At 42.7% G+C, this 57,197-nt stretch carries 59 protein-coding genes and 2 tRNA genes (2 of these 61 cut by a window edge); 57 read left to right on the forward strand and 4 right to left on the reverse strand.

Annotated elements, in window-relative coordinates:
- The 12 genes from WC676_04595 to WC676_04650 all read left to right on the forward strand — a co-directional run.
- Positions 1-443: the 3' portion of a polysaccharide deacetylase family protein gene (locus tag WC676_04595; protein MFA5059886.1), read on the forward strand. 292 nt of this gene lie to the left of the window's left edge; the window shows 443 of its 735 coding nt (coding positions 293-735); the start codon falls outside the window, past its left edge; it ends in the stop codon at positions 441-443.
- Positions 433-2,103, forward strand: a complete 1,671-nt coding sequence (locus WC676_04600; protein ID MFA5059887.1) for a glycosyltransferase family 39 protein — start codon at positions 433-435, stop codon at positions 2,101-2,103. The genes WC676_04595 and WC676_04600 overlap by 11 nt, the downstream gene beginning before the upstream one ends.
- A 73-nt stretch (positions 2,104-2,176) precedes the next feature.
- Positions 2,177-3,526, forward strand: coding sequence for a diguanylate cyclase (locus WC676_04605; protein MFA5059888.1), 1,350 nt, complete (start codon positions 2,177-2,179; stop codon positions 3,524-3,526).
- 30 nt (positions 3,527-3,556) lie between these two features.
- On the forward strand, positions 3,557-4,519 hold the full coding sequence (locus tag WC676_04610; GenBank protein MFA5059889.1) for a M28 family peptidase: 963 nt from the start codon (positions 3,557-3,559) through the stop codon (positions 4,517-4,519).
- A gap of 148 nt (positions 4,520-4,667) precedes the next feature.
- Positions 4,668-4,937 (forward strand): 30S ribosomal protein S15, encoded by a 270-nt coding sequence (gene rpsO, locus WC676_04615; protein MFA5059890.1) that lies wholly within the window; start codon positions 4,668-4,670, stop codon positions 4,935-4,937.
- 10 nt (positions 4,938-4,947) lie between these two features.
- Positions 4,948-7,044: a polyribonucleotide nucleotidyltransferase gene (gene pnp / locus WC676_04620; GenBank protein ID MFA5059891.1), complete on the forward strand. Its 2,097-nt coding sequence runs from the start codon at positions 4,948-4,950 to the stop codon at positions 7,042-7,044.
- On the forward strand, positions 7,041-9,266 hold the full coding sequence (locus tag WC676_04625; protein MFA5059892.1) for a DNA translocase FtsK: 2,226 nt from the start codon (positions 7,041-7,043) through the stop codon (positions 9,264-9,266). The genes pnp and WC676_04625 overlap by 4 nt, the downstream gene beginning before the upstream one ends.
- Positions 9,259-10,158: a RodZ domain-containing protein gene (locus tag WC676_04630; protein MFA5059893.1), complete on the forward strand. Its 900-nt coding sequence runs from the start codon at positions 9,259-9,261 to the stop codon at positions 10,156-10,158. Before WC676_04625 ends, WC676_04630 begins: the two co-directional genes overlap by 8 nt.
- Positions 10,155-11,477 carry a 30S ribosomal protein S12 methylthiotransferase RimO gene (gene rimO / locus WC676_04635; protein MFA5059894.1) on the forward strand — a complete coding sequence of 441 codons (1,323 nt, stop codon included), beginning with the start codon at positions 10,155-10,157 and terminating at the stop codon, positions 11,475-11,477. Before WC676_04630 ends, rimO begins: the two co-directional genes overlap by 4 nt.
- Positions 11,474-12,052 carry a CDP-diacylglycerol--glycerol-3-phosphate 3-phosphatidyltransferase gene (gene pgsA, locus WC676_04640; GenBank protein ID MFA5059895.1) on the forward strand — a complete coding sequence of 193 codons (579 nt, stop codon included), beginning with the start codon at positions 11,474-11,476 and terminating at the stop codon, positions 12,050-12,052. The genes rimO and pgsA overlap by 4 nt, the downstream gene beginning before the upstream one ends.
- Positions 12,042-12,491: a phosphatidylglycerophosphatase A gene (locus WC676_04645; GenBank protein MFA5059896.1), complete on the forward strand. Its 450-nt coding sequence runs from the start codon at positions 12,042-12,044 to the stop codon at positions 12,489-12,491. Before pgsA ends, WC676_04645 begins: the two co-directional genes overlap by 11 nt.
- Before the next feature lie 123 nt (positions 12,492-12,614).
- The gene (locus WC676_04650; GenBank protein ID MFA5059897.1) at positions 12,615-12,833 is read left to right on the forward strand and encodes a hypothetical protein; all 219 of its coding nucleotides are present in this window, start codon (positions 12,615-12,617) and stop codon (positions 12,831-12,833) included.
- Here the strand turns inward: WC676_04650 and thpR are convergent.
- Both thpR and WC676_04660 read right to left on the reverse strand, forming a co-directional pair.
- Positions 12,830-13,423 (reverse strand): RNA 2',3'-cyclic phosphodiesterase, encoded by a 594-nt coding sequence (gene thpR, locus WC676_04655; GenBank protein MFA5059898.1) that lies wholly within the window; start codon positions 13,421-13,423, stop codon positions 12,830-12,832. The two genes, WC676_04650 and thpR, sit on opposite strands and share 4 nt — an antisense overlap.
- Position 13,424: 1 nt before the next feature.
- Positions 13,425-13,889 (reverse strand): CinA family protein, encoded by a 465-nt coding sequence (locus tag WC676_04660; GenBank protein MFA5059899.1) that lies wholly within the window; start codon positions 13,887-13,889, stop codon positions 13,425-13,427.
- 435 nt (positions 13,890-14,324) lie between these two features.
- On the opposite strand from WC676_04660, the gene WC676_04665 reads away from it, so the two are divergent.
- The 35 genes from WC676_04665 to ftsA all read left to right on the forward strand — a co-directional run bounded on the left by WC676_04665 (position 14,325) and on the right by ftsA (position 46,470).
- Positions 14,325-15,530, forward strand: a complete 1,206-nt coding sequence (locus WC676_04665; GenBank protein MFA5059900.1) for a bifunctional 3,4-dihydroxy-2-butanone-4-phosphate synthase/GTP cyclohydrolase II — start codon at positions 14,325-14,327, stop codon at positions 15,528-15,530.
- A gap of 11 nt (positions 15,531-15,541) precedes the next feature.
- Complete coding sequence (gene ribH / locus WC676_04670) at positions 15,542-16,018, forward strand: 6,7-dimethyl-8-ribityllumazine synthase (GenBank protein MFA5059901.1); 477 nt, start codon at positions 15,542-15,544, stop codon at positions 16,016-16,018.
- Positions 16,019-16,038: 20 nt separating this feature from the next.
- Positions 16,039-16,455, forward strand: a complete 417-nt coding sequence (gene nusB, locus WC676_04675) for a transcription antitermination factor NusB (GenBank protein MFA5059902.1) — start codon at positions 16,039-16,041, stop codon at positions 16,453-16,455.
- A gap of 9 nt (positions 16,456-16,464) precedes the next feature.
- The gene (locus WC676_04680; protein MFA5059903.1) at positions 16,465-17,292 is read left to right on the forward strand and encodes a PHP domain-containing protein; all 828 of its coding nucleotides are present in this window, start codon (positions 16,465-16,467) and stop codon (positions 17,290-17,292) included.
- Complete coding sequence (gene ribD / locus WC676_04685) at positions 17,289-18,383, forward strand: bifunctional diaminohydroxyphosphoribosylaminopyrimidine deaminase/5-amino-6-(5-phosphoribosylamino)uracil reductase RibD (protein ID MFA5059904.1); 1,095 nt, start codon at positions 17,289-17,291, stop codon at positions 18,381-18,383. The genes WC676_04680 and ribD overlap by 4 nt, the downstream gene beginning before the upstream one ends.
- Complete coding sequence (locus WC676_04690) at positions 18,364-18,945, forward strand: riboflavin synthase (protein MFA5059905.1); 582 nt, start codon at positions 18,364-18,366, stop codon at positions 18,943-18,945. Before ribD ends, WC676_04690 begins: the two co-directional genes overlap by 20 nt.
- On the forward strand, positions 18,942-20,180 hold the full coding sequence (locus WC676_04695) for a beta-ketoacyl-[acyl-carrier-protein] synthase family protein (GenBank protein MFA5059906.1): 1,239 nt from the start codon (positions 18,942-18,944) through the stop codon (positions 20,178-20,180). Before WC676_04690 ends, WC676_04695 begins: the two co-directional genes overlap by 4 nt.
- Positions 20,177-20,932, forward strand: a complete 756-nt coding sequence (locus tag WC676_04700; protein ID MFA5059907.1) for a 3-oxoacyl-ACP reductase family protein — start codon at positions 20,177-20,179, stop codon at positions 20,930-20,932. Before WC676_04695 ends, WC676_04700 begins: the two co-directional genes overlap by 4 nt.
- An 11-nt stretch (positions 20,933-20,943) precedes the next feature.
- On the forward strand, positions 20,944-21,384 hold the full coding sequence (fabZ, locus tag WC676_04705) for a 3-hydroxyacyl-ACP dehydratase FabZ (GenBank protein ID MFA5059908.1): 441 nt from the start codon (positions 20,944-20,946) through the stop codon (positions 21,382-21,384).
- A 191-nt stretch (positions 21,385-21,575) separates the two neighbouring features.
- Positions 21,576-21,650, forward strand: a tRNA-Pro gene (locus WC676_04710).
- Between the two features lie 68 nt (positions 21,651-21,718).
- A complete protein-coding gene (locus WC676_04715) occupies positions 21,719-21,985 on the forward strand; it encodes an acylphosphatase (protein ID MFA5059909.1) in 267 nt (88 codons plus the stop codon).
- A 45-nt stretch (positions 21,986-22,030) separates the two neighbouring features.
- Positions 22,031-22,756 (forward strand): metallophosphoesterase family protein, encoded by a 726-nt coding sequence (locus tag WC676_04720; protein ID MFA5059910.1) that lies wholly within the window; start codon positions 22,031-22,033, stop codon positions 22,754-22,756.
- Between the two features lie 3 nt (positions 22,757-22,759).
- Complete coding sequence (gene ligA, locus WC676_04725) at positions 22,760-24,772, forward strand: NAD-dependent DNA ligase LigA (protein MFA5059911.1); 2,013 nt, start codon at positions 22,760-22,762, stop codon at positions 24,770-24,772.
- Positions 24,769-25,302 (forward strand): hypothetical protein, encoded by a 534-nt coding sequence (locus tag WC676_04730; GenBank protein ID MFA5059912.1) that lies wholly within the window; start codon positions 24,769-24,771, stop codon positions 25,300-25,302. The genes ligA and WC676_04730 overlap by 4 nt, the downstream gene beginning before the upstream one ends.
- Before the next feature lie 15 nt (positions 25,303-25,317).
- Positions 25,318-26,205, forward strand: coding sequence for a site-specific tyrosine recombinase XerD (xerD, locus tag WC676_04735; GenBank protein ID MFA5059913.1), 888 nt, complete (start codon positions 25,318-25,320; stop codon positions 26,203-26,205).
- A 6-nt stretch (positions 26,206-26,211) separates the two neighbouring features.
- Positions 26,212-27,492, forward strand: coding sequence for a CCA tRNA nucleotidyltransferase (locus tag WC676_04740; protein ID MFA5059914.1), 1,281 nt, complete (start codon positions 26,212-26,214; stop codon positions 27,490-27,492).
- A gap of 2 nt (positions 27,493-27,494) precedes the next feature.
- Positions 27,495-27,836 (forward strand): 30S ribosome-binding factor RbfA, encoded by a 342-nt coding sequence (rbfA, locus tag WC676_04745; GenBank protein MFA5059915.1) that lies wholly within the window; start codon positions 27,495-27,497, stop codon positions 27,834-27,836.
- Positions 27,826-28,785 (forward strand): bifunctional oligoribonuclease/PAP phosphatase NrnA, encoded by a 960-nt coding sequence (locus tag WC676_04750; protein ID MFA5059916.1) that lies wholly within the window; start codon positions 27,826-27,828, stop codon positions 28,783-28,785. The genes rbfA and WC676_04750 overlap by 11 nt, the downstream gene beginning before the upstream one ends.
- A complete protein-coding gene (gene truB / locus WC676_04755; GenBank protein ID MFA5059917.1) occupies positions 28,785-29,447 on the forward strand; it encodes a tRNA pseudouridine(55) synthase TruB in 663 nt (220 codons plus the stop codon). The genes WC676_04750 and truB overlap by 1 nt, the downstream gene beginning before the upstream one ends.
- A complete protein-coding gene (locus WC676_04760; GenBank protein ID MFA5059918.1) occupies positions 29,416-30,363 on the forward strand; it encodes a bifunctional riboflavin kinase/FAD synthetase in 948 nt (315 codons plus the stop codon). Before truB ends, WC676_04760 begins: the two co-directional genes overlap by 32 nt.
- Positions 30,364-30,610: 247 nt before the next feature.
- Positions 30,611-31,048 (forward strand): division/cell wall cluster transcriptional repressor MraZ, encoded by a 438-nt coding sequence (gene mraZ / locus WC676_04765; GenBank protein ID MFA5059919.1) that lies wholly within the window; start codon positions 30,611-30,613, stop codon positions 31,046-31,048.
- An 8-nt stretch (positions 31,049-31,056) separates the two neighbouring features.
- A complete protein-coding gene (gene rsmH, locus WC676_04770) occupies positions 31,057-31,944 on the forward strand; it encodes a 16S rRNA (cytosine(1402)-N(4))-methyltransferase RsmH (protein MFA5059920.1) in 888 nt (295 codons plus the stop codon).
- Positions 31,941-32,324, forward strand: a complete 384-nt coding sequence (locus WC676_04775; protein MFA5059921.1) for a hypothetical protein — start codon at positions 31,941-31,943, stop codon at positions 32,322-32,324. Before rsmH ends, WC676_04775 begins: the two co-directional genes overlap by 4 nt.
- Positions 32,325-32,432: 108 nt before the next feature.
- Positions 32,433-34,049 (forward strand): penicillin-binding transpeptidase domain-containing protein, encoded by a 1,617-nt coding sequence (locus tag WC676_04780; GenBank protein ID MFA5059922.1) that lies wholly within the window; start codon positions 32,433-32,435, stop codon positions 34,047-34,049.
- 2 nt (positions 34,050-34,051) lie between these two features.
- On the forward strand, positions 34,052-35,521 hold the full coding sequence (locus tag WC676_04785; GenBank protein ID MFA5059923.1) for a UDP-N-acetylmuramoyl-L-alanyl-D-glutamate--2,6-diaminopimelate ligase: 1,470 nt from the start codon (positions 34,052-34,054) through the stop codon (positions 35,519-35,521).
- Positions 35,508-36,881, forward strand: a complete 1,374-nt coding sequence (murF, locus tag WC676_04790) for a UDP-N-acetylmuramoyl-tripeptide--D-alanyl-D-alanine ligase (GenBank protein MFA5059924.1) — start codon at positions 35,508-35,510, stop codon at positions 36,879-36,881. Before WC676_04785 ends, murF begins: the two co-directional genes overlap by 14 nt.
- A 3-nt stretch (positions 36,882-36,884) precedes the next feature.
- Positions 36,885-37,973, forward strand: a complete 1,089-nt coding sequence (mraY, locus tag WC676_04795) for a phospho-N-acetylmuramoyl-pentapeptide-transferase (protein MFA5059925.1) — start codon at positions 36,885-36,887, stop codon at positions 37,971-37,973.
- Positions 37,973-39,235 carry a UDP-N-acetylmuramoyl-L-alanine--D-glutamate ligase gene (gene murD / locus WC676_04800; GenBank protein ID MFA5059926.1) on the forward strand — a complete coding sequence of 421 codons (1,263 nt, stop codon included), beginning with the start codon at positions 37,973-37,975 and terminating at the stop codon, positions 39,233-39,235. Before mraY ends, murD begins: the two co-directional genes overlap by 1 nt.
- Before the next feature lie 2 nt (positions 39,236-39,237).
- Entirely contained in the window at positions 39,238-40,326 is a 1,089-nt protein-coding gene (gene ftsW / locus WC676_04805) for a putative lipid II flippase FtsW (GenBank protein MFA5059927.1), read from the forward strand.
- Positions 40,323-41,399: an undecaprenyldiphospho-muramoylpentapeptide beta-N-acetylglucosaminyltransferase gene (gene murG / locus WC676_04810; GenBank protein ID MFA5059928.1), complete on the forward strand. Its 1,077-nt coding sequence runs from the start codon at positions 40,323-40,325 to the stop codon at positions 41,397-41,399. The genes ftsW and murG overlap by 4 nt, the downstream gene beginning before the upstream one ends.
- The gene (locus WC676_04815; GenBank protein ID MFA5059929.1) at positions 41,396-42,175 is read left to right on the forward strand and encodes a peptidase MA family metallohydrolase; all 780 of its coding nucleotides are present in this window, start codon (positions 41,396-41,398) and stop codon (positions 42,173-42,175) included. The genes murG and WC676_04815 overlap by 4 nt, the downstream gene beginning before the upstream one ends.
- 1 nt (position 42,176) lies before the next feature.
- Positions 42,177-43,556, forward strand: a complete 1,380-nt coding sequence (gene murC, locus WC676_04820) for a UDP-N-acetylmuramate--L-alanine ligase (protein MFA5059930.1) — start codon at positions 42,177-42,179, stop codon at positions 43,554-43,556.
- Positions 43,549-44,496, forward strand: coding sequence for a D-alanine--D-alanine ligase (locus WC676_04825; GenBank protein ID MFA5059931.1), 948 nt, complete (start codon positions 43,549-43,551; stop codon positions 44,494-44,496). Before murC ends, WC676_04825 begins: the two co-directional genes overlap by 8 nt.
- A complete protein-coding gene (locus tag WC676_04830) occupies positions 44,486-45,247 on the forward strand; it encodes a cell division protein FtsQ/DivIB (GenBank protein MFA5059932.1) in 762 nt (253 codons plus the stop codon). Before WC676_04825 ends, WC676_04830 begins: the two co-directional genes overlap by 11 nt.
- Positions 45,244-46,470 (forward strand): cell division protein FtsA, encoded by a 1,227-nt coding sequence (gene ftsA / locus WC676_04835; protein ID MFA5059933.1) that lies wholly within the window; start codon positions 45,244-45,246, stop codon positions 46,468-46,470. Before WC676_04830 ends, ftsA begins: the two co-directional genes overlap by 4 nt.
- A gap of 12 nt (positions 46,471-46,482) precedes the next feature.
- On the opposite strand, the gene WC676_04840 is transcribed toward ftsA, so the two are convergent.
- Positions 46,483-46,824 carry a hypothetical protein gene (locus WC676_04840; protein ID MFA5059934.1) on the reverse strand — a complete coding sequence of 114 codons (342 nt, stop codon included), beginning with the start codon at positions 46,822-46,824 and terminating at the stop codon, positions 46,483-46,485.
- Positions 46,825-46,836: 12 nt separating this feature from the next.
- Positions 46,837-47,610 (reverse strand): ZIP family metal transporter, encoded by a 774-nt coding sequence (locus tag WC676_04845; protein MFA5059935.1) that lies wholly within the window; start codon positions 47,608-47,610, stop codon positions 46,837-46,839.
- A gap of 312 nt (positions 47,611-47,922) precedes the next feature.
- Between WC676_04845 and WC676_04850 the strand changes: the two genes are divergently transcribed.
- From WC676_04850 to WC676_04895, 10 genes are all read left to right on the forward strand, one after another.
- A tRNA-Arg gene (locus WC676_04850) sits at positions 47,923-47,995 on the forward strand.
- 42 nt (positions 47,996-48,037) lie between these two features.
- Positions 48,038-50,134 carry a hypothetical protein gene (locus WC676_04855; protein MFA5059936.1) on the forward strand — a complete coding sequence of 699 codons (2,097 nt, stop codon included), beginning with the start codon at positions 48,038-48,040 and terminating at the stop codon, positions 50,132-50,134.
- 143 nt (positions 50,135-50,277) lie between these two features.
- Positions 50,278-51,387 (forward strand): glycine cleavage system aminomethyltransferase GcvT, encoded by a 1,110-nt coding sequence (gene gcvT / locus WC676_04860; GenBank protein MFA5059937.1) that lies wholly within the window; start codon positions 50,278-50,280, stop codon positions 51,385-51,387.
- A 49-nt stretch (positions 51,388-51,436) separates the two neighbouring features.
- Entirely contained in the window at positions 51,437-51,817 is a 381-nt protein-coding gene (gene gcvH, locus WC676_04865) for a glycine cleavage system protein GcvH (GenBank protein MFA5059938.1), read from the forward strand.
- Entirely contained in the window at positions 51,814-53,154 is a 1,341-nt protein-coding gene (gcvPA, locus tag WC676_04870; GenBank protein MFA5059939.1) for an aminomethyl-transferring glycine dehydrogenase subunit GcvPA, read from the forward strand. The genes gcvH and gcvPA overlap by 4 nt, the downstream gene beginning before the upstream one ends.
- On the forward strand, positions 53,145-54,611 hold the full coding sequence (gene gcvPB, locus WC676_04875) for an aminomethyl-transferring glycine dehydrogenase subunit GcvPB (protein ID MFA5059940.1): 1,467 nt from the start codon (positions 53,145-53,147) through the stop codon (positions 54,609-54,611). The genes gcvPA and gcvPB overlap by 10 nt, the downstream gene beginning before the upstream one ends.
- A gap of 9 nt (positions 54,612-54,620) precedes the next feature.
- On the forward strand, positions 54,621-55,355 hold the full coding sequence (locus WC676_04880) for a lipoate--protein ligase family protein (GenBank protein MFA5059941.1): 735 nt from the start codon (positions 54,621-54,623) through the stop codon (positions 55,353-55,355).
- 27 nt (positions 55,356-55,382) lie between these two features.
- Entirely contained in the window at positions 55,383-55,622 is a 240-nt protein-coding gene (locus tag WC676_04885) for an NUMOD3 domain-containing DNA-binding protein (GenBank protein ID MFA5059942.1), read from the forward strand.
- A 28-nt stretch (positions 55,623-55,650) separates the two neighbouring features.
- Positions 55,651-56,055, forward strand: a complete 405-nt coding sequence (locus tag WC676_04890; GenBank protein MFA5059943.1) for a hypothetical protein — start codon at positions 55,651-55,653, stop codon at positions 56,053-56,055.
- Positions 56,056-56,112: 57 nt separating this feature from the next.
- Positions 56,113-57,197: the 5' portion of a S41 family peptidase gene (locus tag WC676_04895; protein ID MFA5059944.1), read on the forward strand. It continues 232 nt past the right edge of the window; only the first 1,085 of its 1,317 coding nucleotides appear in the window; it begins with the start codon at positions 56,113-56,115; its stop codon lies beyond the right edge, outside the window.

A 57,197-nucleotide genomic window follows, 5' to 3' on the forward strand; every position in this document is an offset into this window, starting at 1 on the left:
ACGAAGGGCATTTGATCGGCAATCACGGGTATGCCCATAGCGTTTTAATGTATTACACGCCGGAAGAATTAGAGGAAGAAATTAAATACACGGAGCATGTCATTCGTGAGATCACCGGGCAGACGACTAAATATTTCCGTCCGCCCAAAGCTTGGTTGGGAAAAAGAGAAAAAGAAATTATTAAATCGATCGGCTATGAGGTTGTTTTGTGGTCTTTGAATTCTAAAGACTGGGTAACCTTTGATGACAAATATATCATCCGCTATATTCTGCGCCACATTAAAAATGGCGATATTCTTCTTTTTCATGATAGCGGCGGAGTTTTTAAAGCTGAAGGCGGAGACCGTCGGGAGACGGTTTCGACAATGCCATTGCTGGCCGAAAAGCTGAAAGAACGCGGCTTTCAATTTGTAACCATTGAGGAGCTTATTCATGGGCAATGATTTTTTTGCAAAACTTAGTCACGGAAAGTTAGTTTTAGCTCTTGTGGTTTTATCTTATATTTTTCTGATGTTCGGCAATGGGATCATTAGTTTGACGCATCCTGATGAGGTTTTTTATATTCAGACCGCCAAGGAGATGATGACGCATAAAAGTTGGATGACACCGTATATTTTTGATCAGCCACAATTTGAAAAGCCAATTTTTTCCTATTGGTTATTTATTTTTGCGCTTAAGATCTTTGGGTTTACGCCGTTCGCGGCGCGTTTTGCACCGGCTTTCTTTGGGATTATCGGCGTCGTAGCGACTTATGCAATAGCTTATATGCTTTTTCAAAACAAACGGTTAGCGTTTCTGTCAGGGGTCATCTTGACAACAAGTTTTATTTATATCGCGCTTTCTCGGGCGGTTTTAACCGATATGATCTTTTCTATTTTGGTTGTTTTATCGCTGGGAGCTTTTTATTGGGGATATATCAATAAAGAAAAGCGCAGTTTAGGGGTTTTGGCATGCTTTGCTTTTTCGGGAGTGGCTGTTTTGGCAAAAGGGCTCTTAGGCTTTGTTTTTCCGGCTGGGATTATCGGCGCATTTTTGATCTATAAAAAAGACGGGGCGTATTTTAAGAGAGGTTCGACGCTTTTAGGGATTTTAATTTTCGCGGCTATTGCCATTCCTTGGCATGTTTTGATGTGGAAATTGTATGGATATCAATTTATTGATGAATATTGGCACAATGATCATCTCCGCAGGATCTTTGAAGCCGAACATATGAAAAGCAATACGTGGTATTTCTATCTAGGAACTATGATCGGCGGACTTTTTCCTTGGACGCTATTTTTTCTGGCAGCTATTTTTACTGCTTTTAAGAATTTCTACCGTGAATCTTTGCAAAAAGAAAAATTAGTTTTCCTTCTTTTTTGGGTAAGCGTTGTTTTTATTGTTGTCCAGTCGGCGCAATCAAAATTAGCCAGTTATATTTTTCCTGTATTTCCGGCCTTGGCTATTGTTCTTGCCCGATATTTTGAGAATGCGTTCGGCACAAATGCCGATCAACCGGCGCAAAGATCAATAAAGATCATTTCTCGTATAATGGCGTCTGCGTTTTTCTTGGCGCCGTTTGCGATCATCATTTTAAGCAAAAAATATTCTAACCTGATCGATGATATGGTTCCTATCTATGTCTTTTCCTTCTTGGCCTTGATCATCGCGAGCCTTTTATTTGTGTTCGCCAAAAAACCGCGGGTGGTTTTTGCGGTGGTTTGTTGCGTGACCGTAGCCGTTTTAGCTATTTTCTTTCTGGGGCGCGGTTCTGCGGAGCCTTGGGTATCTTGCCGGCACATTAGCGAAGAGCTTAACGCGGTCAATCGCGCGGATTCTACGGTTATTTGTTCAAAATTTTATTCGCGCGGCGTGCGATTTTACACGGATAGGCCGATCGCAGTCATGGATATGAATGGTAAGGGATTTTTTAGTCCTCATCCGGTCCCGATGTTCCATAATGATGATCAAGTTTTTGCATTCTTGAATACTCAGGATCGAACCTTTGCCATTGTCAAGAAATCGGATTTTGAGAATCTTAAACGTATTTCGCAAGGGCAATTTTCTCTGGAATTGATCAAGGAAATTGGCGGAAAATATTTATTAAAGATAGAAAAACAGTAATAGCGGAATATAATAATTCTCTAGAGAGCGGGAGCTGATTGTCTAAAAGCAAAGAAATTCGTAAATAAAATTTATGAAAATACCTAAGAATATCGATAGCCTTATTTTTAATGACATTAACGTCGGTGTTTACCGCAATACGCCCGGCACGCATGGAAAATTTATCCGCGTTAATGATGCGCTAGTTCGCATGTTCGGCTACAGCAATCAAAAGGAATTCTTAAAAAAGGTTCGCCCGTCCGATGTTTATTTTTATTCCGGCGATCGCAAGAAATTTAGCGAACTACTTGCCAAAAAAGGTTTTGTCCGAAGAAAAGAGCTTGTCTTAAAACGTCGAGACGGAACATTGGCGTATGTGCAAATTACGGCAACAGCGGTGAAAGACAAAAGAGGGAAAGTCCGTTGGTTTGATGGGATCATTGAGGATGTAACGAAGTTTCGCCGGGAACAGGAGCGGTTTCGCCATATTTTTGAAAATTCACCCGTTGCCATCTGGGAAGAAGATTTATCGGCTGTTCTTCAGCTTATCAGGCGCTTGCAGAAACAGGGGACAAAAGACCTGCGAAAATATTTCTTGAGTCATCCTGCGATCGTTGCTCATGCTTTTCGGAATATTAAAATTTTAGATATCAATAAGGCTGCCTTGCAACTTTATGGAGCGAAGAATAAAAAAGAATTAGTTAAAAATTTTGGAAAAACATTTGCCGCCGGCGCTTTAGAGATATTAACGGATGAATTTCTTACCCTGGCCAAAGGTGAAAAGAATTTTTCCACAGAGTTAAAAAGTAGAACCATTGATGGCAAGATGCGCGATGTGCTTTTGCGCGTCTCAGTTCCTGATGGTTACGAAAGAAGCCTTTCCCGTGTTATTGTTACCTTGGAAGATATTACAGAACGTAAACAGCTTGAGCGGCATTTAAAAAAAGTTGCTCAGCAAGACGGTTTGACGAAATTATTCAACAGTCGCGCCATATCCAAGCGGCTGGATGAAGAGCTTATTCGAGCCAAGCGCTATAATCTTAATCTTTCCTGCCTGATGCTGGATGTTGATTATTTTAAAGTGATCAATGATAAATTTGGACATCAAAAAGGCGATCAGATCTTAAAGCGTGTTGCGACCTTGATCAAAACGAGCTTGCGCCGCTCGGATATTGTCGGCCGTTATGGAGGCGATGAGTTTCTGGCGATCTTGACCCAAACGAAACCTGAAAATGCCAAGATCGCCGCCGAGCGTATCCGCCAATTGGTTACCGCGCAAAGGTTTCCTTCATATAAAAATATTCCAACCAAGATTACGGTCAGCATCGGTGTCAGCGGTTATCCTCATAAGGATGTTAAGGATTTTCGGAATTTGATCTCAAATGCTGATAAAGCGCTTTATCTTGCAAAAGGTTCCGGCCGAGATTGCGTTATTTTGTCATAAGGTACTTTAAGGTTTTTTCTTCATTTTCTTATGTTTAAACGAATACTAAAATATATTATTCTTGTCATCCTTTGCGTAGTCGGGTATTTGTCTACGTTTGGTTGGCATTTTCAGAAGAGTTCTGCCGGAGTTTATTCCTCTCAAGAAGAATCTCTGGCTGAATCCTTAGAAAGACACGTCTACGCCTTGTCCCATGATATCGGCTGGCGTAGTGTTGCTGAATATGAAAATCTGCAAAGATCCTACCAATATATCGCTGATCAATTTAAACAATTTGGATTAGAGGTATCAACCCAAGAGATCAGCGTGGATGGAAAAAGTACGTATAATATCATTGCGGAGAAAAAAGGCTTTAAGCATCCTGAGGCGGTTATCATCGTCGGAGCTAATTATGATACTTATTCCAATCCTGGAGCGAACAACAATGCAAGTGGGGTGTCGGCCTTAATCGAACTGGCGCGCATTTTTTCCGCGCAATTTCCGGAAACAACAATTCGTTTCGTAGCTTTTGTGAATAAAGAACCCCCCTTTGCCGGGACGGACCAGATGGGAAGCATGGCCTATGTCAAGCTTGTCAAGGAAACAAAGCAACCCATCGAGGCGGTCATTATTATGGATGGGATTGGCTGCTATTCCTATAAAGACTACTCGCAAAGATACTTTCCGTTTTTGGGATTATTTTATCCGGATAAGGGAAATTTTGTCATGGCATCGTCAAACATTAATTCCGCGGGACTTTTGAAAACAGTGATGGCAGCCTTCCGCAAAAAAACATCTTTCCCTATTCGATGGTCTGTCGCTTTCGATTTTGTTGATTCTGATCACCGTGTGTTTTGGCGGGAAAAATATCCTGCCGTTTTGATCAGCGATACAGGGTCTTACCGCAACAAGCATTTCCACAGTCTTTCGGATACTTATGAGAAGCTTAATTTCCGTAATATGTCTCAGGTGACTTATGGAATAGCCGCTGTTTTGCGAGTGCTCGCCTGGTAAGACAAAATAGACAAAGAAGGCTTGGGTTATTTTTATCCGCCTTAACGCTTTTAGCCTTGACTATTTGAGGGATGAATAGTATAATTGCTTGAAAATTAAGGAATAACGTCAAACAGATCACAGCTTTAGACAAGGAGGAAAGAAACAATTGGCTTTAGTTAAAGAAAAAAAGACCGAGATCATTGATAATTTTAAGGTTCATACGAAAGATACCGGCTCTGCCGCAGTTCAGATTGCCGTTTTAACCGAAAAAATCAACTATCTCTCTGAACATTTTAAAGTTCACAAGAAAGATTTTCATTCCCGCAGGGGGCTTCTGATGATGATTGGAAAAAGACGCCGTCTTTTGACCTTCCTCAAAAAATCCGACCCTAAGAAATACGAAGAAACAATCAATAAGCTCAATTTACGTAAGTGAGGTTTATTTTATGGAGTTACAACGCGTTGAGATTCCTTTCGGATCTCAAAATCTGATTATTGAAACAGGAAAATTTGCCAAGCAGGCCAATGGTGCGGTGACCGTAACGTACGGAGGCACCGTTGTTCTGGTAACCGCTTGTATGTCAAAAGACAAGCGAGAGGGCATTGATTTCTTTCCTCTTACCGTTGAATATCAAGAAAAAACATATGCCGCTGGGCGCATTCCCGGTGGATTTTTTAAGCGAGAAGGACGCCCAACCGAAAGCGCGATCCTTGCTTCTCGCGTTATTGACAGGCCGATCCGTCCGTTGTTCCCTAAGGGTTTTTTGAATGATGTTCAAGTTGTTGCCTTGGTTTTAAGTAGCGATGGCGAACATGACCCGGATATCTTAGGGGTTGTTGGAGCTTCAGCAGCGCTTATGATCTCGGATATTCCTTTTGACGGGCCGATCGGGGCGCTTCGCGTAGCGTGGGTGGATGAACAGATGGTCATTAACCCGACTTATGTGCAAAGGGACGCAAGTCTTTTAGATTTGATCATCGTCGGTGGAAAAGACGGAGTTGTCATGATCGAAGGCGAAGCTAAAGAAGCCTCGGAAGAAAAGATCTTAGAAGCTATTCGTTTTGGCTTTGATAAATTGCAGGCTGTTTGTTCAATGCAGCAGGAACTTGCAAAAGCGGTTGGCTTAAAGAAAGCAAAAGTTGAACTAGAAGAGGTTGATCCAAAATTCCTCAAAAAGGTCGAAGAATTATCTGTCGGAAAGCTTTCTCAGATCTACAAGATTTCTGATAAAGAAGGCCGTGAAGAAGCGTTAGATCTATTAGCAAAAGAACTTACCAAAGATTTAACCATTTTCGACGCATTTAAAACAGACGGAAAAGAAATTACGGCCGGGCAGGTTAAGGCGATCTTGCATGAAATTGAAGCGCATCAGGTCCGCCACATTATTTTAAGCGAAAAACGAAGAATTGATGGGCGCGGGCTAAAAGACATTCGTTCCATTTCTTGTGAAACGAATATTTTGCCCAGAACTCATGGTTCCGGCTTGTTCACCCGCGGTCAAACGCAAAGTTTAGCGATCGCAACTTTAGGTACGCGCAGTGATGAGCAGATCATCGAAGACTTGGAAGGCAAGTCGAAGAAAACATTCATGCTCCATTATAATTTTCCGTCGTTTAGCGTCGGAGAAACGCGTCCGATGCGCGGTCCTGGCCGCCGTGAGATCGGCCATGGCGCTTTAGCGGAAAAAGCCATTCGAGCTATTATTCCTAACAAGGAAGAATTTCCTTATACGATTCGCATTGTTTCTGAAGTTTTAGAATCCAACGGTTCTTCCAGCATGGCGACTGTTTGCGCCGGGACACTTTGCCTTATGGACGCGGGCGTTCCTATCAAAGACGCTGTAGCCGGAATATCGGTCGGGTTAGTTACTAAGGATAAAGAAGCTGTTTTGCTTACGGATATTATGGGCGTTGAAGATCATTTTGGCGATATGGATTTCAAAATTGCCGGAACTCGCAAGGGAATAACGGCTATTCAGCTGGACCTTAAGATCAAAGGGATCAGCATTGACCTTTTGACGCAAGGGATGCAACAAGCCAAAGATGCTAGGTTCATTATTTTAGATAAAATGCACGCAGCGATTTCTGCGCCGCGCGCTGAGCTCTCTTTATACGCGCCGCGTATCACAAAACTGCATATCAATCCGGAAAAGATCGGCGATGTCATCGGCCCCGGAGGAAAAATTATTAAGAAAATCATTGAAGAAACGGGTGTTTCCATTGATATTGAAGATGATGGAACAGTTTTAGTGGCTTCCACTAACCAGGAAAGTTCTCAGAAAGCGATCGGCATCATCAAAGGCTTAACGGAAGAGGTCGTTGTTGGGACCATTTACCACGCAAAGGTCAAGCGTGTTGTGAATTTCGGCGCTTTTTGTGAGATCTTGCCCGGCAAAGAAGGACTTGTTCATGTTTCTGAATTGTCGAATACTTTTGTCAAAGATGTAACAAAGGTTGTTAAAGTTGGCGACGAGTTCAAAGTAAAAGTCATAGAAATTGATGAATTGAATAGGGTGAACTTAAGCAAAAAACAGGCTGAATGACACGTCAATACGTTAACGAAATTAAAGCCATCGTTATTTTGGCGGCTGCTGTTATTCTATTCTTGAGCTTCGTTTCGTTTGTTCCCGAAGACCTCTCTTGGTATACCTCGCATCCGAATGTTCCTGCCAAAAATCTCATTCGCATCGTCGGCGCTTATGCGGCCGGAACTCTATTTTTCATATTTGGATATAGCGCGTATGCGGTTACTCTTTTCCTATTTTTCTGGGGATGGAATAAGATCTCTTCTTTAGATCTGCGTTTCTCATTTTCTAAAGGTGTGAGCTTTATAACACTTTTGTGCGTCTTAAGCTCTTTGTTCAGTATGGTTGGCAGCCAGGTTTCTTCGCTTCGTTTCCAACGTTCGGGGCTTGTGGGATTTTTTATTTCCGATTTCTTTGTTCAGTATTTTGGGCGCGTTGGTGCGTATATCTTTTTGATTCTCTTTGGCATGGTGGCTCTTATTCTGATCGGTGAATTTCTTATTTCACCTTTCTTGTTTAAAGTCTCCGGTGCTGTTAAAGATTCTATGGGGATCATCAAAGATAAAGTTCAAGACGGCAAAGAAAAGGCTTCTTTGTTCCGTCCTCGCGTTCAGGAAAAAGAGGACGCAAAACAAAAGGCGCCGCCCAAATCGCTTTTTCCTCAAAAAGAAAAACCTGCTAAAGAAAATCAAAAAGATGTTAAGGCGCCTGCTGAGCCCAAGCCTGCTTTTAAAGATTCAGCCAAGCCCAATATTCGTGTTGCTGCGCCTCCCGTGAAAGAGGAGCGCTCAGCTCTCATTTCGAAGCCGCGTACTGTTGGCGAATACCATTTACCTTCTCTTGATCTACTCAACGACCCGCCGCCCGTTTCTTCGCGCAAGCTTCAAGAAGACTTGATGGGCGGGGCAAAAGTCTTAGAGGAAACATTAGCAGAATTTGGCGTTACAATTCGTGTTGCTGATGTCGAGCGCGGCCCGGTTATTACTCGTTACGAAGTTGAATTAGCTCCGGGAGTTAAGGTCCAGCAAATTACAACACTTTCCGACGATATTGCGCTGGTCATGAAGGCTCAGACGGTGCGCATGATCGCGCCTATCCCTGGAAAAAACCGCGTTGGAATTGAGGTTCCTAATACATCGACAAGCCTTGTTTACCTGAAAGATGTTTTATCTCAGAGCGAGTTTCGAACTACAAAATCAAAATTACCTTTGGCTTTAGGAAAAGATACGGCAGGCAATTCTTTGATCGCGGATCTAAGCGGCATGCCTCATCTTTTGATCGCCGGAACGACCGGTGCCGGAAAAACCGTTTGCGTTAACAGTGTTATCATGTCGATGCTTTTTAATTCGGCTCCCGAAGAATTGAAATTCCTGATGATCGATCCGAAAATGGTGGAATTGTCTATTTACAACGCTTTGCCTCACATGCTTTGTCCTGCCGTGACCGACCATAGAAAAGTTTCTGCCGCGCTCAACTGGGTTGTCGGAGAAATGGAAAACCGTTACACCGTTTTAGCTAAAGACGGCGTGCGTAATATCGAAGGGTACAATACAAAAAATACCGAACAAAAACTGCCTTATATTGTCGTTATTATTGATGAATTAGCGGACCTCATGCAGGTATCAGCCAAACAAATCGAAAGTGCTATTACGCGCTTAGCGCAACTTTCTCGCGCTGTCGGGATCCATCTTATTTTGGCAACACAGCGTCCGTCGGTGGATGTTATTACCGGTGTTATCAAGGCGAATTTTCCGGCGAGAATTTCTTTTAAAGTGGCTTCCAAGGTTGATTCTCGTACGGTCTTAGATATGAATGGCGCGGAAAAATTATTAGGCCGCGGCGATATGCTGTTTTTAAAACCCGGAGAAGCAAAGCCGATCCGGGCGCAATGCAGCTTGGTCGGCGATGATGAAATACAAAAAGTCATCGACTTTATCAAGGTCCAGCAAGAACCTCTTTATGATGAATCCATTGTCAAACAGCAGACGGGCGGTGCCACGGGCACTATTCAGGAAAAAGACGAGCGTTATGACGAAGCGGTTCAATTAGTTGTCGAAAACAATCAGGCGTCAACGTCGTTATTGCAGCGTCGTTTAGGCTTAGGATACGGCCGGGCGGCACGTTTGATCGATATGATGGAACAGCAAGGCATTGTCGGGCCGCTCAATGGCAGTAAGCCGCGCGAGATCTTGATCAACAGAGAAGAATGGCTTTTAAAGAATGTGAAACAAAATGGGTGATCAAGCAAATAAAGGGCGCATTTTAAAGCAGGCAAGGGAATCCAAAAGGATCACTTTAGAAACAGTTCATTTGGAGACCAAAATTCCTTTAGATGCGCTTAAAGCCATTGAAGAAGGATATAATGTCCGCATCTTATCTCCGTTTTATTATCGCGGTTTTGTGAAGATGTATGCCCAATTTTTAGGATTAGACCTAGCGACTGTTCTCGACGATCAGCTGCCCGCAAAGTCAGGCGAGAAAAACATTCTCAAGAAAACCGGGCCCGTCGCTGAGGGTGAAGAAAATTCTGATAATGCCACCGAAAATATCCTGGATGCGGTAGGGTCATTATTCACAGTGCAAACCGGGCGTTTTTTAGCTAAGGCCGTTGCCGTTATTGTTATAGGATTTCTTGTTGTGAAGTTTTCCGGATTTCTTATCCAGAAGATATCTCATCGTGACTCGGCCTCTATTTCCGCAAGTTCCACAAAAGAAAAATCTAAAAAAGCGAAATCTTTAATTTCCCCAGTAAAATCTAAGAACATATCGGAAGAAAGAATTTCTTTTAAAAATTCATCTGCAGCGCAGTCCTCTAGCCATGCGGCTTCGGCTGTCAAAGCTGTTTCATCAAGTTCAAAAAGCGCCGGTGTTAAAAAGGCTAACCTGACCGTCCGGGCTAAAAAAGATAGCTGGCTTCAGGTTAAAGTTGATGGAACCGTTGCTTTTGTTTCCGTCCTTAAAAAAGGCGCGAACGAGACGTGGTTTGGTAAAGAAACGATCGAGCTTTCCGGCCGCAATATCAGCGAGCTTGAATTTGAGATTAACGGAAAAATGATCGGGCTTTTAGGACGCCAAGACCGTCGCGCTAAAAAAATCGTTGTGACCCCCGAAGGCTTTACCATCAAGGAATGAAACTCGCAGAAAAAATCAGTCAGCGGCAGAAGAATCAATTTTCTAAAGCCTCACCAAAGCATTCATCCGTCGGGATCATTAATCTTGGCTGTGCCCGTAATTTAGTGGATTCACAAGTTATTTTGGGCAGGTTAAAGAAAAACGGCCATCATCTTGTTGAGGTTGAAGGCGCCGACATTGCCATTGTTAATACCTGTTCTTTTATCGAATCAGCCAAGCAAGAATCGGTTGATGTCATTTTAGATCTGATCGACCTAAAAAATAAAGGGAAGTTACGAAAGATCATTGTTGCGGGTTGTTTAGCACAGCGTTACGCGAAACAATTAGCTGACGAGCTTCCGGAGGTAGACGCATTTGTTGGCGCTATTTCGATCGAGAAAGAACGAAACCTTCCTCAAGTTCTTTTAACGCCGCCACATTTTGCTTATGTTAAGATCTGCGAAAGCTGTTTTAATCAGTGTAGTTTTTGCGCCATTCCGAAGATCAAAGGAAAATTTTCATCCCGCAAGATTGAATCAGTTCTCGAAGAAGTAAAATTATTAGATGCAAAGGGAACAAAAGAGGTCAATATTATTGGCCAAGATATTACGGCTTATGGTATGGATCTTTACCGCGAAAAAACTTTAGCAAAGTTGCTTAAGCAAATGACTACAGCTGTTCAAAATATTGAATGGATCAGGCTTTTGTACGCTTTTCCGGCTCATGTTAGCGACGAGCTTATTGACGTGATGGCCAATGAAGAGAAAATTTGCCGGTATATTGATATGCCTTTGCAGCACATTAGTGACCGGATCTTAAAAGACATGAACCGAAATATTTCAAAGGAAGAAACGATCCGGCTTATTGAGAAGATCAAAAAGAAAATTCCCCAGGGGATCTTGCGCACGACGTTTATTGTGGGATTTCCCGGTGAGACAGATGAAGAATTCAATGAGTTGCTCAAGTTTGTTAAGGAATTTCGTTTTGAGCGGGTTGGTGTTTTTGTTTATTCAAAAGAAGAAGACACACCGGCATTTGATCTAAGGGGTCAAGTTCCCGACAAAATAAAGAAAGAACGGTTGGATATTTTGATGCGCGAACAGCAGAAGATCTCAAAAGAAGTTCAGGAAAGTTTTATTGGCCGCGAGCTAGACGTCCTCATTGATGAAAAACAAAGAAACGATGAAGGGGTTTATCTGGGCCGAAGTGAATATGATGCTCCGGATGTGGACGGTATCGTTTATGTCCATTCTCAAAAAAAATTACAGCCAGGGGATCTTGTGCATGTTAGAATCACTGATGCCTTTGAATATGATCTTTCCGGAGAGACCGTAAGATGAATTTGCCCAATAAGTTGACGATATCCAGGATTTTCCTGACATTTCTTTTTATGTTCTTTATCGCCCAAAAAGGGCTGTCTGCGGCTGTTATGGCGACGATCATTTTTACTTTGGCGTCATTGACTGATTTTTTCGACGGATATCTGGCAAAAAAATATCATTTGATCAGTGATTTCGGGAAATTGATGGATCCCATTGCGGATAAGTTCTTGATCCTCGCGGCTTTTATTGCTTTTGTCCGCCTCCAGTTAGTTGTGGATTGGATGGTCGTGGTTATCTTGGGCCGGGAAATCATTATTACGGGCTTGAGATTTTACGCGTTAACAAAAGGGCAGGTTTTGGCCGCCGAAAAAGCCGGAAAGCATAAAACCGTGTCGCAAATGGTCGCGATCTTTACTATTCTCGGTTTTATTGTGGTACGGGAGGCTTTAACAAAAACGACGTATTGGTCAGGCACAATTGAATTATGGTGGCGGCAGGGAATTGACGTTTTGATGGTAGTGACCGTTGCTTTGACCCTTATTTCCGGAATTTCTTATTTGTGGAACAATAGAAAGTTTATTTATGTCCAATAATTTAGTAAAAATAATATCGACGTTTTTCTATATGGGCTATTTTCCAGGCGCGCCTGGCAGCATGGCTAGCATTGCCGGCGTTTTGATCTTTATGATCTTATTTGATTCGATCGTTCTTTATCTTCTTTGCTTGAGCGTGGTCATGGCCGCCGGAATTTGGGCAAGCGGAAAAATGGAAAAACTAGCGGGAAAGAAAGACCCTTCCTGTGTTGTGATCGACGAAGTAGCAGGGATATTGATCGCTTTCTTTCTTTTGCCGGCCCAATGGCCGGTCATCATAACGGCATTCTTTGTTTTTCGCGCTTTTGATATGTTCAAGATCTATCCGATCAATCGATTCGAAAAACTTCCGGGAAGCTGGGGCATTATGATGGATGATGTTGTTGCCGGCCTTTACACTAACATTGTTGTTCATGTTGCTTTGATTATTCTGAAATGATCGGCGTTACGACGGCTATTTTACAAATTACTTAGTTTATTGTTATAATTCATAAAGTTACATATATTAACATATTGTTACATATTATTCAGTATATATCCACATTAATACAGGAGAGGATAAATGAATAAGTTTATTCTAGCTTGTGTCATTTTATTTGTCTGTGCCTATGTCGGAAAACAAAGCAACTTTGTTGTAACGACGAAGCAGTGGGATGCTCGCATCGGCATTAATGTCGAAGAGACGCATCTTAGCTGGGACAATCTTTACGGTTATTTTGGAAAAATAGCTCAAGATGTTTCAAGCGCAGCGGGGAAAATAATTCCTTCCAAAAAGCGTTAACCTTTGCCCTCAGAATCTTTTAGAATAAATCCTTCCAGCGGTTCATAAATCGGCCCCTTAGCGGTTAAAGTGCTTTTGAACAAAATAATCTTGTCTATCTCTTGAGTTATCGGGAAATCAATAGAGTATTCGTTTAGCGCTTTGATAAGATCAGAACAATGATGCGATGATCGTAAGCGCCCCAGCGTAATATGGGCATTAAATTCTTGATGTTCTCCTTTTGGAAAGCCAGCTTCAATCAGTTCATTTTTAATGGCTTCCGACAATTGCCTTGTTTTGTCTTGGCCTTTCTTCCCGCCAATCCAAATAGTTCTAGGTTTTTCTAAGCTAGGAAAACCGCCTAATTCCGATAGCTCAAATGGGAAAACAGAAAAGTGACGAGAAACTCTGCTAAGGGCTTTTTTAACTTCATTGATTTGATTTTCAGAAATTTCACCTAAGAATTTAAGCGTAAGATGGCTGTTGTTAGGATCGACCCATTTAATGTCAGCGTTTGCGCCCTTTAAATATTCCTGGCATTGGCGGATAAGTTCTTGGGATTCTTTGGAAATTTCGACGGCGATAAAAGAACGCACGGTTGATAGCGTCATGTTAAAACAGTTTTGACAATAAGTGAAGTGCGGCGGATGCTGCAGATGATTTTATGCGGAGTCTATTTCCCTGAAAAGTTTTCTTCATGACAACTGTCTTTTTTGCTGAACTGGCCGCGATAAAAACGAGGCCGACAGGTTTTGCTTTTGTGCCTCCACTAGGCCCGGCAATGCCGGTTATGGCAACGGCGTAGTCAGTTTTTAATGATTTCCGTATTCCCTTAACCATTTGCAGGGCGGTTTGCTGGCTAACGGCGCCGTATTTCTTTAAGGTTTGAAAGGAGACTTTAAGAAATTTAATCTTTGATTCGTTTGAATAAACAACAATGGCGGCTTTAAGAAATTGAGAGCTTCCGGTAATATTGGTCAGCCGGTGACTGACAAGGCCGCCGGTGCAGGATTCGGCAACAGAAAGGGTTTTCTTTTTTTGAATAAGGAACCGGGCTATTTTTTCTTCTATCTTCATGGCAATGCTTATTATAGGCACCGATGAAAATCTTGACAAGCCTTAATATTTGGCATATAGTAGGCGTGCTTTCGGGATATCATCCTTAAAAAGATGATCAGGGTGCAAGCCCCGGCTGGTAGTAATTCTTTCCTTTAGAAAGATAAGCCTACGAGCGCAGCAATTTTTCGATTTGTTTAAGAAAATGCTGAGCAGATTAAGTGAGCTTCGTTAAGGAGCAAGTCTTAAGCCAATAGTTCGCTTTTTTTGCGGGTATGCTAAAGAGTAGATATGTCTTTAGCGTTCATAGCCTAGATGGGAGAAAGCAAAAAACAAGGGGCGGATTGTATCTTTTGATGGTACAGTTTGTCCGGATGACTTGTTTTCTTTAACAATCCCGAGACGATCGGGATTTTTTATTTTATAGAAAATTAACCAAAAACAAAGAGGGGCATGATGTTTAATTCTATTCCGGAGATCATCGAAGAGCTCAAACAAGGTAAAGTTGTTATTGTTATGGATGATGAAGGCCGTGAGAACGAAGGGGATTTGCTAGTGGCGGCTCAATTTGCCAAAGCCGAACACATTAACTTTATGGCGAAAGAAGCCAGGGGGCTTATTTGCGTTCCCATGGAAGAAGAAAGGCTCAACGCTCTTGACCTTCACCCGATGGTTGATGATACGATCGTTAATCGGCCTCATCAAAAAAGCAATACGGCTTGGACAATTTCGGTAGATGCCTCAAAAGGGGTTACAACCGGTATCTCGGCATCGGACAGAGCCAAGACAGTCGAGGTTTTAATAGACCCAAAATCAGTATCGGCGGATCTAGAAACGCCCGGACATCTTTTTCCTTTGCGGGCGCGTAAAGGCGGAGTATTGGTGCGCGCCGGCCACACGGAAGCTTCCGTTGACCTGATGCGCTTAGCCGGCCTTTATCCGGCCGGGGTTATTTGCGAGATCATGAATGAAGACGGGACCATGGCTCGTACCCAAGACCTCATCGAATTTTCTAAAAAGCACAAAATTAAAATTTGCACCATCGATAGCCTTATCGAATACCGTCGGAAGTATGAAAAATTGATCGAGCGGCAAGTTGAAACAACGCTTCCCACACCTCATGGTAATTTTCGTATGATCGGGTATGAATCAAAAGTTGACGGGGCATGTCATTTGGCTTTAGTGCTGGGCAATGTCAACGGAACGATCCCTGAGTTAGTGCGCGTTCAGTCGGAATGTTTGACCGGAGATGTTTTTGGCTCGCATCGCTGTGATTGTGGAGAACAACTGCATCAATCACTTGAAATGATCAAAAAAGCCGGATCGGGAATTTTACTTTATATGCGTCAAGAAGGGCGCGGCATCGGGCTTCTTAACAAAATGAAGGCCTATCACTTGCAGGATGGAGGGCTTGACACCGTAGAAGCCAATGAGGCGCTGGGATTTTCCGCCGATTTAAGGGATTATGGCATTGGAGCCCAGATTTTAGTTGACCTGGGAGTAAAAAAAATCCGTCTGCTCACTAATAACCCCAGAAAGATCGTCGGATTAGAAGGCTATGGATTGACGGTTTCCGAGCGCATTCCCATAAAAGTTTCTCATAATCCGGCGAATGAGGGCTATCTTAAAACAAAAAAAGAAAAGTTAGGCCATTTATTGTAATTTCTATCAAGATGAAACAAAAAAAGATCAAAACAATTGAAGGGCAATTAATAGTTCGCGGGAAAGAATTCGCTGTGATCGCGTCGCGATTCAATGATTTCATCACCAAAAGGCTTTTGGAAGCTTGCTTGGCTGAATTAAAACATCGCGGTGTTAAAGAAAAGGAAATTACTGTTACCTGGGTCTCCGGTTCTTTTGAGATCCCGGTCACCGCGCTTAAATTTGCGCGCAAAAAAAATATTGATGCCGTGATTTGTTTAGGAGCTGTTATCCGCGGGGAGACATTGCATTTTGAATTGGTTGCCAATGCGGCTTCCCAGGGCATCGCTCAGGTGAGTTTACTGACGGGAAAGCCGGTTATTTTTGGCGTTTTAACGACTGATACGATCGATCAAGCGTATAAGCGTTCAGAAATAAAAGGCGAGAATAAAGGAAGAGACGTTGCCACCACGGCTATTGAGATGGTTAGCGTTATGAATCAAATTTAGCATTATCCAGAAATTATTTTATGAGAAAACGAACCCAATCACGCGATTTTGCTTTAAAGATCCTTTATCAGTCCGACATTACCGGGAAAGCTATTTTGCCAACGACGGAAGAATTTTTTACCAGCACGGAAACAAAAGATGTGGAAGTCATTGATTTTTCAAAGCGCCTTGTTTTAGGCGTCGAGAAAAATTTAAGCGCCATTGATGCGAAGATAGTTCAATACGCGACCAATTGGGACCTGAAGCGTATGGCGATCATTGACCGCAATATTCTTCGGCTTGGGGTTTTTGAATTAAATTTTATTTCCGATGTGCCGCCCAAGGTTGCCATTAATGAGGCTGTTGAGCTGGCCAAACGCTATGGCGACAGCGATTCCAGCAAGTTCGTCAACGGTGTTCTAGACAAGATCCATAAAACCGAAATCATACCGCAGTAAACTTTAACTGTGCCAAAATTAGCCGACCTCCATATCCATACCTATTATTCCGACGGGACTATGTCGCCGCAGGAAGTTGTTGAAGGAACACGAGCGGCGGGTTTAAACTGCATTAGCATTACCGACCATGATACCTTCGAAGGTGTTTTGCCTACACAGCTTGCCGCGAAAGAGTTTGATATTGAGGTGATCGCCGGAATTGAGTTTTCTTCGGAATGGGAAGGAAAAGATATTCATATCTTAGGTTATTGTATGGATCTGGATTCCGAAGCGCTTCGAGAACCTATCAAAAAAATGCAAAAAGGCCGGCGCATGCGCATCGAACAGATGATCGAAAAACTAAAAGCACAAGGCATTAACAATATAGTACCGCAAGAAGTTTTTGATCTGACGCAATCAGATTCCGTCGGGCGGATGCATTTAGCGACTATTTTAAAACAAAAAGGATGGGTTTCTTCTATCCAGCAAGCGTTCGTAAAGTACATCGGTGAAGGGTGCATTGCCTATGTTCCGAAATTTAAGCAAACTCCTCAGGAGATCATTGCCCTGATTCGAAAGGCTCGCGGAGTGGCGGTGATGGCGCATCCGATGTTAACGTTAAAGGATGAACTTATTCCGGGCTTTGTGGATGCGGGTTTACGAGGGCTAGAAGTGTATTATCCGAATTGCTCGCAAAATATTATTCAGTTTTACGAGAACATTGCCAAGAAACATAATTTGATCCTCACCGGAGGCTCTGATGCTCATGGGAAAGCGAAAAACAATACGTCCATCGGGAAAATGAAAATCTCTTATGAGCTGGTCGAGCGCCTTAAAGAGGAAAAAGAAAAAGTATGACCGATCTCGACTATATGAAGAAAGCTTTTCAATTGTCGCTTCGCGCCAAAGGAGAAACGTGGCCTAATCCGGTTGTGGGTGCCGTGATCGTTAAAAATGGTAAGATCATTTCTGAAGGACATCATCGTTATTGCGGAAGTGATCACGCGGAAGTGGTTGCCCTAAAGAAAGCCGGCAACAAAGCGCGCAGCGCTAAGCTCTACGTGACTTTAGAGCCGTGTTCTCATTTTGGGCGCACGCCGCCTTGTGTTGATGCCATTATTCAAAGCGGAATTAAAGAAGCGATCTTTGCCGTAAAAGATCCTAACCCCATCAATAGCGGAAAATCTATTCAAAAGTTAAAACAGGCCGGAATTAAGGTGCGTTTTGGATTTTTGGAAAAGGAAGTTTTTAAAGCCAATGAGCCTTTTTTCAAATATATTAAAACAAAAATGCCGTTTGTGACCGCAAAAATTGCTCAAACCTTAGACGGAAAGATCGCCGCCTCAAACGGGCGATCGCAATGGATCACATCCAAAGAGGCGCGTGATTATGCTCATCGGCTGCGCCAAGAGTTTGACGCGATCTTAGTCGGGGTGAATACTGTTTTAGCGGATGACCCTCGTCTTTCTGCCGTCAAGAAATTTAAACAGATCAAAAAGATCATCGTTGATACTCATTTAAGGACTCCCGAGCGTTCTCGAATTTTCAAAAACACACTTCCGTCTGATGTGATCATCGCCACCACAAAAAAATCTTCTTTAGCGAAACGAAATAGTTTTCTAAAGCGAGGCGTTGATATCGTGATTTGTCCTACAAAAAACAGCTATGTTGATATAAAATGGTTATTTAAAAGGCTGACTGAGCGCGAAATTGTTAACCTTCTCATTGAAGGTGGTGGGCGGATCATCGGAAGCGCCCTAAGGGAAAATTTGGTTGACCGAATGCTTGTTTTTATCGCGCCAAAGATTTTAGGCGATACACAAGCGATCAGTTCAGCTTGCGGATTAACGGCAAGACATGTTGATGATGCGATCAAGTTGCGTGATCTGTCCGTTAAAAAAATAGGACAAGATATTTTGCTGGAGGCGTATGTTCACCGGGATCGTTAAGGGCTTAGGGGCGGTTAAAGAAATTATTTCGAAGAAAAATCTTATTGTTCTTAAGGTTGATACGGGTAAACTTTTTAAGAAAATTTCCATTGGCGATAGTATCGCGATTGATGGAGTTTGCCTAACCGCTACTTCTCGAAAGTCAAATATTGTTTCTTTTGACGTGATGAAAGAAACGATTTCCTGCACGACGCTGAAGTATTTAAAATCAGGTTCAAAGGTCAATTTAGAAGAAGCCCTTCGCGCCAATAGCCCGTTAGGCGGGCATTTTGTTTCTGGGCATGTGGATTGCGTGGGAAAAATCCTAGAGAAAATCACGCAAGAAAATTATGTTGAGTTTCAGATCGCGATCAGTAAAGATCAAATGCGCTATATTGTCCCGAAGGGTTCGGTATCTGTGGATGGAATAAGTTTAACCGTAGGAAAAGTATGGAAAAATTATTTCTCGATTTACATTATTCCGCATACATTGAAGATCACAACGCTGGGATTTAAGGTATCCGGAGACGAAGTTAATATCGAAACCGATCTTTTGGCAAAATATTTTTTAAAACAAAAATGAAAAAACGCGTCGTCATAACCGGTTTAGGGATTCTTGTCAGCAATGGCAAGGGTAAGGACGAATTCTGGAAATCCTTAGAAGAGGGAACCGTTGGTTACAAGCCGGTGACTCTATTTGATCCGGCGGAATTTCGCGTTAACATTGCCGGTGAAGTCAGTGATTTTGACGCCAAGACGTATATGGGAATTAAGGGGTTGCGTAACCTTGACCGCAGCACAAAACTAATTGTTTCCGCCGCAAAACTCGCCATCGCCGACAGCCAATTTATTATTACGGATGATAATACGGATGATGTGGGTGTTTCCGTCGGAACGACATTGGGAAGTATTAAAAGTATCGCGGAATTTGATGAAGTGACTTTACGCGAAGGGCCCCGTTATGTTAATCCGGCGCTTTTTCCCAATACGGTTATCAATTCTCCGGCTAGTCAAATTTCCATTTGGCAAAATATCCAAGGCTTTAATACTACCATTTCCACCGGATTTACCGCGAGCCTTGATGCCATGAGTTATTCTTATGATTTTATTCAGTACGGGCGCGCTAAGGTAATTTATGCCGGAACCGTGGAAGAAATGTGTAAACAAACCTTCTTTGGTTTTTATACGCTTAAGTTCATGTCGGGATCCAAAGAAGGCGAACCGTTCATTAATTGCCCCTTTGATAAAAGGCGTAACGGAATTACCTTTGGCGAAGGCGCTTGTATTATAGCCATGGAAGATTATGAGCACGCCAAAAACCGCAATGCGCCGATCATGGCGGAAGTTTTGGGTTTCGGAACGTGTTTTGACCCATTTCGGATCAATAAATATAATCCGCGTGGGACAGGCCTTATTCAATCGATTAAAAATACTTTAGAGAATTGCGGTTTGGGAATTACCGATATTGATTATATTTGCGCTAATGCGAATTCAACCGTTGCGGCAGATAAAATTGAAACATTGGCGATCAAGGAAGTTTTTGGCCAGCAGGCGTATAAAATTCCGGTGAGCAGTATTAAGTCCATGACCGGAGAATGTTATAGCGCGTCGGGGGCTTTTGCGGCGGCGGCATCTTTGGGCGCGCTCAATAGGAATTTTATTCCTCCGACGGTAAATTATAAAGAAAGAGACCCGGATTGTGATTTGGATTATGTTCCTAATAAATCACGTAAGGCGAATTTAAAGAATATTCTAGTGATCACGTTCGGGCCAAATGGCAATAATACCTGTATGGTTTTAAGGAAATTTATTCCATGAAAGAATTGAAAGATAAAGTAGCTATTGTAACAGGCGGGTCGCGCGGAATTGGCCGAGCGGTTGTTCTCATGCTGGCAAAAGAAGGATGCCATGTTGCCTTTAGCTATCATAGATCAAAAGAAGAAGCGCTAAAAGTTGAGCAAGATGCTAGAAAGCTCGGTGTAAAGTGCGAGGCCTCTCAAGTTGATGTTAAAGATTTTAATCAAGTCAAAAAATGGGTTGAAGAAACAAAGGAAAAATTCGGCCGCTTGGATATTTTGATCAATAATGCCGGAATTATTATTGATAAGGCTTTAATGTTGATGAGTCCGAAGGATTGGCAGGAGGTTTTGGGTACGAACTTGACAGGTGTTTTTAATGCCAGTCGTTCGTGTATCGTGACATTTTTAAAACAAAAAAGCGGCGATATTATTAATATGTCATCGGTGAGCGGTCTAATCGGTCTTCCGCGCCAAATAAATTATGCGGCAACCAAAGGCGGGATCAATGCGCTTACAAAATCTTTAGCCAAGGAAGTGGCCGGCTATGGTGTGCGCGTTAACGCGGTTGCGCCGGGATTTATTGAGACGGATATTTTATCGGGAATGACACCGGAACAAAGGACAAAGATCTCAGAAAGCGTTCCTTTGGGGCGCATTGGAACGGTCGAAGACGTTTCTAATTGTGTCAAATTTTTATTAAGTCAAGAGGCGAGGTATTTAACGGGGCAAATTATTCAAGTGGACGGCGGTTTAGCCATTGGCGGCCGCTAAAAAAGGGGAGAATGGCCATGCAACTTGATATCCAGGAAATAAAGAAGATCATTCCGCACCGGTTTCCGTTTCTGTTGATCGATAAGGTTATTGACCTAAAGCCTAATGAAAAACTTGTGGCGATCAAGAATGTGTCGGTCAATGAACAATTCTTTGTCGGGCATTTTCCGGAAGAAAAAGTGATGCCCGGTGTTTTGATCGTGGAGGCTATGGCTCAAGCGGGATGTATTTATTTTTATCATAGTAAGAATTTGATCGGGAAGAAGTTGATCTATTATTTAGGCAAAGTGGAAGTGAAATTTTCAGCGCCGGTTATTCCGGGAGACCAATTGGTCATCGAAGTGACCACGGTTAAATTTTTGGCTAAAAACGGTATTTTGGCGACTAAGGCGATGGTCAACGATAAAGTTGTTGCCGAGGCGCAGATCGGTTTTAGCGTAAAAGAAGTTTAGCGCATAAAAGATTCGCGGGATTAAGGATAGGAGCCTTGCGCCAAGCTTGCAGCTTGGCGCAAGGCTCAGTTCATTTCATTCTTCCGATCAAAATCAGACAGGGTAATTGACGAAACGATGCTCGGATGGTAAACTACACTCTGTTATTTATTGTTAACTACAAATTAAAAAATAAAAGGCGATTTAATTCCCGGGGAGTAGCGCAGCTTGGCTAGCGCGCAACGTTCGGGACGTTGAGGCCGTGGGTTCAAATCCCACCTCCCCGATTTTATCTAAATGTGGATTTTCTCGCTGTTCATCGTTAAACTGAAAAAATAGGCAGTTTAGAAAAAAGATGTTTCAATCGCATATTGTGTATTTAGGAACAGTTCAAGGCGTTGGATTCCGTTATACGGTCCATCGCTTTGCCTCAGAGCTTGACTTAGTGGGCTGGGTTAGGAACTTAAGCGATGGCAGTGTTGAAATTTTAGTCGAGGGCAAGAAAGAATCCATCGAAGAGTTAATAAAAAATATTGATGAATATTTCTCCGGCTATATTCAGGACAAAAAGGTCACGCACCGAGAAGCAGAAGTCCATTTTAAAGATTTCCGGATCGCATAGCACGCCTGTTTTAGTTTTTTAAAATAGTATTTCCTCCACACAAAAATGCGCTACGCCATTTTTTCCGATATTCACGCAAACCTCCAGGCGGTTGAATCCGTCTTAGCCGAATTAAAAAAAGAAAAGATCGACGGGTATTTTTGTGCGGGCGATGTCGTCGGTTATGGCGCTAATCCGCATGAGTGCATCGGGATCGTTCGTGATCTAAATACCGTTTGTGTCGCCGGTAATCATGATTGGGCTGTTGTCGACAAGGTCGATATCGCGTACTTTAATCCTACCGCCCAAGAAGCCATTCTCTGGACTAGGGCAAAGGCCTTACGAGAAGACATGGCCTTTTTGGATAAGCTACCGCTTATTTATAAAAACGAAAATTTTATTATGGTTCATGGCACCTTAGATGAGCCAAGCTATTTTCACTATTTAGTGGATATCCGGCAGGCCGCCACGATGTTCAGATATATGGACAGGAATGTATGCTTTGTTGGGCATTCTCATGTGACGGACATTTTTGTTCTCAAAGATGGGAAAGTCGCTCGGGGATTATCGGCGGATATTTCAGTCGAGAAAGAATGTAAATATATTATTAATGTCGGTAGTGTTGGCCAACCTCGCGATGGAAATCCAAAGTCAAGCTTTTGTATTTATGACACCCAAGAAAATACGATTTCCATCAGAAGAGTTGATTACAATATCACCGAAGCCCAAAAAAGAATTTTAGAATCCGGCCTTTCTCCTTTTTTGGCCTCACGATTAAATCTTGGCCGTTAGACGATGGATAAAACACGCGCTCAAAAAGAGATCATAAGGTTAAGCGAAGAAATAGAGCTCCATAATCATCGTTATTATGTGCTGAGCCAGCCAACGATCTCAGATAAGGAATACGATGAGCTTTTGCGCTGTCTCATAGAGCTAGAAAAACAATTTCCTGAGTTAAGATCTGCGCAGTCGCCGACCGTAAGAGTTGGGGCAAAAATCGATGAGGCCGCTAGGGCCGTTGCGCACAAAGCCAAGATGTATTCATTGGATAATACGTACTCTGCTCAGGAGCTTTGTGAGTGGGAAGAGCGTGTTAAAAAAAATCTACCGGGTGAACATATTGAATACGTCGCGGAGCTTAAGATTGACGGAGTGAGCGCCGCGCTGACCTATGAAAACGGTATTTTTACTCTAGGCGCCACACGTGGCGATGGATTGACCGGGGAAGATGTGACGCACAATATTAAAACGATTCGCTCTATCCCGTTAAAGCTATTCGGGGAAAAAGATAAAGATTTTCCGTCGGTTTTTGAGGTGCGTACTGAAATTTATATGAACCTTGAAGATTTTAAAATCCTTAATCAGGAGCGCAAAAAGCAAGGGGAAGAATTGTTCGCTAATCCTCGCAATGCCACCAGTGGATCTTTAAAGCTTTTAGATTCGACCATGACGGCAAAGCGCAAGCTCAGTTCTTTTGTTCATTCGTTCGGAATTCTAAGAGGTGAAGAAACTCCGGAAACACACTGGGATTTTCTAAGTTCTGCCAAAAGGTATGGTTTTCGAGTCAACGAGGAAAACAGGTTGTGCCGGACGTTCCAAGATGTTTTAGATTATTGTAAGAAATATCAAGAAAAGCGAAGTTCAATTCCTTACGAAGTGGACGGTGTTGTTATTAAGGTCAATTCTTTAGAACAGCAAAGAAAACTCGGAGCGACACTTAAAAGCCCTCGATGGGCGGTTGCCTATAAATTTCCGGCTCATCAAGCGACGACAAAAGTTCTGGATATTGTTATTCAGGTGGGAAGAACGGGAGTTTTGACACCCGTCGCTTGCCTTGAGCCGGTTGCGTGCGCTGGAGTCATGATCTCTCGGGCGACACTGCATAATTTTGATGAAATAAAAAGGTTGGGAATAAAAAAAGGCGACCGAATTTTGCTGGAACGCGCTGGCGACGTTATTCCTAAAGTTATTAAAGTCGTTGAACATTCGAAAGAAACTTCTCGGGCTTTCCAGGTTCCAAAGAAATGCCCTGAATGCGGCGGAGATATTGTTAAGGAAAAAACAGAAGATGTTGCCTATCGGTGTGTCAATATAGATTGCCCTAAGCAGTTAGAGCGACGGCTCGTTCATTTTGCCTCGCGTACTGCCATGGACATTGAGGGGCTGGGAGAAGTTGTTATTGCACAGCTTTTGGAAAAAGGGCGCGTTAAGAATTTAGCGGATATTTATTTTCTAGAAAAGAAGGATTTGCTTGACCTTGAGCTTTTTAAAGATAAAAAGGCGGATAATCTTTTAGCGGCCATTCAAAACAGCAAGAAAAATTCTTTATCACGTTTATTATATGCCTTAGGGATCTCCAATATTGGTGAAAAAGCGGCCTATACTTTGGCTCAAAAATTCTTGTCACTTGAGAATATCATCAATGCTAAAGCAGAAGACCTTGAGAATATTCATGAGATCGGCGAAGTAATGTCTTATTCGCTTCGAGATTTTTTCTCAAAGCCAGCAACAAAAAAACTTGTGGAGCGTCTAAGGCAAGTTGGGGTTAGCATGCTAGAGCCTAAAAATGTGCTGGCTGATAATAGGCTGGAAGGAAAGAAATTTGTTTTTACCGGAGAGATGTCGGAATTTTCGCGAAGCGAGGCAGGTGAGCTGGTGAAAAATCTTGGCGGTGAAATCGTTTCGAGCGTTAGTAAAAATACGGATTTTGTTGTTGCGGGGAAAAGTCCGGGATCAAAATTTGATACGGCAGTAAAATTAGGCGTTAAGATCTTAAACGAACAGGAATTTAAGGAGATGATCCAATGAATATTTTTGTAAACAAAAAACAGTTAGCCTTAAGGATGTCTTTAGTACTTTGCATTTTTTTATCTATTTCCATCGTGCTTGGCGGGTGTGAACCGCTTCGCAAGAAATTTACGCGCCAGAAGAAAAAGGACAAGGATGAAAGCATGGAAATGTCTCCTATCTTGGAGCCGATCGAATATCCGGCCAAACAATACAGCCCCGAGCAAGTTTACCAGGAGCATTTTTCTCTCTGGAAGGTTTGGCAAAAAGAATTGTTGACGATGCTAGACGGAACATCAAGCCGTAAGCGCCAATTTTATGCCATGGAGCAGATCAGAAAGCAATTAGCGGAACTAAAAGCCTTATTAGCGGATGACAAAAAAGCGGGAGTTGAGGTTTTGCTCAGTGAATTGTCCGTCGTTGAGGCTGATATGCGTTTATCTGTTCCTCGCGGAAGCCTTTCTTCGTGGAGATCCAAGGTAGAATCGATCGGAAAGAAAATGAGAACAGAATATTCTTTAAGTAAAGTGAAAGATAGTATTAAGAAATAACGTTTTAAGATCCTTATGAAAGAATTTATCGAAGAGTTTATCAATTTTCTTTCCGTCGAGCGAGGCCTGTCAAATAATACGATCCTGGCTTATCGTCGAGACTTGACAAAATACACACAGCATCTCTTAAAGCAAAATATTTCGAGTTCAGATGCGGTGAAGCGTGAAAATATTACGGCCTATATGCATGATCAGAAAGAAAAAAATCTATCGACGAGTTCGATTTGTCGAAGTTTAGCGGCTATCAAGATGTTCCACCGTTTTTTGGTCCGGGAGCGTTTAGCCAAGGAAGACCCTACCAATCTTCTGGAAACGCCGAAATTATGGAAAAAAGTTCCTGATGTTTTATCGTCCAGTGAAATTGAGAGCATGATCAAAGAAGCTCAAGGAAAAGGCTGGCAAAAAATTAGAGATACTGCGATCTTGGAATTATTATACGCCAGCGGCATGCGTGTGTCGGAACTTGTGGACTTAAAGATTGATAGCGTTAATGTTCAAGTCGGTTATGTCCGTTGCGTTGGTAAGGGGCGTAAGGAACGGATCGTTCCCATTGGACGGCGGGCTCAAACTGCAGTTAAGAAATATGCAGAAGAGGTACGTGCAAAATTGGTTAAGAAAAATATTACCAATTCTTTATTCTTGAGCCGCCTGGGAAAAAAGATCAGCCGGCAGAGCATTTGGAAGATCATTAAGTCTTACGCGAAACTGGCGAGGATCAAAAAGGTCATTAAGCCGCATACGATCCGTCATTCATTCGCGACGCATCTTTTAGAGCACGGTGCCGACCTTCGATCAGTCCAAGAAATGCTGGGGCATTCCGATATTTCAACGACACAAATCTATACGCATGTTGATAAAGAACGCTTGCGCACAATCCATCAACAATTTCATCCTAGGCCGTAGACAGCTATGAAGCATTTATTACAAAAATTACCGAAAAAGATTTTAACGCTGATCAAAGAGATAGGCTTTGAGGCGAAAAGCCGTGGCGTTGTGGCCTATCTTGTCGGTGGATTTGTGCGCGATCTCATTTTGGAAAGAGAAAATCTTGATCTAGATATTGTTGTTGAAGGTGATGGTATCAGTTTCGCGAAGGCTTTTGCCCGCAAAAAAAATGCCGACATAACTGTATACGGAAAATTTGGGACAGCAACGATCGTTTTACCCAGCGGAAAAAACATTGATTTTGCCACGGCCAGAAAAGAAACGTATTGGCATAGCGGAGCTCTTCCGGATGTTGAGCCGAGTGTTATTTATGATGACCTTTTTCGTCGAGATTTTTCTATTAATGCGATCGCCATGGCCATCAATCCTGGTCAATTCGGCAAAGTAGTGGATTATTTTAATGGGCTTAGAGATATCGCAAAGAAGAAAATAAGAGTGTTGCATGAAAAAAGCTTTCAAGATGATCCCACTCGTATCTTGCGGGCAATCCGGTTCGAACAAAGGCTTGATTTTCAACTTGAGAAACAAACAGAAAAACTATTGAGAAATTCCGCTGAACAGAAAGTTGTGCAGAATGTTAAACCGCAGCGTTATTTTGAAGAATTTAAGAAAATGCTTAAAGAATTTCATCCCGTAAAACCTCTTCGTCGATTAAATCAGTTAAATGGCTTCCAATTTCTTGGAAATAGTTTTAAAATACGCGCATCGCAGTTTTTGCTTTTGTCCGCGGTCGAAAAAGAGGTTGCTTATTTTGCGAGAGAATTTTCTGGGAAACGATCCATTGATCCCTGGATCATTTATTTTATGTCGATCGTGGATGTGGTGCCCGCAAAAACGCTTAAGAAAATATTAGCGCCGTTTAACCTATCTTCGGTAGACCAAGCGCGAATATATTCGGCGTGTTATGCGGACAGGGTCATTGAACAGCTTTCAAAAACGAAGTTGAAACCAAGTGCTGTCTATGAAATTCTAAAGCCTTTAAGCATTGAGACGACCATTTTCATTAAAGCAAAATCCGGGAAGAAGGTTATCCGGCAGCGCATTCACCGCTTTCTAAGTAAAGACAGCTTTGCAAGCCTTCATCTTCGCGGTGATGATCTTAAGTCTTTAGGAACTGCGCCCGGACAGCCCGTCGGAGCAGCTCTTAAAAAGCTTCTTGCTGCGAGAATAGATGGTACTCTTAAATCAAAACAGGATGAAATACTTTTTATAAAGAAGTTAAACCAATCTAACGTTAGGGGATAGCGATGAGTCGGATCGATCGAATCAATGAATCTGTTAAAAGGGAAGTCAGCGATATTGTGCAAAAGGAAGTCAAGGATCCTCGCCTGAAGTTTGTGACGATCATGCAGGCAGAGGTGAGCCGTGACCTGCAGCATGCTAAGATCTATTTTAGCGTTTTTGGGGATAATTCTAAAATTGATTCGGCACAGCAAGGGCTTGACAGCGCCAAAGGTTTTATTCGAAAACTCGTCGGCCAGCGCGTGCGGATGCGTTATACGCCGGACATTGATTTTATTTTTGATGAATCTGTTTCTTACGGCGCGCATATCGAAGAAATTATTGAGAAAATAAAACATGAATCTTAATCCCATTATAAAAGCCATCAAGGCTAATAAAACTTTTGTTTTAACAACGCACGCTAATCCTGATGTTGATGCTCTGACGTCTGAATTAGCCTTGGCGATCTACTTAAGGTCTTTAGGGAAGATCGTTCACGTTATCAATGCTGATGCCCCGCTTAAGGTGTATCGGTTTTTACCGAAGATTAACTGGGTCAAGAAATATAATGGTAAGCCTTTGCGCTATGATGTCGCTATTTTTCTGGATTGTGCTGATTTCTCTAGGATCGGTTCTGTCGAAGGCTTGATTGATCGAGAGAAAATGATCATCAATATTGACCATCACATTACCAATGAGAAATTTGGTTGTTTGAATTTTGTCGACTCGCAAGCTTCTTCGGCTGCCGAGATGGTCTTTACTTTTCTTAAAAGTGTTCGTTATAAACTTACGAAAGATATCGCCATTCTTTTGTACTCCGGGATCATGACGGATACGGGGTCATTTCGCTATGACAATACATCACCATATACTCATCAAGTCGTCAGTGAATTGTTGACGTTTAAGTTTTCGGCAAACCAAATTTATCGAAAGATCTACGAAGCCGTCAATCTTAAAGATCTTGTGATCCTTGCAAAAATATTAGACCGCTTTGAAATTCATCATCAGGGAAAGGTTGTTTGTATTGAATTGACGAAGCAAATACTTAAAGGATTTTCCGGAGAATTTGACCTGAGAGATAAGATCTTTACATTTTTACGTGCCATACAGGGCATTGAGGTTGTTGTGATATTCACGGAAAACAAAGGTGATTTTACTCGTGTTAATTTTCGTTCCCAGGGCAAAGTTGATGTGTCCCGAGTGGCTTCCAAGTACAATGGGGGAGGACACGCGAAAGCTAGCGGCGGATACCTTGCGATGAGCTTAAAGAAGGCAAAAAAGGAAGTCTTGAGATATTTGTCAAAAGTGGTCTGCTGATGGACGGATTTTTGGTTATTGATAAGCCCGCTGGAATTACTTCTCATGATGTCGTCAGTTTTCTTCGTAGAAAATTCCAGATGAAGCGAGTTGGCCATGCCGGAACATTAGATCCTCTTGCAACGGGAGTTTTGATCATTTTTTTGGGGAAGAGCACACAGTTATTTGAGAAGTTCTCTTCTTTTGATAAAGCCTATGAGGCAACATTACGTTTAGGCTTGCGAACGAGTACCGCTGATATTGAAGGCCGTGTGATAAGCCAGAGGCCGTATGGCGCAGTGACATCAAATCAGGTGGAAGAGATTTTTACCCGTTTTGTCGGAGATATCGAACAGATTCCTCCCATGGTTTCTGCGATCAAAGTTGGTGGGAAACCGCTTTATAAATTGGCCCGACGCGGTATTGAAGTTAAAAGAGAGCCGCGCCGGATCAAGATTTATTCTTTGTCTCTTGTTGATTTCGCTTTGCCGGATGTAAAATTCTGCCTGGAATGTTCAAAGGGAACTTATGTCCGCAAGCTCGCCGAAGATGTCGGAGATATCATCGGATGCGGGGCTTGCATCACGCAAATTCGCCGGACAAAAATCGGTCCGTTTAAAATTGAAGAAGCGGTTAATCTTGAGGAAGTCAATGAAAGTCATTTACGACATTGGTCGTATTAAAAAGAAGTTTCCTCGCCCTGTTATCGCCATAGGTATTTTTGATGGTGTTCACCTTGGACATCAGAAACTTATCCGAAAAGTTATTGAAAAAGCGAAAAGCTTAAATGGGACAAGCATGGTGATGACATTTTTTCCCCATCCGGCAAATATTTTGAATCCTAAGAATCCTGTTCCTCTGCTAGTTTCTCTTGAGAGGCGAATAGCCCTCATAAGAGACTTAGGAGTTCAGGTTTGTTTGGTTGTGCCGTTTACGCGGAAATTTTCAAATTTAAAACCGCAAGATTTTATCGAGAAGTATCTTTTTGGGAAAGTTGCTCCTGAAAAAGTTTTTGTCGGAAAGAACTTCCATTTCGGGAAGAACCGACAGGGAACGCCAAATTTCTTAAAACAGATAGGCAACCAATATGGTTTTGAAACAAATGTTGTTTCTTTTGCCAGGAATCATCGCAGGACGATCAGTAGCACGCGAATAAGAAAACTTATTTTAAAAGGACAGCTCCAAACAGCGCGGGAGTTTTTAGGGCGCCCGGTTTCAATCTTTGGGAAGGTTAGCGTGGGAAAAAAGGTCGGGAAAACGTTAGGGTTTCCGACGGCAAATATTCATCCTTCCGGAGAAATTCTTCCGCCGCGAGGAGTTTACCTTGCCCAGGTTGTTCTCAATAAAAGAATTCATAATGGTGTTGCTAATATCGGGATCCGCCCTTCTTTTAGGGAGAGAAATAAAGCACTTAATGTTGAAGTTTATATTTTTAATTTTAAAAAAAATATTTATGGAAAGGAAATTGAAGTTCGATTTCTGTCTAAGGTTCGTCCCGAAAGAAGATTTTCGACAAGGGAGTCGCTAGCTCAACAGATCCAAAAAGATGTTGAATTGGCGAAAGAAATGTTTCGGGCTCATCGCGCGTATTCCGCATAATATCTCCCGCTTTTGTATCGGTTATACATTTTTGCCTACCGTTTCTCTCCTAGATAACAATATATCGATAAAGTTAATTCCTGCGGCTGAGATATAGCCAAAATCCCTTCGGTTTTTGTCAGAGCTATTTCTTATCTTAACCAGAAGAATTAGTATTTTGATGTTGACAAAGCCCGTGGACCCCACTATATTATGAAATTGGTGGAGCAAAGTGGAGCAAAGTGGTTTAAATCAACGGAGATGAAAAGTGTTTTACGGCGAATATATTCATACCATTGACCGCAAAGGACGCTTGATCTTGCCGGCGCGCTTTAGAGATGTCGCGAAAGAGCACGGCATTGAGAAGTTCTTTTTAACGCGCGGGTTAGATAAATGTATCTTTATGTTCAGTGATGATGAGTGGCGTTCCCAAGAGCAGAAGTTTCGTAATATGTCATTTACGAAACAAGAGGCGAGAAGTTTTAATCGTATGTTTTTCTCCGGAGCGGCAGAAATTATTCCGGATAGGCAAGGGCGGTTTATCGTCCCTCCTTATTTGAAAGATTTTGCCGGGATAAAAATTGATACCATTATTATTGGTATATCAAATCGCATCGAAGTTTGGGATGCTCAAACTTGGAAAGAATTTTACAGTAATTCTCGTGGTTCGTTCGAGGAAATTGCTGAAAAGATCATTGATGTCTGAAATAAAAAATGACTCATATTCCTGTCATGACAAAAGAGGTTCTGGAAAATTTGAACCTCAAAGCAGGTAGTTTTGTATTAGATTGCACGCTTGGTACGGCAGGGCATGCGCTGGAAATACTGAAAAGGATCGGCCCTCATGGACGTTACATCGGCACCGATCGCGACGGTGAATCGCTTTCTGTCGCGCAAGACAGGCTTAAAGATTTTGCCGGACAATGTCATTTTGAACAAACGGATTTTCGTGATTTTGATGTTGTTTTAAATAAGTTAGGGATTCGCGAGGTTGATGCGATCTTGTTGGATGTGGGTATTTCCAGTTATCAAATAGATAATCCTCAGAGGGGTTTTAGCTTGAGATCTGATGGGCCTTTGGATATGCGCATGGATAAAAATAGCTATATTTCAGCGTATGATTTGGTGAACTCTCTTTCGGAAAAAGAGATTGCATCGATCTTAAAAAATTTTGGGGAAGAGCGCTGGCATCATCGCATTGCAAGTTTTCTGGTGAGGGAAAGATCAAAAAATCCTATTGCTTCTACCGGAGATTTAAGCCGTGTCGTTTTAAGGGCGATCCCACGCGGTGCCGGAAAGCAAAAGATCCATCCGGCGACTAGGACTTTTCAAGCTTTTCGCATTGCGGTGAACCGCGAATTGGAAGCCTTAGAAGTAGCCTTAGATAAAAGCATAAATTATCTTAAAGTCGGCGGGCGGACATGTGTTATTTCATTTCACTCGTTAGAAGACAGGATCGCAAAAGAGAAATTTAAAGAGTTTTCGCAAAAAGGATTAGGCCGGATCATTACAAAAACTCCGCTGCGCCCAAGCGATGAAGAAAATGCGGTTAATTCTCGCGCGCGAAGCGCGCGGCTTAGGGTTATAGAAAGGACAAAATGAGATTTTCGAAGTTTCTTTTATTGATGTGTTCCGTTACGATCCTGTCGCTGGTTTACATCCGGCTTCAGGTTGATATCTTTGATCTGGCTTATCAAGGAAAGAATAAAGAAATTGAGATCCAGAAATTATTAGATCATCGAAGCAATGCCTTATCAAGTATCTCCACGTTAAAATCATCGAGTCATTTGGGCGTAAAGCTACTCGCGGATAATTCCGGTATGCGCTTTTTAGATAATGATCATGTGGTTGAATTAAGAGCGCCGGTCGTGCTGGCGAATCAAGGCAAAAAAATCGCCTCAACTAGATCGGAAAATAAAATGAATTTTTTAGCCGGCCTTTTTACGCTAAAGTCTCAGGCTCAGGCCGAATCCATTAAATAAATCTAAGGTTAAATTATATCGGTGCATACCCGCAGGTATTCTTTTCGATTTAGCTTCATCTTTCTTTCCCTCATTTTATTTCTTGTCTTGTTTTCCGCAAAACTTGTCATGATCCAGGTCTTCAAATTTTCTTACCTATCCGGCCTTGCCGAGAAACAACACAATACCTTGATCAAGCTAGAGCCCAAACGGGGCACAATTTATGATCGAAATCTGAGGCCGCTGGCCATTAACGTTACGGCATATTCTCTCTATGCTAATCCGCGCGCGATGAGCCCAGCGAAAAAAGCAGAAGTTATCCGGCGTCTTCCGGAAATCTTAAATTTAAATTCAAAATTTCTTACGCAAGCCCTGAGCAAGGAAAAATATTTCGTTTGGCTTGCGCGAAAATTATCGCCGCAACAAATGGAAGAAATAAAAATGCTTAAACTGGACGGGCTCGATTTTGTCAAGGAAAGCAAGCGTTATTATCCCGGCGGGGAATTGGCCGCTCACATGATCGGTTTTTCCGGAATTGATAATGATGGATTAGAAGGCTTAGAGCTGACATGCGATAGATATCTTAAAGGTGATTTTGGCTGGACGCAGATCATGCGCGACGCAAAGCAGAGAGCGCTTCTTTTAGAAAAAAGTTTTTTTCCTCCCGAAGACGGAAAAGATTTAGTACTGACCATTGATGAGACGATACAGTATATCGCAGAGCGCTCTCTGGATAAGGCTTTCAAAAAGCATAATGCCAAAGGCGCCATGATCATTGTTATGGACCCGAAAACCGGAGAGATCTTGGCCTTAGCGAACAGGCCTACGTATCATTTGGGGCATCCCACAAAATCCAGCCAAGATAGCCACCGTAATCGTTGCGTTACGGATATGTATGAGCCGGGATCGGTTTTTAAGATCGTCACAGCTTCTGCCGCGCTTGAGGAAAAGAAATTTTCTGAAAAGAATATGTTCTTTTGTGAAAATGGCGCCTATAGAGTCGGGAACCATATCCTTCATGACCATCAAAAACATGGTAATTTGAATTTTAGTCAGGTCTTTGAGCAATCCAGCAACATCGGCGTAACCAAGATCGCGCAACAGTTGGGAGCCGCGGCTATCTATCGATATGCGCGGCTTTTTCGTTTCGGGATCCTTACGGGAATTGATTTACCCGGCGAAGTTAAAGGTGTTCTTAAGCCTCCTGCCGTTTGGTCAAAAACATCGATCGGAGCTATTCCTATCGGGCAAGAGGTTACGGTGACCGCAATTCAACTTGTATGTGCAATTTCAGCAATCGCAAATGATGGAGTTTTCATGCAGCCGTTTGTGATAAAATATATCAAAGATCAAAAAGGGGAGCTTATTAAGGAATTTAAGCCGACCGCAGTCGGACAAGTGATCAGTAAAGAAACAGCATTGCGGGTTAAAAATATCTTAAAAGGCGTTGTTGAGAACGGTACGGGAAAATTAGCCAAGATCAAAGGAGTTTCGGTGGGCGGAAAAACCGGAACTGCCCAGAAAGTTACCGGAGGAACTTATTCGCATAGTGAATTTTATGCTACGTTCATTGGCTTTGCTCCGGTAGAAGATCCGAAAATTGCCGTTGTGGTTGTTTTTGACGAGCCTCATCCCAGTCATTATGGGGGGACAGTGTCAGCGCCGGTCTTTCAAGAAGTCGCGCAAGATACGTTGCGATATCTTAGGGCGACAAAATCCTCTGTCATTGTTCAAGAAAATCATTAAATATGAAACTTGAGAAATTACTAAAAGGTATTTATAAACAAAGCCTGCCGGCGTCATTTATTGATTTTGACGCAAGATCTGTTAGCTCTGATTCGCGGGCTATCGAAAAGGGAAGCTTGTTTGTTGCCGTCAAAGGCCCTATTTTAGACGGAACGCAATATATTGATGACGCGGTAAAAAAAGGAGCAAAAATTGTTGTTGCCGACAGTTATCCGGGCGGGGTTAAAAAAGCTCTTGATGCCGGTATCTGCTTTCTTGCGGTTGCGGACCCTAAAAAGTTTCTGACCGATATTGCGAAGAATTTTTATGGTGACCCTTCGCGAAAGATCAAGGTCATCGGCATTACCGGGACCAATGGAAAGACAACAACCTCTTATTTGGTCGAGTCTATTTTGGCCAAAGCGGCAGAAAAATGTTCCGTTATCGGGACGATCAACCATCGTATCGGAAATAAGATCCTTCCCTCCAAAAACACAACACCGGGCGTTATTGACAATCAACACTATTTATCCGATATGGTCAAAGAAGGTGTTGGGTATTGCGCCATGGAAGTTTCCTCGCATGCTCTTGATCAAGGGCGAGTTGACGGCATTGATTTTAATTCGGCGATCTTTACGAACTTGACTGGTGATCATATGGATTATCATCAGAATATGGAGAATTATTTTCAGGCAAAGGCAAAATTATTTTCCGGATTATCAAAAGATGCTTCGGCCATCATCAATGCGGATGATCCGTATGGAAAAAGGCTTGTTTCGTTAACGAAAGCCAAGGTCATTACTTATGGGATTACGCATCAGGCTGACATTGTGGCTTCTGATATTCAATTGAGTTTAAGTGGTTCAAAATTTACGTTACGTCATGGCAAAGAGCTTGAAAAAATGACGACAAAATTGATCGGACGGCACAATATCTATAATATTTTATCCGCAGTGGCTCAAGGCCTTTGGCAAAAAATAGATATGAAGGATGTTGAGCGGGCTATTGAAGATTTTGAAAATGTTCCCGGGCGGCTTGAGCGCATTGAAGCCGGACAAGATTTCCATGTGTTCGTTGATTACGCGCATACCGAAGATGCCTTAAAAAATATTTTAACAAATTTGAGATTAGTTACCAAAAGCCGGATCATTCTTGTGTTTGGTTGCGGCGGTGACCGTGATAAGACCAAACGTCCCAAAATGGGAATGGTGGCAAGCCAATTGGCTGATTTTTGCATTGTCACCAGTGATAATTCTCGCAGTGAAGATCCTCAAGTGATCGCCAATGAGATCATTCAAGGATGCAAAAATAAAAACTTTACGGTTATCTTGGACAGGGAAGAAGCGATCAAAAAAGCGATTACGTTGGCAGGGAAAAACGATGTTGTTGTGGTTGCTGGAAAAGGCCACGAAACGTATCAGATCTTTAAGGAAAAAACAATTTCTTTTGATGACTGTGATGTTGTCAAAAAATACCTCCATGCTAAATCTTAACGACATTCTGCTTGCTACGGGCGGCCGTCAATTAAGCGGAAAAAGGCATGCCTTGATCCGCTCGGTTTCAACTGATAGTCGAACCTTAAAACGCGGAGATCTTTTTATTGCTCTTTGCGGGAAGAATTTTGACGGGCATAACTTTCTTCGAAAGGTAATTGCGAGATCGGCAGCGGCGATCATTGTTTCCAAAAAAGTTTCTCTTCCTCACACCGATATCCCGATCATTTTTGTTGATGACACGACGCAAGCTTTAGGGCAGATCGCCCGGTTTCATCGCCGGCGCTTTAAAATCCCTGTCATTGCCATTACCGGAAGCGCCGGGAAAACGACCACCAAAGAGATGATCGCCGCGGTTTTAGAAAAGAAATATAAAGTTTTAAAGAATATCGCGACATTGAATAATAATATCGGCGTACCGATGACTTTATTAAAGCTCAATAAAACACATAAGATCGTTGTTGTTGAGCTGGGAACGAATCATTTTGGCGAGATCGCGCAGTTAGCACAAATTGCGGAACCGACAGTTTCGCTACTCACAAATATTGGCGAGTCACATCTAGAATTCTTAAAAACACCTGCCGGAGTTTTTAAAGAAAAATTCAATATCATCCGGCGCATGCAAGAAAATGGGTTGGTCATTTTCAATAAGGATGATCGTTTTTTACGGACAATCCCGAACAAGGCCAAGGGGAAGGAATTTATTTCTTTTGGGATAAAATCGCAGTCTGATATCAAGGCGGGAAACATTCAGGAACCTGATAGTGGATCGCTTTGTTTTACTGTCAATGATCGTCAAAAATTCTGCTTGCAAGTCTTCGGTTCTCATAATGTCTATAATGCGTTAGCGGCAATTAGCTGTGGGCGATTATTTAAGGTCAATGATCAAAAAATCAAGGAAGCGCTTCTTGAATTCAAAAATCTTTACGGCCGGGGTGTTTTTAAAAAAGTGAAGTCCTGGAACATCTTAGATGATTCTTACAACGCCAATCCGATGTCTTTACGCAGTTCCATTGAAACGTTATCCCGCTTGAAAACAAAGGGGCGAAAAATCTTAGTTTGCGGTGATATGCTGGAGCTGGGGTCAAAATCTGAGCAGCTGCATCGTAAAATAGGAAAACTAGTAGGCCGTTCGAACATTGATTCGATCATCACCTTAGGGAATTTATCAAAATTTATTTCTTTAGAAGCGAAAAAACAAAATAAAAATCTTAAAAGTTATCATTGTCATCGCATCGAACACGTGCATAAAATACTTAAAAGCGATCTTAACTCCGGAGATGTTATTTTGATCAAAGGTTCGCGTGGGCTTCGGATGGAGCGTGTCATTGCTTTATTAAAAGGAAAGGAAGAAAACTAAGATATGTTTCACTATTTAGCTAGCTTGCGGGATGTTTTCTTTGGCTTCAACATTTTTAAATATATTACTTTTCGTGCCGGCATGGCCGCTGTAACAACGTTCGTCCTGTGCCTTATCTTAGGCCCTTTTTTGATCCGAAAATTCAAATCGCGTAATATCCGAGAAAACGTCAAAAGAGAATATTGCGATAAGCTTGATCCGTTGCAAAAATCTAAAGAGGGAACGCCCACCATGGGCGGGATCTTTATTATCGGGAGCATTGTTCTCTCCATCTTGCTGTGGGGAGATTTAACCAATAAATATACGCTGATCGCCTTGGTGACTTGTATTTGGCTTGCGGTCTTGGGAGGCATTGACGATTATATCAAGCTAACGCACAAAGGAAAAAAACGCGGGCTTTCGGCATTAACGAAGTTTACCTGGCAGCTAGTTTTAGGGTTTTCAGTAGGATGTTTTGTCTACCTTGACCCGACAACATCAACAAAGCTTGATCTTCCATTCGTTAAGGAGTCGGTTATTGATTTGGGAATGTTTTATATTCCCTTTGTCATGCTGGTCATTGTAGGGGCATCTAACGCGGTCAATTTAACTGATGGTTTGGATGGATTAGCCATAGGATGCACGCTCATGGTCGCGTTAACTTTAAGCGTTTTGAGCTACGTTACCGGCCATTTGAGATTCAGTGAGTATTTATTTATTCCTTATATTCCCGGAACAGGAGAATTAGCAGTTTTTTGTATGGCGATGGTTGGTGCTAGCTTAGGATTTTTATGGTTTAATTGCTATCCGGCGTCAATTTTTATGGGCGATGTCGGTTCCTTGGCTTTGGGCGGAAGCATTGGCGTTATTTCGGTGTTGATCAAAAAAGAACTCCTGCTTGTTTTTCTGGGAGGAGTGTTCGTTGTCGAGGTCGTTTCGGTCATGCTTCAAATCTTTGTTTTCAAGGTGCGGCGAAAAAGGTTATTCAAGATGTCGCCGGTGCATCATCATTTACAACTTTCCGGATGGGATGAATCGAAGATCATTGTTCGTTTTTGGATCATTGCGATCATTCTCGCGTTATTAACGTTAACAACCCTAAAGATCAGATAATGGATTTACGGCATAAACGAGTTGCCATCATTGGTTCCGGTAAAAGCGGCATGGCGATCGCGGAATTAGTTCTGCATTTCCAAGGCCAGCCCAAAATTTCTGAAAAAGCTCCCCAGGAGTCTTTAAAGAATATTCTAGAAAAATGGCCGCAACGAAAACGAGTTGAAATGGAATTTGGCGGCCATACGAGAAAGTTTATCGAAGAAAGCGATATGGTGGTTTTAAGCCCGGGTGTTCCAATCAGCGCCGAGCCGGTTGCCTGGGCGAAAGCCAAAGATATTTCTGTTTTTGGCGAGGTGGAGTTAGCATTTCGGTTTTGCCCTTGCCCGGTGATAGCGGTAACCGGCAGTAACGGTAAAACAACCGTTTCTACCTTGATCGCTAAAGTTCTCGAGGAAACAAAAAGAAAAGTTTGTCTTTGCGGCAATATCGGGTCGCCATTTTCCAGTCATGTGACGAGCCTTAAGAAAAATGACCTTGTGGTCCTTGAGATCAGCTCTTTTCAGCTGGAATCCATCATTCATTTTCGTCCGCACGTGGCTGTTTTTGTTAATTTCAGCCAAAATCATTTAGACCGGCATAAGGATATGGAAGAGTATCTTTGTGCTAAAAAAAGAATTTTTTCAAATCAAAAGAAAAATGATTTTGCCATTCTTAATTACGAAGACCCTATCGTTAAAAATCTGGCATCGGAGGTTCAATCTAAAGTTTCTTATTTTAATTCTCCAGGTTTATCTGAAAAGCTAGGTATTCGCAATCCGAATCATTTGGCGGCTGCGGAGGTTGGCAGGATTTTTGACGTAAGCCCTGACCAGTGCAAGAAAATATTCTCTGGATTTAAAGGAGTTGAACATCGGCTGGAATTAGTGCGCACCATAGATGGTGTTGATTTTGTGAACGACTCAAAATCGACAACACCCGAGGCTGGGCGATGGGCGCTTACAACGATGGAAAAGCCGATTGTAATGATCTGTGGCGGCTACGACAAAAAACTTGGTTTTGATGTTCTGAGTGATTTGGTCGGCCGTAAAGTTAAGAGAATTTTCGCTATTGGACAAACGAAAGAAAAGATAACAAAGGCTTTCTCCGGTGTTGTCAATGTTGAGGAATGCGGCAACCTTGAAAGTGCTGTGGTGAGTGCGCGTAGGGCTGCGGTGCCGGGTGATTGTGTCTTGTTGTCACCGATGTGCGCCAGTTTTGATATGTTCAAAAATTTTGAAGAACGCGGAAAGGTGTTCAAGCAAATCGTTTCTCAACTTTAATTATGCGCGAGATCAGGCGGTCACTGGCTATTTTAACGGTTATTTTAGTCTGCGTAGGGATCATTATGATCTTTAGCGCCAGCAGTATCTATGCTTTACAACAGCTAAAAGACAGCGCTTATTTCTTGAAGCGGCATTTATTATTTCTCACAATGGGTTTGCCGCTTATGCTCTTGGTAATGGCGATCGATTATCGGGAACTGCGCAAATATGCCAAGCCGATCCTGATGGTCGCGATTTTCTTGCTGATCTTGGTTCTTATCCCTGGAATTGGGAAAGAAAGTAACGGTGCCCGGCGTTGGTTTAAGGTTTTTGGTTTAAGTTTTCAGCCGTCAGAATTCGCTAAGATTGCCGTATTGATCTATGTTGCTGATTTTCTGGCGCGCAAACAGACAAAGATCCGCGATCTGGTTGAAGGGTTTTTGCCGCTTGTTTTTATGCTAGGCATTGTTTGCTTGCCGATCTTAAAACAGCCGGATCTAGGAACGTCCGTTTCTATCGCTTGCGTTGTCTTTGTTCTGATGTTTGTTGCCGGCGCGAGGATCTCTCATCTTAGCCTTGTCGGGCTCATGTCTTTACCGCTTATTTATCTTCTGATCGTCCGAGTTCCGTATCGTTTAACAAGGATCTTGGCGTTTCTTAATCCGTGGGGCGATAGCCAAGGAATAGGTTTTCAACTGACGCAATCGCAAATTGCTCTTGGATCAGGAGGGATTCTTGGCGTTGGTTTAGGGCAAAGCATGCAGAAACTTTTTTATTTACCGGCGGCGCATACCGATTTTATTCTGTCCATTATTGGCGAAGAACTAGGATTGGTTGGGACATTAACGGTTGTTGTCTTATTCATGCTTTTTATCTGGCAAGGTGCCAGGATCGCCAAGAGAACAGAAGAAAGCTTTGGTTATTTTTTAAGCGTCGGCATCGTGGCCATGCTGGGGTTACAAGCCGTTGTTAATGTCGGCGTCAGCATCGGAGCTTTGCCAACAAAGGGATTGCCGATGCCGTTCATTAGCTATGGAGGTTCGGCGTTGATTTTTAATCTTATTGCTGTTGCGTTATTGCTTAACATTTCCCGCACCCAAGAATCATGAAAATTATTATTGCGACAGGCGGTAGCGGCGGCCATGTTTTTCCGGCATTAAGCGTTGCCATTGAGCTAAGAAGCCGGGGGCATGAGATTGTCTTTTTGGGAACCCCGGGGTTGGCTGCGGAGAAAATAGAAAAAAATAATTTTAGGTTTGTCGGGCTTTGCGCCAAGGGAATAGCTTACCGGTCTTTGGCTTCTTTTTTTGTTTCCATCAATTGTATGTTGACGGCAACCGGGCAGGCACTTCGATTCCTTAAGGAATTCAAGCCTGATGTTGTTGCCGGATTTGGCGGTTATGGAGCTTTTCCGACGGTTGCGGCGGCATTTCTTTTGCGTTGTCCGACATTAATCCATGAGCAAAATGTTGTTCCGGGCAAGGCTAATTACTTATTGTCAAAGTTTTCCAAACGTGTGGCGGTTAGTTTTGCGGAAAGCCGGAGATATTTTAATCAAAAAAAAGTTGTGTTAACCGGATGTCCGTGCCGTAAGAAGCCAAATGAGTTGCCGCGTGAGGAAATTCTGCGAAAATTTAATCTTTCTCCTGATAAACCGATTATACTAATTGTTGGAGGAAGTCAGGGAAGCCGCAGGATCAACAAAGATTTCTTTGAAGCGGCTATTTTGCTTAAAGAAAGCCTTGATTTTCAAATTATCCATATTTCCGGGAAAAAAGACTATGAAGACCTGAAAGCGAGCTATGAGCGTTCGGGGATGCATTTTTGCCTTTTTGATTTTCTCGATGAGATCGATTTAGCGTATATGGCAAGCGACCTGGTTATTTGCCGGGCCGGGGCGATGACGATCAATGAAGTTGCTCTTTTTAGGCTCCCGGCGGTCCTTATTCCTTATCCGTTTGCCGGCGGCCATCAAAAAGAAAATGCCAAAGTTCTTTGCCGGGCACAAATAGCGCAAATGATCGAAGAGCATGAATTAACGCCTGAGCGCTTAAGAGCGGTTATCCTAGAGTTGCTGACAAGAAGAATAAAGAAAGAGGAAATTGCATTGCGGGCAGAGAAATTCTTTTATGCGGATAGCGCCATTCGCTTAGCCAACGAGATAGAGTTAATTAAAGAATGAACATAAAAGTTTTGATCATCTCGGCCGCGATCTTCTTTGGATTTTCTGCCGCGGCTTTTTCCGATAATAATTGGCAGGAGTACCGTTGCCAGCATTTCATTATTTATTACAAGGATGTTCCGCAGGATTTCTTGAAAAGTGTGGAAGAGATGGCGGAATATTATTATCAGGAGATCACAAAGAATTTAGGATTTATTCGTTATGAAAATTGGTCGTGGGATAAGAGAGCAAAGATTTATATTTATAATGACGCGCAAAACTACATTGATGAGGGAAGGCAAGCCGGCTGGTCGCATGGCTCGGCGTCGTTTAGCGAGAAGATCATCCGCACATTTCCGACAGCTGCCGGATTTTTTGATTCAACTCTTCCGCACGAACTAGGGCATATTATTTTCAGGGAATTTGTTGGTTTTAAAGCCGATGTTCCTTTGTGGATGGATGAGGGGATAGCGATGTATCAAGAAAAAGCGAAGCGTTGGGGCGTTAATGATTTTGTCAGAAAAGCGATCGAAGAAAAAAGATTTGTTTCTTTAAAAGAACTTTCAGAAATGCAGCTAAATTCTAATACGGACCGAGACACGATCGATCTTTTTTATGCTGAGTCGGCGAGCGTTGTTTATTACTTGATCACCGAGGCGGGTGAATATAAATTTGTTAATTTCTGCCGGGCCTTAAAAGAAGGCAGACGTTTTAATGATGCCCTTAGATCTGTTTATATGCGCTTTAAGGATCTGGAAGAGCTAAATAAGGCGTGGGTAACGTATCTTAATAACTAAAATGAAACATTACCATTTTATTGGAATTGGCGGCGTTGGAATGGGGGCTATTGCCTTGCTGTTGGTTGGCAAAGGCGAAAAAGTCAGCGGTTCTGACTTAAAGGAAAGCCCACTGACCTTAAGGCTTCGCGAAAGCGGGGCGCAAGTTTTCTTAGAGCACGATGCAAAACATGTGCAACATCCGGATTTTGTCATTTACTCGTCAGCCATTGATGAGAATAATCCGGAGCTTGTCGCCGCGAAGCAGAAGAATATTCCAATTTTAAAACGCGCCCAGATGCTGGCGATCTTAATGAAAGATAAAAGATCTGTTACGGTTGGCGGCGCTCACGGAAAAACGACCACAACATCAATGATCGCTAATTTGCTGATCAATGCAGGGCTGCATCCTACCACGGCTGTCGGCGGAATTATCAACGGAACGACGAATAATGCCAGCCTCGGTGACGGGGAGTATTTTGTGGCCGAGGTTGATGAAAGCGACGGCTCCTTTCTGTATTTTGATCCATTTTATTCCGTGATCACGAACATTGATTTTGAACACGTTGATTATTATCACAATTGGGAAAATATTCTGCGTGCCTATCAAGAGTTTGTGATGCGTACACAGCCCGGCGGCCATCTTTTTATCTGCGGGGAAGATGAGCGCCTGGTGAAGATCTTAAAAGAAAGCGGCCGCGTTTTTTCAACATATGGTTTCTCGCGTTCCCATGATCTGGCCGCTGAAAATATCCAGTATGGCGGATATTCGTCTCAGTTTGATTGTTTTACCAAAGATAAAAAGATCGGTTCTGTGCATCTTAAGGTTCCAGGAAAACATAATGTTTTAAATGCCTTGGCTTGTATCGGTGTAGGGTTAAAGCTTGGAATTGATTTTTCTCTGATTCGAAAAAGCCTCGATGAGTTTAGCGGTGTCCAGCGGCGTATGCAGCTTAAAGCTGATGCTGGCAATATTCTTGTACTGGATGATTATGGGCATCATCCAACCGAAATTGCGGCAACGATGGAAGCCGCAAAGTCTTTTGGAAAAAAACGCCTGATCGTCGTTTTTCAGCCGCATCGCTATACGCGGACTAAATTCCTTATGGAAGAATTTGTTAAAGCATTAGGCGCGTGCGACCATCTCGTATTGACGGATATTTATGCGGCGAGTGAAAAACCCATGGAAGGGGTTAATTCTCAAGTTCTGTTTGATAAAATAAGGTCAAATGGGCGGTCTGCGGTGTATTTGAAAAAGGATGAAATAGCTTCCTATCTTATTAATTTTGTTGAGCCCGGTGACTTGGTCTTAACTGTCGGCGCCGGAGATATCGGGCGTATTTCAGAAGATTTCTCGCAAAAACTTAAAACGGTAAAGAAAGAGTGCATTCATAATGCCTGAAGTTAGTTCTGCCGCGCTAGGCCGGATCGGTGTTTTGATGGGAGGATATTCGTCCGAGAGAGAAATATCTCTTAGGTCCGGACGAGCTATTCTGGAAGCTTTAAAGAATTCCGGCTGTTCGGTCGAGGGAATTGACATTGCCTCTCATGAGAAGCATGTCATTGTCGAATTGATCAAAAAGTCTTCCATTAATGTTGCGTTCATCGCTTTGCACGGTAAGCTCGGAGAAGACGGGGCTATCCAGCAGATCCTCGAGGAATTAAAAATTCCTTATACCGGATCCGGCGTTGAAGCAAGCCGCTTGGCGATCAATAAGGCTGTGTCGCAAAATATTTTTAAAAAGAATAATATTCCCGTTCCGGAACATGTTATTATCTCCGGTAGTATAAAAGCATCTGAGGATGATCTTGTTAAGTGCTTAGGCGGCCTTCCGGTTGTGGTTAAACCGGCTTTGGAAGGGTCGAGCATTGGCATTACGATCGTTACTGATAAAGCGAAATTAGCTTTAGCCTTACAAGAAGCTCTAAAATTTGGCCCGGATATCATTGTTGAACGTTATGTTAAAGGGCGAGAATTAACCGTCGGTATATTAGATGATCAGGCCTTGCCGGTCATTGAAATAAAACCGCAAAATCCATTTTTTGATTTTTCAGCGAAATATCAAGCAGGAACAACGCAGTATCTTATTCCCGCGCCTATTGCGCCGGAATTAAGCCGTAAGGTCCAAGAGATCGCGCTGAAGGCATATCAGGTTTTAGGCTGTCGCCATCTATCGCGGGTTGATGTGATGATCGATGCAAAAGACAATCCGTATGTTTTGGAGATCAATACCATCCCGGGCTTTACTTCAACGAGTCTTTTACCGAAAGCGGCTAAGATCTCGGGGATCGACTTTTCACAGCTATGTTTAAGATTGGTTTCTTTGGCTTATGAAAAATAAGAATACAAAATCAAAATCATCTTTTAAGATCCTTCCGGCGATCATTATTCTCGTTTTTTTTGCTTTCTTCGGATTTGTTGTCTATAAAAGTGTTATTTCATTCTTTGAATCATCAAGTTATTTTACTATTAGAAGCGTTATGTATCCGCCGTCGTTAAAATTCATTGAGACAAGCGAGATCCCCGCAAGCTTAAAAGGAAAAAATATCCTTAAGCTCGATATCAATAAATTGCAAAAACAACTTCAGGTGAAGTATCCACAGTTCGGGCAACTTAGGATCGTCAAACGTTTTCCTGACCGTATTTTGGTCATTGCCAAAGAACGCATTCCGTTTGCGCGGGTCCAATCCGGGACACATAGGCTCGCTGTCGACAGGGACGGTGTTGTGTTGTCAAAATCCTGGGATGATAGCGGTGATCTGCCGGTCATCTCCGGGATCAATCTGCCTAAGTCGCGGATCAGCTTAGGAGCTATCATTAGGACGGCTGACTTGCAGGTTGCGCTACGGATCATTGCATTTTTCCGGGTTAATAAAACATTGGCTTTTTACGGAATTTCTAAAATGGATGTTTCAAATCTTTCGCAGATCTCTTGCTATCTGAGCAACGATATCAAAATTATTCTTGATGAAGATGACGTTTATCGAAAATTACGCACGCTCATCCTTGTCTTGTCGCAAGCAAAAAAAGAGTTACCGGATGTTAAATACATTGATTTGAGGTTTAAGGAGCCTATCGTCGGAAAAAAATGATGAGAGAAAGAATATATTGCGGGTTGGACCTTGGGTCCCAATCTATTAAATCTAGCGCGGTTAAGACGCGCTCAGGCGGCCATGCGGAAATTTTAGGGGTCCATGAGTCACCGACGGTTGGCTTAAAGAAAACTTCCATTGCGGACTTAAATGAGCTTTCGGAAGCCATTCATCAGAATCTAAAAAATCTTGCTAAGAAAATTAATCTTAAAATAAAAGATATTCAGTTAGGGATTGGCGGGCATTTTATCGAGTCGCGTTATAGCCACGCGGTCGTGCCTTTATTAGATAAGGGCGGCAAGGCGATAACCCGCGGTGATATCAGAAATGTTAACCAGCATGCGCGTCTTCTAGGGATCAAGATGGAAGAAGAAATGCTGCATGATTTCCCGCAGAATTATACCGTGGATGATATCATCAACACATCGTCTGATCCCCTGGGGTTATATGGGCGTAAGCTCGGTGTTAATTCACTTTTGATCTTTACCAAAGTTGCTTTAGCCAGCAATATTATTCGTGCGGTTAATCAAGTTGGTTTTGAGGCTTCTCGGATGACATTTTCCAGCCTTTGCTGTGCCCAGCATGTTTTAAATAAAAAATCAAGAAATGACGGGTGTATTTTTATTGATGTCGGCGCAAGTACGGCGGATATTCTTATTTTTAAAGATAATGTGCTACGCCAAATTGATATTATTCATTTAGGCGGTGATCATGTTACCAAGAATATTGCCCAGTCACTTAACCTTCCTTTTGATTTAGCCGAAGACATCAAGAAATCATACGCGGTAGCCCTAGCGGATGATGCCAAGAAAACGGGAGAGATCTTAATTAAACGTGACGCAAATTACATGCCTATCCGCCGGGAAAAAATTTATGAAGCCATTGAGCCGGAAATCACAAAACTGGTGAACGCCATTTCGAACACAATCCAATCTTCGGGATTGTCCGACAAATTGGCGGGCGGCATTGTTGTCGGTGGGGGCGGAGCGTTATTGCCGGGATTTATTGAGCGTGTCGAGGAAACAACAAAAATGGCGTCAATGATGGGGCGTATCGGCGCGGCTGCTTCGGGCGTGAACAATGCGGTTGTTTTTGGCGCGGCGATCAGTTTAGCTCAAGGAGCAACGTCAAGGCTTGCTGATTTTTCTGTCTCGCCTCAACCCCGCGGTCATGTTAAAAATGTTTTTCACCGTATCCGCGAGCTTTATGAGGAATACTTCTAGAAGTGAATGTTTTTAAGAATTTCGGTGTTTGGTCAGATTGAAATTGATCTCTTTAAGATTTGAGTTCATTCGCAGGATCCCGTTAAAAACATAAAGCATCCAGAATGAATTAAGCAAGATCAAGAGGGCGATCAAAAGCATTCCTCCCATCTGCAGGAAAAGTAATTGTTCGATCGTGGTCCCGCCAAGCGCTATATGGCTTAGATCAATGGCTTTGAGCGTTACGATAAAAAGTCCGATAAAAATAAATACTAGAAAAATTTCAAAGAACAGGATATAGAAATGGCGCACCATCCATTTTGCCATTCGGTTATCCCAATATCTGACCTTGGACATAAAGTCGTTAAATGTCATGAGCTCTCCTTTTTAATGGGCAATTTGATTTAAGACCGTTGATATAAAAAGCATGCCAACAAGGCCCAACATGGTTCCCCAGGCGGCAATAGATTTATTGCCTTCGCGCAGGGCATCGGGAATTAATTCCGAAATAACCAGATAGATCATAGCGCCTCCCGCAAATCCTAATCCAATAGGAAGAAGCGGTTCGAAAAACCAGGCGATCATTGCTGAAGGGACGGCCATGATCGGTTGCGGAGCGCTGGAGAGAATTGAATACCAGGCGCAGCGCGCTGTCGAAACTCCGTCTTGTTTGAGCGGAAGAGAAATGGCAATGCCTTCGGGAATATTGTGCACCGAAATGGCAATGGCCATGATCAATCCAAAGGTAAAATTTCCCGTCGCAAATCCGACGCCGATAGCGATGCCTTCGGGGATAGAATGAACGAACATGGCTAAGAAAATAAGGTAGCCGCGCTTGCTTAAGTCTTTGGCAAAATGGTGTTCGGAGTTATCGTTGGCAAATTTCTTGTCGTAGAACCAAAAAAAAGCGGCGCCCAAAAGCAGCCCGATCATAACAATATATGGCGCTGCGGGAAATTTAGTTTTAAGAGCAATGCCTTCTTGGGCTAGAGAGAAAACAGATGCCGAGATCATCATTCCGGCGGCAATGGCAGAGGCGTAAGCGCGGATCGATTTAGAGCCTGCCTGGATAAAATGAACCGGGATAGCGCCTAATCCTGTGGCCAGGGCGCTGATAATTCCGGTAAAGGCAGTCCAAAGAATTACAGAGGATTGATCCATAAGAATATTTTGATGGTAACACAGGGAAAAAGGAAATAAAAGAGAAAATTTCTCAACATTGAGCGTGAAAAAAATAAAATAAGTTTACAGAGAAATATTTTTTTGTTTTGTTTGAGCGTCTTGCGTTTTAATAAAGCGCTGATATAATAACGGTGCACTATTTGATATTTTGAGATCTAAAAGATTGCGCCCATAGCTCAATGGCTCCGACGCTTTAATAATGTATTAAAGGTCGGAGTCCCGACTTTCCATTTTTTTAGCTGAGAACGTCGGGAATAGAGCATTTGGCTTCGGATTTTAATAGGACTTTATGCGCCCATAGCTCAATGGATAGAGCATTTGGCTTCGGACCAAAGGGTTGGGGGTTCGACTCCCTCTGGGCGCGTTTAATTTCTGATAGGCCCTTTAAAAAGGTTTGATACGCTCCGTGTCCATAAACGAATATTTCAAAAATCCTTCCGTTATTAAAAAATGTGTCCTGCTGGTTTTTCTCCTTTCCCTTGTTGCTTCTGTTTGTTTAACGGTCTCTGTCTGGGATATTAATTTCTGGCCAACGGATGCGGAAGCCTATTATTTACCCGCGGCAACAAAGCTATTTTCGCTTTCGCATATTTCTCAAATGCATGAAGCATTGGATGAGGCCCGTACGAAATGGCTTCATGGAAAAGAAATATTTATCTTAGCTTCCGCGGCTTTCCAGAGACTGTTGAGCGATGAAACGACTTTACGGCCGCTGATCTTGGTTTGTATTTTCGCCGTAGGGCTATCGTCCATTTTAGTGTTTTTTGTGACGAGGTTTTACTGGGGAACTTTGGTGGGCCTCGCTTGTTTCTTTATTTTTACGACGTGTTTTTGGCCTTATCAATATGTTCTTTTTGTTAAGCATCAGCCCTTAGGGCTGTTTTTCTTTTTATTGTCAGTCTTTTTATTGCAACAAGCCGGCCGGAGGAATATTTTCTATGTTTTTTCCGGCGCATCCTTGTGCCTAGCTATTTATTCCTCCACAGTTTCCAGTCTTTATATCCCGTATTATCTCGCAGTTCTCTTTCTTATTATTAGGGAAGACAGAACAAGGGTGCTGCTTAAAACAATTTTAGGTATTGGCGGTTTCCTTTGCGTATTTTTCTACGTTAATTATCCCGATATGATCGGCAATATCAAAAGTTATTGGGAATACGTTCAGATCAGCAGTTCGTACAATCATTTTTATTATAATCAGCCTGTTTTGCGTCAATGGATCGAGCATCCCGACGGAAATGTACGCGGAGGCTGGCCTTGGATCATAAAATATTTTCTTTTGATCATGCCGGTGCTTTTCCCCCTTTTTATCTTTTGCGTAGGGTATCTTATTAAAAATATTTTTTCTACCAAGAAACTTTCATCTCGTTTTGCCATCGCGGGATTGATCTTGCTGAGCGTTTCAGGATTAGTGTTAGCTGAAGTAAAACAAGTAGCTCAATACGGTGCGAATTATTTTTCATTTTTGGTCGGGATCATCATGCTCACAGGGTATTCGCTTTTTATTTTCTTGCAAAGCGAATGGTTTAAAAAAGCTTCGATTAATTCTAGGCGGCTTGTTTTTTCTTTGCTTGTCCTTGTTTTTATCACGAATTGTTTTATTAATGCTTATCTTTACTTCGGCGATGTTTATCCTTCGCGAATGGCCACGACATTTTTATCCCGCGAGATCAAGAAGCGCGGCATTGCTGAAGTTTATACCTATGCCAAGCATCCGTATAAATACAATATGGTGGATTGCCTTGATCCGGCGCTTTTAAAAGAGTTAAGGTTTGTTCGTATGGCGAACATTTCTCAGCCGCAAGCCGGCGTTATCTTGATGCCGCCAGTGACCGGAAAATCTATTTATCGGGACATTAACCGTAATACGTATAATGATTTTGATGAAGATATTTTCTTAAATGAGCTTTGGCGAAAAGGGAACTTTTATGATTATGTCCTTGCTTCATTTCCGACGCTGTCATCTAGCCGTATCTGGCCTCACGAGGAAGAAGTTTTGAGCTATAAATATTTGATGCTAGGCCAGATCGGCCAAGAAGATCTGGACAAGGGAAGAGTTTGGCTGTTGGATGCTAAAAGAATCTATGAAGATCAGAAGGAAAATATTCCGTCCGCGGAATTCGTTCATTTGGTGCGTGACGGAGTACGCAATATCGGAACTCAAAAGGCTCTTTACATGTTTGAAGGGAATAAGCAGCGCGTTGCCAAGCCGGTTTCCATGGACAATCTTTCACTGCGGATCTATAAAGTTGGTAATCCTAAGGATAGTTTAGTGGCGTATCTTTACGGGATTGAAAAAGAACAGCCCGTTTGGATCCCGTCCGGCAAGCATTATGCCTCTTATCCGGTGCCGGCAGTAGACATTGCCGCTGATCCTTTTGGAGCATCGGTTCAATTTCGATTTCCTGAAGCCCTAGCTTTAGAGCCCGGGCCGTATAATTTAGTTGTTTATCGCACGGGGGCACTCGACGACAGCAATTTTTATCGTATTTACATCAATGAATAAGGATTTTTAGCTAAATTTAAGCAAATTATCTTTACAAGAATTATGAATTCTTATATGATGGCAACGTGTCTTAGCATTGATCGCCTCATTGACGAGTACTTTCCTTATAATACGTAGTTCCTAGATAGAAAGCTTTATTTTTCATGTTGTCGCACGTTGATACGCCGCTAAAACAAACGCCTCTTTATTCCGCACATATTGATCTTGGCGCAAAAGTTGTTCCGTTCGCCGGATGGCAAATGCCTGTTTCGTATCCTTCTGGGATCTTATCTGAATGCCAACAAACCAGGACCTTGGCCAGCCTTTTCGATACTTGCCATATGGGCGAATTTCTAGTGGAAGGCGACTGTTTTCAAAGCGGTTTGGATGCTTTGGTAACTGCCAGTATCAACGATATGCCGGTTAAAACCTGCCGCTATGCGGTAACGCTTAATGACAACGGCGGTATTATTGATGACCTGATCGTTTATCGGCTTGCGCCAGACCAATGGATGATCGTTGTCAACGCCGGCAATATTGATAAAGATGAAAAACATTTCTTGAGCCATCTAAAGAGTGAGAAATCTTTTAAAAATATTTCTCCCGAAACCGGAAAGCTCGATATTCAAGGACCCTTAGCCCGAGAGATCTTAAAAGATATGGTGAAGGGAATTGAAAAGCTTAATTATTATTCGTTTGATCATTTTGACGTTTTAGGAGAACGCTGCATTGTCAGTCGAACGGGCTATACGGGCGAATTAGGGTTTGAAATTTATTTTCCCCGGCATAAAATTAATATTCTCTGGGAGCGGCTTTTAGAAAATAAAAATATTAAACCCGCGGGTTTAGGCGCTCGCGATATCCTAAGAGTAGAGATGGGCTATAGCCTTTACGGGCAAGATCTCGATGACGCTATTTTGCCTTTAGAAGCAGGATTAGATAAATTTGTGGATCTCAGTAAAGATTTCTGCGGTAAAGACGGCCTTTTGAAAGAAAAACAGTCCGGAATAAGAAGAAAAATGATCTATTTTTGCTCGGAAAGCCGTCGGGCGCCGCGCCATCATCATAAAATATTCCAAGAAGATGGTCGGGAAATCGGTTTTGTGACCAGCGGAACTTTTTCTCCGTTCTTGCAAAAAGGAATTGGTTTCGCTTTGATCGATCGCGCTATTGACCTCAAAGGACAACCAATATTTTTCGGCGATGAAAAAAACAAAATTGCCGCTCAGTTGGCAGGAAGGCCATTTTATAAAAAAGGAACGTTAAAAATTTAACTTAAAGATCCCGGAATTTGCGGGCAAGCGGAGGATAACGATGGAAGTTATGAAGCATTATTTTTATACCAAGGAACATGAGTGGATCAATATTGACGGTGAAACAGCATATGTCGGGATCACCGAATACGCTCAGTCGGCTTTAGGTGATATTACTTTTGTTGAATTGCCTAAAGTGGATAGCGAGGTAGAACAATTTGAGCGTTTGGCGGCGGTTGAATCCGTTAAAGCGGCCAGTGATATTTTTTCGCCGATGTCAGGCAAGGTTATTGAAGTAAACACTGCTCTTGATTCAAAGCCGGAGTTGATCAATAAATCTTGTTTTGAGAATGGGTGGATCGCAAAAATTGAATTAGCGGATGAGGAAGAAAAATCCAATCTTATGACGGCTGCTGAATACGAAAAATTCTTAGAAGGCCTAGAAGAGTGAACCCCTATATTGCCAATACCGACGAAGAAGTAAAATTGATGCTTGAAGCCGTTGGCGTTAAGTCTATCGACGGACTTTTTGCGGACATCAAGCCTCATCACCGTCCTAAGTCGTTCAATATTCCCCAGGGAAAATCCGAATTTGAAGTTCTGGAATATATCAATCATTTAGCCAAGAAAAATGCGGACGACCTTACGCTTTTTATCGGCGGTGGTTATTACGATCATTACACGCCAGCGGCAATTAGCGCTCTTATTTCCCGAGGAGAATTTTATACAGCCTATACGCCCTATCAGCCGGAATGTTCGCAAGGGACACTGCAGGCCCTTTATGAATATCAAAGTTGCATTTGCGCCTTAACGGAGATGGAAGTCTCCAATGCTTCTTTGTACGACGGAGGAACGGCTCTTTATGAAGCCATGATGATGGCTTTGCGTGTGACCGGACGAAATAAAGTGATCGTAGATGGCGGGGTTAGCCCAATTTATCGGAAGATCATCAAAACCTACACTAGCAATTTAAATATTGAATTTAAAGAAACGCCTGTTGTCCACGGACAAAGCGACCGCAGTGAAATAACAAAACTTTTAGATGATAAAACCGCGGCAGTTATTTTACAGAATCCGAATTTCTTTGGCGCCATTGATGATCATTCGGATATTGCGCAAAAAGCGCACACGTGCGGGGCGCTGGTGATCGAAAGCGTTTATCCGGTTTCTCTTGGTATCCTTAAAACACCCGGAGAGATGGGTGTGGATATCGTAACCGGAGAAGGGCAAAGCTTAGGATTGTCGCTTAATTTTGGCGGGCCTTATTTGGGATTTATGGCAACGCGTCGGGAATTTGTCCGAAAGATGCCGGGACGAATTGTTGGCCAGACGGTCGATTCGAAAGGCCGGCGTTGTTTTGTCAATACTTTACAAGCCAGAGAACAGCATATCCGACGGGAAAAAGCCATGTCAAACATCTGCACCAATGTGGCTTTGTGCGCGACTCAGTCATTGATGTTCATGTCGCTTTTAGGAAAACAAGGATTAAAGGAATTGGCTCAGCTTAATTTAGACAAAGCCGAGTTTGCCCGCCAGGTGATCGGAAAGATCAAAGGCGTTGAAGTCAAAAAAAGTTCCCCGACATTTAATGAGTTTTGCGTTTTTTTACCCCAAGATGCTTCTAAAGTTGTGGCGGCTATGATTAAAAAGGGGTTTGCGGCCGGTTTTCCATTGGGCCGTTATTATCCGGGCATGGAAAACTATTTATTAGTGGCGGTCACCGAAAAACGCACCAAAGAGGAAATTGAGAAATTCGCGCAAAATTTAAAGGATGTCCTATGGAATTGATTTTTGAAAAAAGCGTGACGGGTCACAGAGGATTTAGAGTTTCCAATTCCGATGTTGGAGTGCAGGCCCATTTGCCGGCACAATATTTGCGCGTGAAAGATTCCCAGCTTCCAGAAGTGACTGAACTTGATTGCGTAAGGCACTTTACGCTGCTATCCCAGCTTAATTTTTCCGTCGATACGCAGTTTTATCCTTTGGGCTCATGCACTATGAAATATAATCCAAAGTTTACGGAAAAAGCGGCCAGTCTTTCCGGATTTGCCAATTTGCATCCGCTTTTACCGCAGTTAAAGGGCGGTGAATTATTTACTCAGGGTGCTTTAGAAGTTTTGTATGAAATGGATATATTATTAAGCGAAATCACCGGCATGGATGATTTTACTATGCAGCCGCTCGCCGGAGCGCACGGAGAATTGACCGGAGTTATGTTGATGGCGGCGTATCATCGTGCCAAAGGCAATAAGAAAAAATACATTATTATTCCTGATTCCGCGCACGGAACTAATCCGGCATCCGCCGCGATCGCCGGTTATGAGATCATTTCCATTCCATCCGATAAAAACGGGCTGATGGATATTGTGAAGCTCAAAGAAAAGTTAAATGCGGATGTGGCCGGTGTGATGTTGACGTGCCCTGACACTTTAGGTATTTTTAATCCGGATATCGATAAGATCACCAAAATGGTTCACGATGTGGATGGATTAGTTTACTATGACGGAGCTAATCTCAATCCGATCTTAGGGCGGTGCCGTCCGGGCGATGTCGGATTTGATATCATGCATATTAATTTGCATAAAACATTCAGCACGCCTCATGGTGGCGGCGGCCCCGGATCCGGCCCTGTTGGCGTTAAAAAGAAGATTTCCGCATTTTTACCTATTTCGCGCGTTGTCAAAAGAGACGACGGTGCGTTCGCGCTTGATTACGACTTTCCTGATTCCATCGGATATATCGCATCTTTTTACGGAAATTTTGGGCTTATCTTAAGAGCGTTCGCGTATATCTTGATGCTTGGCAAAGAAGGCCTTTTAGAGACAGCCAATCACGCGGTTTTAAACGCGAATTATATTCGAAGCAAGTTAAAACAATATTATCATCTTCCTTTTGACCGCATCTGTATGCACGAATGCGTTTTTTCGGCTTTGCGGCAGGCTGAAAAAGGCGTGCATGCTATTGATATCGCGAAATTTTTGATCGATAAAGGCATCCACCCTCCGACAGTTTATTTTCCTCTCATTGTCAAGGAAGCGGTTATGATCGAACCGACCGAAACAGAATCAAAGAAAACCATGGATCATTTTATTGCCACAATGATCGAAGCAGCTCAGCTGGTTGAAAAAGATCCGGACATGTTCCACTCGCTTCCGCTGACAACGCCTGTGAGCCGCCCCGACGAGGTTAAAGCGGCGAAAGACATTGATTGTAATTTCTTTTTTAAGGGAAGACCCGGGCAATAATTTCTTTATATGGTCTTAAAAGACATATCATTTTCTGATCCGCTAGAAAATATTCTTTTTGATGATGTTCTTTTGCAATTAGCGGAAGAAGGCCGTCAAGGAGAAGCGCTGCGGTTCTGGGAATCAGAGAAATTGTTCATTGTTTTGGGGCGCACATCTCGTCCCGAGCAGGATTTGCGCAAAGAAACAGTTCTTCAAGATAATATTTTAGTGCTACGTCGTTCATCGGGCGGAGGAACTGTTTTGCAGGGAAAAGGCTGTTTGAATTTTTCGCTTATTTTGTCTAAACAAGCTAACGTGCAAGTCGCAACGATCCATAAATCCTATGAATTTATTTTAGGAAATGTCATTGCCGCTTTAAAAAATCTTGGTGTTGACACTTTTTTTAAGCCCATTTCTGATCTTGCCATGATGAATGGCCCAAATGAGCAAAAGATATCCGGCAATGCCCAGAAAAGAGGCAAAAAATTCGTTTTACATCACGGAACAGTGTTGTATAATTTTCCGTTAGGGAATATTGAGCGCTATCTTACGATACCGCAAAGTGTTCCCGAATATCGTCGCGGGCGAAGCCATTTGGATTTTGTTGCCAATTTTCCTAAGCCGGCCGGTGACATCAAGCAGGCGATCCGGTCAGTTTTTAGTGCCAACAAAGAAGAGCCTGTCACCTTTCAAGAAAAAGAACACCTTGAGTATTTAAAGAGAACTAGGGATATTGTCGTAGATGTATCGCGCGTTGTTTAATTTGGTCCAATTCACAAAGGAGGAGTGATGGCGAACTATACGAAGGGAAGAAAGCTGTCCGCTGCAACAAAAAGGAAAATGAGTTTAGTAAAGATAGGGAAAAGAAATTCTTTTTACGGCAAGCATCATACGGCTCAGGCAAGAAAACGCATCAGCCTTGCCGCAAAAGGAAAGAATAATCCCATGCACGGCAAGACGCATAGCCCTGAAGCTAGAAGGAAGATAGCTTTGGCTATGAAGCGTCGCTGGGTTCGCATAGGCCGTTAAGGTTTCATATCATTTACCGGGGCGTTTAATGCAAAAAAGCATTTTTTCGACGAGCTTTTTGTTCGTTATGGCGTGTGTCTTTTTCGTCTTTCTGACATACTCCTTTGCCGGCCTTATTGATTATGAAAGGCTGAGGCGTTTAAGAGAAAAGGGGCAAACCTTAACGCCGCAACAAGAAAAAGAAATGTATCCTTCCTGGGTTGTCGGTGAACCCAGGGTTAAGGATGTAGCCGAACGCCGTTATGACATTAACCGCGACGGGCTTTTGCAAAGCGCCGAAACAAAAACGTTTTTGCGCGATGTCCTGGATGAAGTCGAATCAAAAAACGGTTATTTGGTCAATTCCGACATCCTCAAGGAATACGACAAGAACAAAGACGGGATCATCAATCGTTTTGAATCAGAAACGATACGCCAGCAAGTAACTCGTTAACACAACTTAGATCTTTTTTCGTTAAGAATTATTTTTGCGCAATAGCAACGCCGCCGTATGAAAACACAGACCAGGGTTTTTAAGTTTCTTTTTTTATTGGGCGTCTTTACGATTTTCCTTTTGAACAATCCTCTTCAAAAATATTCCGCAGGTGTTTCTACAGCTCGGGCAGTTTTTGCCGAAGAAGAAACAAAAACTGCCCCCGTAAGCGCGAATCCTCATCAGGCATATCTTGATTTCTTTGAGCGTGTTTACGACATGATGGACAAGAATTATTATCGCCCCGTTAGCCGGCAAGTTTTTGATCAGTTTGTCGAGAAATTTGATTCGGCCATTTACGCCAAGCTTGCGGCGAGCGGCAAGTCCAGTGATTTTATCCGGTGGCGCAGCGCGGCTTTTTTAGTAGAAAACCTTAAATCTCCCGAAGATACTTTTTCGGCATTTTTCCCGCCGAAACCGGCAAAAGATTTTGAGCAAAAAGTTTTAGGCGAGCGTGTTGATCTTGGCATTGAAGGAAAAGCGGCCGCCGAAGGTTATATTGTTTCTCGCGTAGAGCCTCGTTCGGATGCGTATCTCAAAGGCTTAAGAGAAAATGATATCATTTTTAAAATTGCCGGTTTGGATATCCGGACATTATCCGAAGAAAAGATCAATGAACTGCTCAATCCTTTAATGGACACGCTGGTCAGCCTTCAATATAAAGAATACGCGACCAAGCAGGAGAAAACCGTTGATGTTTTAAGTCAGGAGTATTACAAGCAGTCGGTTTTTATGGTTCCGGTTGATGTTCCCGGGATTTTTTGTTTAGAAATTCGTACATTCAATCGAAAAACATCCGAAGATATGTTGCTTTTTCTGTCTTCGATCGAACAGCAGGGCAGCTTAGGGCTGATCTTGGACCTACGCGGAAATCCCGGCGGTCCGCCTTTAGCGGCCGGTGAAATTGCCGGATTCTTTTTACCCGGCGGCCCGGAAATTGCTTACTTCCAGAGGAAAGACAATCCGACCGGAATGTTAACGGCGGCTGATCTTCCGGAAAAATATCATTATAAGGAACCCATTGTGATCCTGGTCAACAAAGAAAGCGGCAGCGCGTCCGAGTTGTTTTCCGGTGTTTTGCAAAAGTTCGGCCGGGCAATCTT

The organism is Candidatus Omnitrophota bacterium (genome assembly GCA_041649175.1).
Lineage (GTDB): Bacteria > Omnitrophota > Gorgyraeia > Zapsychrales > JBAZNR01 > JBAZNR01.

Excerpts from the sequence above, each read along its gene's own strand:
- WC676_04695 (MFA5059906.1), top strand. The coding sequence starts at position 18,942 with ATGAAAAAACGCGTCGTCATAACCGGTTTAGGGATTCTTGTCAGCAAT.
- gcvT (MFA5059937.1), top strand. The coding sequence starts at position 50,278 with ATGTTGTCGCACGTTGATACGCCGCTAAAACAAACGCCTCTTTATTCC.
- WC676_04700 (MFA5059907.1), top strand. The coding sequence starts at position 20,177 with ATGAAAGAATTGAAAGATAAAGTAGCTATTGTAACAGGCGGGTCGCGC.
- WC676_04845 (MFA5059935.1), bottom strand. The coding sequence starts at position 47,610 with ATGGATCAATCCTCTGTAATTCTTTGGACTGCCTTTACCGGAATTATC.
- WC676_04880 (MFA5059941.1), top strand. The coding sequence starts at position 54,621 with ATGGTCTTAAAAGACATATCATTTTCTGATCCGCTAGAAAATATTCTT.
- ftsW (MFA5059927.1), top strand. The coding sequence starts at position 39,238 with ATGCGCGAGATCAGGCGGTCACTGGCTATTTTAACGGTTATTTTAGTC.
- fabZ (MFA5059908.1), top strand. The coding sequence starts at position 20,944 with ATGGCCATGCAACTTGATATCCAGGAAATAAAGAAGATCATTCCGCAC.
- nusB (MFA5059902.1), top strand. The coding sequence starts at position 16,039 with ATGAGAAAACGAACCCAATCACGCGATTTTGCTTTAAAGATCCTTTAT.
- WC676_04625 (MFA5059892.1), top strand. The coding sequence starts at position 7,041 with ATGACACGTCAATACGTTAACGAAATTAAAGCCATCGTTATTTTGGCG.
- truB (MFA5059917.1), top strand. The coding sequence starts at position 28,785 with ATGGACGGATTTTTGGTTATTGATAAGCCCGCTGGAATTACTTCTCAT.
- xerD (MFA5059913.1), top strand. The coding sequence starts at position 25,318 with ATGAAAGAATTTATCGAAGAGTTTATCAATTTTCTTTCCGTCGAGCGA.
- WC676_04605 (MFA5059888.1), top strand. The coding sequence starts at position 2,177 with ATGAAAATACCTAAGAATATCGATAGCCTTATTTTTAATGACATTAAC.
- gcvPB (MFA5059940.1), top strand. The coding sequence starts at position 53,145 with ATGGAATTGATTTTTGAAAAAAGCGTGACGGGTCACAGAGGATTTAGA.
- murF (MFA5059924.1), top strand. The coding sequence starts at position 35,508 with ATGCTAAATCTTAACGACATTCTGCTTGCTACGGGCGGCCGTCAATTA.
- WC676_04630 (MFA5059893.1), top strand. The coding sequence starts at position 9,259 with ATGGGTGATCAAGCAAATAAAGGGCGCATTTTAAAGCAGGCAAGGGAA.
- WC676_04830 (MFA5059932.1), top strand. The coding sequence starts at position 44,486 with ATGAAAAATAAGAATACAAAATCAAAATCATCTTTTAAGATCCTTCCG.
- WC676_04730 (MFA5059912.1), top strand. The coding sequence starts at position 24,769 with ATGAATATTTTTGTAAACAAAAAACAGTTAGCCTTAAGGATGTCTTTA.
- WC676_04840 (MFA5059934.1), bottom strand. The coding sequence starts at position 46,824 with ATGACATTTAACGACTTTATGTCCAAGGTCAGATATTGGGATAACCGA.
- pgsA (MFA5059895.1), top strand. The coding sequence starts at position 11,474 with ATGAATTTGCCCAATAAGTTGACGATATCCAGGATTTTCCTGACATTT.
- pnp (MFA5059891.1), top strand. The coding sequence starts at position 4,948 with ATGGAGTTACAACGCGTTGAGATTCCTTTCGGATCTCAAAATCTGATT.
- WC676_04740 (MFA5059914.1), top strand. The coding sequence starts at position 26,212 with ATGAAGCATTTATTACAAAAATTACCGAAAAAGATTTTAACGCTGATC.
- WC676_04660 (MFA5059899.1), bottom strand. The coding sequence starts at position 13,889 with ATGAAGATAGAAGAAAAAATAGCCCGGTTCCTTATTCAAAAAAAGAAA.
- WC676_04665 (MFA5059900.1), top strand. The coding sequence starts at position 14,325 with ATGTTTAATTCTATTCCGGAGATCATCGAAGAGCTCAAACAAGGTAAA.
- WC676_04600 (MFA5059887.1), top strand. The coding sequence starts at position 433 with ATGGGCAATGATTTTTTTGCAAAACTTAGTCACGGAAAGTTAGTTTTA.
- thpR (MFA5059898.1), bottom strand. The coding sequence starts at position 13,423 with ATGACGCTATCAACCGTGCGTTCTTTTATCGCCGTCGAAATTTCCAAA.
- WC676_04650 (MFA5059897.1), top strand. The coding sequence starts at position 12,615 with ATGAATAAGTTTATTCTAGCTTGTGTCATTTTATTTGTCTGTGCCTAT.
- WC676_04780 (MFA5059922.1), top strand. The coding sequence starts at position 32,433 with ATGATCCAGGTCTTCAAATTTTCTTACCTATCCGGCCTTGCCGAGAAA.
- murD (MFA5059926.1), top strand. The coding sequence starts at position 37,973 with ATGGATTTACGGCATAAACGAGTTGCCATCATTGGTTCCGGTAAAAGC.
- rbfA (MFA5059915.1), top strand. The coding sequence starts at position 27,495 with ATGAGTCGGATCGATCGAATCAATGAATCTGTTAAAAGGGAAGTCAGC.
- ribH (MFA5059901.1), top strand. The coding sequence starts at position 15,542 with ATGAAACAAAAAAAGATCAAAACAATTGAAGGGCAATTAATAGTTCGC.
- murC (MFA5059930.1), top strand. The coding sequence starts at position 42,177 with ATGAAACATTACCATTTTATTGGAATTGGCGGCGTTGGAATGGGGGCT.
- WC676_04720 (MFA5059910.1), top strand. The coding sequence starts at position 22,031 with ATGCGCTACGCCATTTTTTCCGATATTCACGCAAACCTCCAGGCGGTT.
- WC676_04715 (MFA5059909.1), top strand. The coding sequence starts at position 21,719 with ATGTTTCAATCGCATATTGTGTATTTAGGAACAGTTCAAGGCGTTGGA.
- ligA (MFA5059911.1), top strand. The coding sequence starts at position 22,760 with ATGGATAAAACACGCGCTCAAAAAGAGATCATAAGGTTAAGCGAAGAA.
- WC676_04890 (MFA5059943.1), top strand. The coding sequence starts at position 55,651 with ATGCAAAAAAGCATTTTTTCGACGAGCTTTTTGTTCGTTATGGCGTGT.
- ftsA (MFA5059933.1), top strand. The coding sequence starts at position 45,244 with ATGATGAGAGAAAGAATATATTGCGGGTTGGACCTTGGGTCCCAATCT.
- WC676_04645 (MFA5059896.1), top strand. The coding sequence starts at position 12,042 with ATGTCCAATAATTTAGTAAAAATAATATCGACGTTTTTCTATATGGGC.
- rimO (MFA5059894.1), top strand. The coding sequence starts at position 10,155 with ATGAAACTCGCAGAAAAAATCAGTCAGCGGCAGAAGAATCAATTTTCT.
- WC676_04690 (MFA5059905.1), top strand. The coding sequence starts at position 18,364 with ATGTTCACCGGGATCGTTAAGGGCTTAGGGGCGGTTAAAGAAATTATT.
- WC676_04825 (MFA5059931.1), top strand. The coding sequence starts at position 43,549 with ATGCCTGAAGTTAGTTCTGCCGCGCTAGGCCGGATCGGTGTTTTGATG.
- WC676_04885 (MFA5059942.1), top strand. The coding sequence starts at position 55,383 with ATGGCGAACTATACGAAGGGAAGAAAGCTGTCCGCTGCAACAAAAAGG.
- mraY (MFA5059925.1), top strand. The coding sequence starts at position 36,885 with ATGTTTCACTATTTAGCTAGCTTGCGGGATGTTTTCTTTGGCTTCAAC.
- murG (MFA5059928.1), top strand. The coding sequence starts at position 40,323 with ATGAAAATTATTATTGCGACAGGCGGTAGCGGCGGCCATGTTTTTCCG.
- rsmH (MFA5059920.1), top strand. The coding sequence starts at position 31,057 with ATGACTCATATTCCTGTCATGACAAAAGAGGTTCTGGAAAATTTGAAC.
- WC676_04760 (MFA5059918.1), top strand. The coding sequence starts at position 29,416 with ATGAAAGTCATTTACGACATTGGTCGTATTAAAAAGAAGTTTCCTCGC.
- WC676_04610 (MFA5059889.1), top strand. The coding sequence starts at position 3,557 with ATGTTTAAACGAATACTAAAATATATTATTCTTGTCATCCTTTGCGTA.
- gcvH (MFA5059938.1), top strand. The coding sequence starts at position 51,437 with ATGAAGCATTATTTTTATACCAAGGAACATGAGTGGATCAATATTGAC.
- WC676_04750 (MFA5059916.1), top strand. The coding sequence starts at position 27,826 with ATGAATCTTAATCCCATTATAAAAGCCATCAAGGCTAATAAAACTTTT.
- WC676_04815 (MFA5059929.1), top strand. The coding sequence starts at position 41,396 with ATGAACATAAAAGTTTTGATCATCTCGGCCGCGATCTTCTTTGGATTT.
- WC676_04785 (MFA5059923.1), top strand. The coding sequence starts at position 34,052 with ATGAAACTTGAGAAATTACTAAAAGGTATTTATAAACAAAGCCTGCCG.
- ribD (MFA5059904.1), top strand. The coding sequence starts at position 17,289 with ATGACCGATCTCGACTATATGAAGAAAGCTTTTCAATTGTCGCTTCGC.
- WC676_04775 (MFA5059921.1), top strand. The coding sequence starts at position 31,941 with ATGAGATTTTCGAAGTTTCTTTTATTGATGTGTTCCGTTACGATCCTG.